General features: G+C 63.2%; 55 protein-coding genes (1 of these 55 only partly in view). 44 read left to right on the top strand and 11 right to left on the bottom strand.

The window, feature by feature from the left end:
- From DBV08_RS01480 to DBV08_RS01470, 3 genes are all read left to right on the top strand, one after another.
- Positions 1 to 950, top strand: partial view of an NAD(P)H-dependent glycerol-3-phosphate dehydrogenase gene (locus DBV08_RS01480; RefSeq protein WP_019747941.1) — the 3' portion only. The gene continues 49 nt to the left of window position 1, outside the view; only the last 950 of its 999 coding nucleotides appear in the window; the start codon falls outside the window, past its left edge; it ends in the stop codon at positions 948 to 950.
- The gene (locus DBV08_RS01475; RefSeq protein WP_124566324.1) at positions 947 to 2,098 is read left to right on the top strand and encodes a cystathionine gamma-lyase; all 1,152 of its coding nucleotides are present in this window, start codon (positions 947 to 949) and stop codon (positions 2,096 to 2,098) included. Before DBV08_RS01480 ends, DBV08_RS01475 begins: the two co-directional genes overlap by 4 nt.
- A gap of 72 nt (positions 2,099 to 2,170) precedes the next feature.
- The gene (locus DBV08_RS01470; protein WP_039973089.1) at positions 2,171 to 3,277 is read left to right on the top strand and encodes a D-alanine--D-alanine ligase family protein; all 1,107 of its coding nucleotides are present in this window, start codon (positions 2,171 to 2,173) and stop codon (positions 3,275 to 3,277) included.
- Here DBV08_RS01470 and DBV08_RS01465 read toward each other — a convergent pair whose 3' ends face one another.
- Complete coding sequence (locus DBV08_RS01465) at positions 3,278 to 3,970, bottom strand: DUF3515 domain-containing protein (RefSeq protein ID WP_095969219.1); 693 nt, start codon at positions 3,968 to 3,970, stop codon at positions 3,278 to 3,280.
- Between the two features lie 77 nt (positions 3,971 to 4,047).
- Between DBV08_RS01465 and DBV08_RS01460 the strand changes: the two genes are divergently transcribed.
- From DBV08_RS01460 to DBV08_RS01450, 3 genes are read left to right on the top strand one after another with little or no spacing between them, the layout of a single operon-like run.
- Positions 4,048 to 5,079, top strand: a complete 1,032-nt coding sequence (locus DBV08_RS01460) for a thiamine-phosphate kinase (RefSeq protein ID WP_172436492.1) — start codon at positions 4,048 to 4,050, stop codon at positions 5,077 to 5,079.
- Positions 5,080 to 5,088: 9 nt separating this feature from the next.
- Positions 5,089 to 5,610 carry a gamma carbonic anhydrase family protein gene (locus tag DBV08_RS01455; RefSeq protein WP_124566323.1) on the top strand — a complete coding sequence of 174 codons (522 nt, stop codon included), beginning with the start codon at positions 5,089 to 5,091 and terminating at the stop codon, positions 5,608 to 5,610.
- Positions 5,610 to 6,281 carry a uracil-DNA glycosylase gene (locus DBV08_RS01450; protein ID WP_095969221.1) on the top strand — a complete coding sequence of 224 codons (672 nt, stop codon included), beginning with the start codon at positions 5,610 to 5,612 and terminating at the stop codon, positions 6,279 to 6,281. The genes DBV08_RS01455 and DBV08_RS01450 overlap by 1 nt, the downstream gene beginning before the upstream one ends.
- Before the next feature lie 66 nt (positions 6,282 to 6,347).
- On the opposite strand, the gene DBV08_RS01445 is transcribed toward DBV08_RS01450, so the two are convergent.
- Together DBV08_RS01445 and rpmB are read right to left on the bottom strand one after the other, a co-directional pair.
- The gene (locus DBV08_RS01445) at positions 6,348 to 7,142 is read right to left on the bottom strand and encodes an enoyl-CoA hydratase-related protein (protein ID WP_124566322.1); all 795 of its coding nucleotides are present in this window, start codon (positions 7,140 to 7,142) and stop codon (positions 6,348 to 6,350) included.
- A gap of 117 nt (positions 7,143 to 7,259) precedes the next feature.
- Positions 7,260 to 7,451, bottom strand: a complete 192-nt coding sequence (gene rpmB, locus DBV08_RS01440) for a 50S ribosomal protein L28 (protein ID WP_003942669.1) — start codon at positions 7,449 to 7,451, stop codon at positions 7,260 to 7,262.
- A 347-nt stretch (positions 7,452 to 7,798) separates the two neighbouring features.
- Between rpmB and DBV08_RS01435 the strand changes: the two genes are divergently transcribed.
- The 24 genes from DBV08_RS01435 to trmD all read left to right on the top strand — a co-directional run bounded on the left by DBV08_RS01435 (position 7,799) and on the right by trmD (position 36,159).
- Positions 7,799 to 9,508, top strand: coding sequence for a DAK2 domain-containing protein (locus DBV08_RS01435; protein ID WP_124566321.1), 1,710 nt, complete (start codon positions 7,799 to 7,801; stop codon positions 9,506 to 9,508).
- 73 nt (positions 9,509 to 9,581) lie between these two features.
- A complete protein-coding gene (gene recG, locus DBV08_RS01430) occupies positions 9,582 to 11,843 on the top strand; it encodes an ATP-dependent DNA helicase RecG (RefSeq protein WP_095969302.1) in 2,262 nt (753 codons plus the stop codon).
- A gap of 120 nt (positions 11,844 to 11,963) precedes the next feature.
- On the top strand, positions 11,964 to 15,368 hold the full coding sequence (locus DBV08_RS01425; RefSeq protein WP_095969223.1) for a pyruvate carboxylase: 3,405 nt from the start codon (positions 11,964 to 11,966) through the stop codon (positions 15,366 to 15,368).
- On the top strand, positions 15,365 to 15,931 hold the full coding sequence (rsmD, locus tag DBV08_RS01420) for a 16S rRNA (guanine(966)-N(2))-methyltransferase RsmD (RefSeq protein ID WP_095969224.1): 567 nt from the start codon (positions 15,365 to 15,367) through the stop codon (positions 15,929 to 15,931). The genes DBV08_RS01425 and rsmD overlap by 4 nt, the downstream gene beginning before the upstream one ends.
- Complete coding sequence (gene coaD, locus DBV08_RS01415) at positions 15,928 to 16,422, top strand: pantetheine-phosphate adenylyltransferase (protein WP_003942776.1); 495 nt, start codon at positions 15,928 to 15,930, stop codon at positions 16,420 to 16,422. The genes rsmD and coaD overlap by 4 nt, the downstream gene beginning before the upstream one ends.
- 131 nt (positions 16,423 to 16,553) lie before the next feature.
- A complete protein-coding gene (locus DBV08_RS01410) occupies positions 16,554 to 17,315 on the top strand; it encodes a DivIVA domain-containing protein (RefSeq protein WP_095969225.1) in 762 nt (253 codons plus the stop codon).
- A 189-nt stretch (positions 17,316 to 17,504) separates the two neighbouring features.
- Entirely contained in the window at positions 17,505 to 18,065 is a 561-nt protein-coding gene (locus DBV08_RS01405; protein ID WP_080910868.1) for a DUF177 domain-containing protein, read from the top strand.
- Positions 18,066 to 18,067: 2 nt separating this feature from the next.
- Entirely contained in the window at positions 18,068 to 18,250 is a 183-nt protein-coding gene (gene rpmF, locus DBV08_RS01400) for a 50S ribosomal protein L32 (protein ID WP_007729318.1), read from the top strand.
- A 19-nt stretch (positions 18,251 to 18,269) separates the two neighbouring features.
- Complete coding sequence (rnc, locus tag DBV08_RS01395; RefSeq protein ID WP_124566320.1) at positions 18,270 to 19,043, top strand: ribonuclease III; 774 nt, start codon at positions 18,270 to 18,272, stop codon at positions 19,041 to 19,043.
- A gap of 8 nt (positions 19,044 to 19,051) precedes the next feature.
- Positions 19,052 to 19,921 (top strand): bifunctional DNA-formamidopyrimidine glycosylase/DNA-(apurinic or apyrimidinic site) lyase, encoded by an 870-nt coding sequence (gene mutM, locus DBV08_RS01390; RefSeq protein WP_124566319.1) that lies wholly within the window; start codon positions 19,052 to 19,054, stop codon positions 19,919 to 19,921.
- A gap of 42 nt (positions 19,922 to 19,963) precedes the next feature.
- On the top strand, positions 19,964 to 20,416 hold the full coding sequence (locus DBV08_RS01385) for an OsmC family protein (RefSeq protein ID WP_124566318.1): 453 nt from the start codon (positions 19,964 to 19,966) through the stop codon (positions 20,414 to 20,416).
- Positions 20,416 to 21,339, top strand: coding sequence for an SMP-30/gluconolactonase/LRE family protein (locus tag DBV08_RS01380; protein ID WP_124566317.1), 924 nt, complete (start codon positions 20,416 to 20,418; stop codon positions 21,337 to 21,339). Before DBV08_RS01385 ends, DBV08_RS01380 begins: the two co-directional genes overlap by 1 nt.
- 5 nt (positions 21,340 to 21,344) lie before the next feature.
- Positions 21,345 to 21,629, top strand: a complete 285-nt coding sequence (locus DBV08_RS01375) for an acylphosphatase (RefSeq protein ID WP_019747956.1) — start codon at positions 21,345 to 21,347, stop codon at positions 21,627 to 21,629.
- 26 nt (positions 21,630 to 21,655) lie between these two features.
- Positions 21,656 to 25,243 (top strand): chromosome segregation protein SMC, encoded by a 3,588-nt coding sequence (smc, locus tag DBV08_RS01370; RefSeq protein ID WP_124566316.1) that lies wholly within the window; start codon positions 21,656 to 21,658, stop codon positions 25,241 to 25,243.
- A gap of 42 nt (positions 25,244 to 25,285) precedes the next feature.
- A complete protein-coding gene (ftsY, locus tag DBV08_RS01365) occupies positions 25,286 to 26,746 on the top strand; it encodes a signal recognition particle-docking protein FtsY (protein ID WP_124566315.1) in 1,461 nt (486 codons plus the stop codon).
- 247 nt (positions 26,747 to 26,993) lie between these two features.
- Positions 26,994 to 28,253 (top strand): ammonium transporter, encoded by a 1,260-nt coding sequence (locus DBV08_RS01360; protein ID WP_042450902.1) that lies wholly within the window; start codon positions 26,994 to 26,996, stop codon positions 28,251 to 28,253.
- Positions 28,254 to 28,309: 56 nt separating this feature from the next.
- A complete protein-coding gene (locus tag DBV08_RS01355) occupies positions 28,310 to 28,648 on the top strand; it encodes a P-II family nitrogen regulator (protein WP_003942772.1) in 339 nt (112 codons plus the stop codon).
- Positions 28,638 to 31,145, top strand: coding sequence for a [protein-PII] uridylyltransferase (locus DBV08_RS01350; RefSeq protein ID WP_095969233.1), 2,508 nt, complete (start codon positions 28,638 to 28,640; stop codon positions 31,143 to 31,145). Before DBV08_RS01355 ends, DBV08_RS01350 begins: the two co-directional genes overlap by 11 nt.
- Before the next feature lie 115 nt (positions 31,146 to 31,260).
- Positions 31,261 to 32,838, top strand: a complete 1,578-nt coding sequence (gene ffh / locus DBV08_RS01345; RefSeq protein WP_003942713.1) for a signal recognition particle protein — start codon at positions 31,261 to 31,263, stop codon at positions 32,836 to 32,838.
- 3 nt (positions 32,839 to 32,841) lie between these two features.
- Complete coding sequence (locus DBV08_RS01340; protein WP_124566314.1) at positions 32,842 to 33,924, top strand: amidohydrolase family protein; 1,083 nt, start codon at positions 32,842 to 32,844, stop codon at positions 33,922 to 33,924.
- A 209-nt stretch (positions 33,925 to 34,133) separates the two neighbouring features.
- Positions 34,134 to 34,604, top strand: a complete 471-nt coding sequence (gene rpsP, locus DBV08_RS01335) for a 30S ribosomal protein S16 (RefSeq protein WP_003942818.1) — start codon at positions 34,134 to 34,136, stop codon at positions 34,602 to 34,604.
- Positions 34,601 to 34,843: an RNA-binding protein gene (locus DBV08_RS01330; RefSeq protein ID WP_003939023.1), complete on the top strand. Its 243-nt coding sequence runs from the start codon at positions 34,601 to 34,603 to the stop codon at positions 34,841 to 34,843. Before rpsP ends, DBV08_RS01330 begins: the two co-directional genes overlap by 4 nt.
- Positions 34,844 to 34,857: 14 nt before the next feature.
- A complete protein-coding gene (rimM, locus tag DBV08_RS01325; RefSeq protein WP_124566313.1) occupies positions 34,858 to 35,445 on the top strand; it encodes a ribosome maturation factor RimM in 588 nt (195 codons plus the stop codon).
- A 9-nt stretch (positions 35,446 to 35,454) separates the two neighbouring features.
- Positions 35,455 to 36,159, top strand: coding sequence for a tRNA (guanosine(37)-N1)-methyltransferase TrmD (trmD, locus tag DBV08_RS01320; RefSeq protein WP_095969235.1), 705 nt, complete (start codon positions 35,455 to 35,457; stop codon positions 36,157 to 36,159).
- On the opposite strand, the gene DBV08_RS01315 is transcribed toward trmD, so the two are convergent.
- A complete protein-coding gene (locus DBV08_RS01315) occupies positions 36,156 to 36,731 on the bottom strand; it encodes a dihydrofolate reductase family protein (RefSeq protein ID WP_124566312.1) in 576 nt (191 codons plus the stop codon). The genes trmD and DBV08_RS01315 overlap by 4 nt on opposite strands.
- Positions 36,732 to 36,800: 69 nt before the next feature.
- Here DBV08_RS01315 and DBV08_RS01310 point away from each other — a divergent pair, with 69 nt between their 5' ends.
- Entirely contained in the window at positions 36,801 to 37,379 is a 579-nt protein-coding gene (locus DBV08_RS01310; protein ID WP_095969237.1) for a TetR/AcrR family transcriptional regulator, read from the top strand.
- Between the two features lie 4 nt (positions 37,380 to 37,383).
- On the opposite strand, the gene DBV08_RS01305 is transcribed toward DBV08_RS01310, so the two are convergent.
- Positions 37,384 to 37,830 carry a GtrA family protein gene (locus DBV08_RS01305; protein WP_124566311.1) on the bottom strand — a complete coding sequence of 149 codons (447 nt, stop codon included), beginning with the start codon at positions 37,828 to 37,830 and terminating at the stop codon, positions 37,384 to 37,386.
- A complete protein-coding gene (locus tag DBV08_RS01300) occupies positions 37,827 to 40,025 on the bottom strand; it encodes a hypothetical protein (RefSeq protein WP_124566310.1) in 2,199 nt (732 codons plus the stop codon). The genes DBV08_RS01305 and DBV08_RS01300 overlap by 4 nt, the downstream gene beginning before the upstream one ends.
- Positions 40,026 to 40,197: 172 nt before the next feature.
- On the opposite strand from DBV08_RS01300, the gene DBV08_RS01295 reads away from it, so the two are divergent.
- Together DBV08_RS01295 and rffA are read left to right on the top strand one after the other, a co-directional pair.
- Complete coding sequence (locus tag DBV08_RS01295; RefSeq protein WP_124566309.1) at positions 40,198 to 41,184, top strand: glycosyltransferase; 987 nt, start codon at positions 40,198 to 40,200, stop codon at positions 41,182 to 41,184.
- Positions 41,174 to 42,316 carry a dTDP-4-amino-4,6-dideoxygalactose transaminase gene (gene rffA, locus DBV08_RS01290; protein ID WP_124566308.1) on the top strand — a complete coding sequence of 381 codons (1,143 nt, stop codon included), beginning with the start codon at positions 41,174 to 41,176 and terminating at the stop codon, positions 42,314 to 42,316. The genes DBV08_RS01295 and rffA overlap by 11 nt, the downstream gene beginning before the upstream one ends.
- A gap of 26 nt (positions 42,317 to 42,342) precedes the next feature.
- Here rffA and DBV08_RS01285 read toward each other — a convergent pair whose 3' ends face one another.
- Entirely contained in the window at positions 42,343 to 43,329 is a 987-nt protein-coding gene (locus DBV08_RS01285) for a serine hydrolase (RefSeq protein WP_124566307.1), read from the bottom strand.
- Positions 43,330 to 43,404: 75 nt separating this feature from the next.
- On the opposite strand from DBV08_RS01285, the gene DBV08_RS01280 reads away from it, so the two are divergent.
- From DBV08_RS01280 to DBV08_RS01255, 6 genes are all read left to right on the top strand, one after another.
- Positions 43,405 to 45,744: a Tex family protein gene (locus DBV08_RS01280; RefSeq protein WP_124566306.1), complete on the top strand. Its 2,340-nt coding sequence runs from the start codon at positions 43,405 to 43,407 to the stop codon at positions 45,742 to 45,744.
- Positions 45,745 to 45,848: 104 nt separating this feature from the next.
- Positions 45,849 to 46,736 (top strand): hypothetical protein, encoded by an 888-nt coding sequence (locus DBV08_RS01275; RefSeq protein ID WP_003942742.1) that lies wholly within the window; start codon positions 45,849 to 45,851, stop codon positions 46,734 to 46,736.
- Positions 46,737 to 46,825: 89 nt separating this feature from the next.
- Positions 46,826 to 47,167, top strand: coding sequence for a 50S ribosomal protein L19 (gene rplS / locus DBV08_RS01270; protein WP_003942791.1), 342 nt, complete (start codon positions 46,826 to 46,828; stop codon positions 47,165 to 47,167).
- A gap of 55 nt (positions 47,168 to 47,222) precedes the next feature.
- Positions 47,223 to 48,026, top strand: coding sequence for a signal peptidase I (gene lepB / locus DBV08_RS01265; RefSeq protein ID WP_185564391.1), 804 nt, complete (start codon positions 47,223 to 47,225; stop codon positions 48,024 to 48,026).
- Positions 48,027 to 48,076: 50 nt separating this feature from the next.
- Positions 48,077 to 48,757, top strand: coding sequence for a ribonuclease HII (locus DBV08_RS01260; RefSeq protein ID WP_095969243.1), 681 nt, complete (start codon positions 48,077 to 48,079; stop codon positions 48,755 to 48,757).
- Between the two features lie 37 nt (positions 48,758 to 48,794).
- Positions 48,795 to 49,100 carry a DUF2469 domain-containing protein gene (locus DBV08_RS01255; RefSeq protein ID WP_003942715.1) on the top strand — a complete coding sequence of 102 codons (306 nt, stop codon included), beginning with the start codon at positions 48,795 to 48,797 and terminating at the stop codon, positions 49,098 to 49,100.
- An 84-nt stretch (positions 49,101 to 49,184) separates the two neighbouring features.
- Here the strand turns inward: DBV08_RS01255 and DBV08_RS01250 are convergent, their stop codons facing one another.
- The 3 genes from DBV08_RS01250 to DBV08_RS01240 form a co-directional block, all read right to left on the bottom strand.
- The gene (locus tag DBV08_RS01250; RefSeq protein ID WP_124566305.1) at positions 49,185 to 50,366 is read right to left on the bottom strand and encodes an RtcB family protein; all 1,182 of its coding nucleotides are present in this window, start codon (positions 50,364 to 50,366) and stop codon (positions 49,185 to 49,187) included.
- A 99-nt stretch (positions 50,367 to 50,465) separates the two neighbouring features.
- Positions 50,466 to 50,684, bottom strand: coding sequence for a hypothetical protein (locus DBV08_RS01245; protein WP_124566304.1), 219 nt, complete (start codon positions 50,682 to 50,684; stop codon positions 50,466 to 50,468).
- Positions 50,685 to 50,766: 82 nt separating this feature from the next.
- Positions 50,767 to 51,774: an iron-siderophore ABC transporter substrate-binding protein gene (locus DBV08_RS01240; RefSeq protein WP_260395230.1), complete on the bottom strand. Its 1,008-nt coding sequence runs from the start codon at positions 51,772 to 51,774 to the stop codon at positions 50,767 to 50,769.
- A gap of 252 nt (positions 51,775 to 52,026) precedes the next feature.
- Here DBV08_RS01240 and DBV08_RS01235 point away from each other — a divergent pair, with 252 nt between their 5' ends.
- Complete coding sequence (locus DBV08_RS01235; RefSeq protein ID WP_260395229.1) at positions 52,027 to 52,725, top strand: AraC family transcriptional regulator; 699 nt, start codon at positions 52,027 to 52,029, stop codon at positions 52,723 to 52,725.
- A gap of 115 nt (positions 52,726 to 52,840) precedes the next feature.
- On the opposite strand, the gene DBV08_RS01230 is transcribed toward DBV08_RS01235, so the two are convergent.
- Positions 52,841 to 53,575, bottom strand: coding sequence for a hypothetical protein (locus DBV08_RS01230; RefSeq protein ID WP_124566301.1), 735 nt, complete (start codon positions 53,573 to 53,575; stop codon positions 52,841 to 52,843).
- A gap of 261 nt (positions 53,576 to 53,836) precedes the next feature.
- On the opposite strand from DBV08_RS01230, the gene DBV08_RS01225 reads away from it, so the two are divergent.
- The 4 genes from DBV08_RS01225 (at position 53,837) to DBV08_RS01210 (ending at position 57,644) form a co-directional block, all read left to right on the top strand.
- Entirely contained in the window at positions 53,837 to 54,193 is a 357-nt protein-coding gene (locus DBV08_RS01225) for a YraN family protein (protein ID WP_095970763.1), read from the top strand.
- Positions 54,193 to 55,701, top strand: coding sequence for a YifB family Mg chelatase-like AAA ATPase (locus tag DBV08_RS01220; RefSeq protein ID WP_124566300.1), 1,509 nt, complete (start codon positions 54,193 to 54,195; stop codon positions 55,699 to 55,701). Before DBV08_RS01225 ends, DBV08_RS01220 begins: the two co-directional genes overlap by 1 nt.
- Positions 55,698 to 56,825, top strand: coding sequence for a DNA-processing protein DprA (gene dprA / locus DBV08_RS01215; RefSeq protein WP_095970730.1), 1,128 nt, complete (start codon positions 55,698 to 55,700; stop codon positions 56,823 to 56,825). The genes DBV08_RS01220 and dprA overlap by 4 nt, the downstream gene beginning before the upstream one ends.
- 459 nt (positions 56,826 to 57,284) lie before the next feature.
- Positions 57,285 to 57,644, top strand: a complete 360-nt coding sequence (locus DBV08_RS01210) for an Lsr2 family protein (protein WP_003942721.1) — start codon at positions 57,285 to 57,287, stop codon at positions 57,642 to 57,644.
- Positions 57,645 to 57,671: the final 27 nt, after the last annotated feature.

The following is a 57,671-nucleotide window of genomic DNA, read 5'->3' as shown; positions in this document are numbered from 1 at the left end:
CGAAGGTGATGGCCGAGGCCGGAACCGACGTGACGATGTGGGCCAGGCGTGAAGAGGTCGCGAAGCGCATCGACACCACGCACGAGAACAGCGACTATCTGCCAGGCATTGCTTTGCCTTCGTCGATTCGCGCGACCCACCACCACGAGGAGGCGATGGCAGGCGCTGACTTCATCGTGCTGGCGGTTCCCTCGCAGTCGCTACGGGGAAACCTGGAGCAGTGGAAGGGCTCGATCGGACCCGATGCGACTCTGCTGAGTCTGGCCAAGGGAATCGAGACCGGGACGCTCATGCGCATGAGCCAGGTCATCGTGTCGGTGACCGGTGTGGAACCGGGGCGCGTCGCGGTGCTCTCGGGCCCGAATCTTGCACACGAGATCGCCAGCGGGCAGCCCGCGGCGACGGTGATCGCCTGCTCGGATTCCTCGCGTGCCCTCGCTCTCCAGGATGCTTGCGCTACCGGCTATTTCAGGCCGTACACCAATTCCGACGTCATCGGTTGTGAGATCGGCGGTGCGTGCAAGAACGTGATCGCACTGGCCTGTGGCATGGCCGCCGGTAGTGGGTTCGGCGACAACACGGTTGCCAGCATCATCACCCGCGGGCTCGCCGAAACAATCCGGCTCGGTGTTGCGCTCGGAGCCAAGGCGTCGACTCTCGCAGGCTTGGCGGGTGTCGGTGATCTGGTAGCGACCTGCACGTCCGAGTTGTCGCGAAACCGGACGTTCGGAGAGCGGCTCGGACGGGGCGGGTCGATGGAGTCGGCGCAGAAGGCAACCAACGGTCAGGTCGCCGAGGGCGTGAAGTCGTGCACGTCGGTACGCGCACTCGCTGCCGGATACGACGTGGAGATGCCGTTGACCGACGCGGTCCATCGGGTGTGCCACGAAGGCATGGCCGTCAGCGATGCGATCGGTCAGTTGCTCGGACGCCGGACGAAGCCGGAATGAGTGAAATCGGTATGAGTCATCGCGGGGACTACGGGGATTCGACGCGCAGCGTGAGCGCCGTCGCGCGCGAACACGCCGCGGGTCAGCCCATGCAGCTTGGGCCGATATTCGCTGCGCCGTACCAACTTTCGCCCGAGGAAGGCTCCGAGTCCGATACCTACGCTCGTGCATCGAACCCGGGTTGGCGCGGACTCGAATCAGCGCTCGCGGCGCTCGAAGGAGCGGACTACGCCCTCGTCATGGGATCGGGAATGTCCGCGATCACCGCGACCTTGCGCAGCGTGCTCGTCACCGGAGATACCGTCGTCGTGCCCTCGGACGGGTACTACCAGGTGCGGTTGTACGCGAACGAGCGCCTCGCGCCGTTGGGGATCACGGTTCGCGAAGTTTCGACTCTGCGGATGGGCGACGCGAGCTTCGCGGATCTGCTCGCCGCGTCGCCGGGCCGCGTGGTCGTCGTCGCCGAGACGCCCTCCAACCCGGTGCTGGACGTGGTCGACCTTCGCGTGCTCGCCGACGTGTGCCACCGATCGGGCGCGCTGCTGATCGTCGACAACACGACTGCGACACCTCTGGGGCAGCGCCCGCTCGAATTGGGTGCCGACATCGTCGTGGCCAGCGGTACCAAGGCCCTCAGCGGGCACAGTGACCTCCTGATGGGTTACGTCGCCACCTCCGATGCGGCTGTGAGTCAGCGAATCGAGCGTGAGCGACTACTTTCGGGAACAGTGCTCGGCCCCTTCGAGACGTGGCTTGCGCACCGCAGTCTCGGCACGGCAGGCCTGCGATTCGGACGTCAGTGCGACAACGCGCTGGCCCTGGCCGAGATGTTGGCGGGACACAAAGCGGTCCGGTCCGTTCGTTACCCGGGCCTTCGCGGTGACCCGTCCTTCGCAACGGCATCCGGTCAGATGAATCGATTCGGCGGACTGGTGAGCGTCGAACTGGATTCGGCTCAGGCATTCCACTCGTTCGTCGAAGCGAGCGCGCTCGTCACGGCCGCCACCAGCTTCGGCGGGATCCACACGACGGCGGATCGCCGTGCGCGCTGGGGCGATCCGGTCAGTGCGGGTTTTGTCCGAATCGCTTGTGGCATCGAGGACACCGCCGATCTTCTGGCCGACATCGAGCGTGCGCTCGACGCGTGAGCGGACCACGTCGATGATTTCGGGTCCGGCCCGATCGCGTGCCGAAGTCGATTCGGCGGTACGGTTTGACGCGTGAACAGCAGCCGTACCCGCGTGGCCGTGATCTTCGGTGGCCGGAGCAATGAGCATTCAGTGTCCTGTGTTTCCGCCGGAAGCGTCCTGAGCAACCTCGACCCCGATCGGTACGACGTCGTACCGATCGGCATCACCGTCGACGGTTCCTGGGTGCTCGGTTCGAGCGACCCCAGCTCCCTCGCGATCAGCGGGCGCGCACTGCCGTCGGTCGACAAGGACGGAACGTCGGTGGTCCTCAGCGCGGACCCCACCCGCGAGGGCGAAGTCATCTCCTTCGACGGGTCGGACGCCGGTGCTGTGCTCGCGTCGGTCGACGTCGTGTTCCCCGTTCTGCATGGGGCTTACGGCGAAGACGGCACCATTCAGGGTCTGCTCGAACTTGCCGGGGTTCCGTACGTCGGGCCCGGAGTCCTGGCCAGCGCCGCCGGCATGGACAAAGAATTCACGAAGAAGCTTCTTGCTGCTGAAGGACTTCCCGTCGGAGTGCAGGTCGTGCTTCGACCGGGAACCGCAACGCTGACCGAAGAGCAGAAGGCGGAGTTGGGCCTTCCGGTTTTCGTGAAGCCCGCTCGTGGAGGCTCGTCCATCGGCATCACTCGGGTGAGCAATTGGGACGGTCTGGACGGGGCGATTGCTCATGCACGCCTGCACGATCCCAAGGTGATCGTCGAAGGCGCGATTATCGGCCGCGAGGTGGAATGCGGCGTCCTCGAATTCCCGAACGGCGACGTCAAGGCGAGTGTGGTCGCCGAGATCCGGATGCCGGATTCCGACGCCGATTCGGACGCGTTCTACGACTTCGACACCAAGTACCTCGACGACGTCTGTGAATTCGACATCCCTGCGAAACTCGACGAGTCGGTGAGCGACCAGATCAGGGAGCTTGCAGTCCGCGCGTTCAAGGCCCTCGATTGCCAAGGACTCTCGCGAGTCGACTTCTTCGTCACGGCCGACGGCCCGGTGATCAACGAGATCAACACGATGCCCGGGTTCACCTCCATCTCGATGTACCCGAAGATGTGGAACGCCACCGGAATCGATTACCGCACTTTGATTTCGACACTGGTCGACACCGCCATCGCTCGAGGCACCGGCCTTCGCTGATCAGGGAACCGCGACCGGTGCCGGGTCGAGAGGCTTCTGTTCGAGAGTCGCCGTGATGGTGTCGGAGATCTCCTGAATCGGCGTCGGGCCGGTCCCGTCGGGGATCGTGATACCGATGTACTCGCCGCGGTCTACGGCAAACCACGTGCTCGCCGCCAGACCGATGTCGGTTCCCGAGACCTGGAACCACTGCACGCCGTTGACGACCTGTAGCGCTGCCGCCTGATCGAACTCGGACGGACGGTCGAGCCCGCAGCGCAGCACGATCGGCTCACCTTCGCTGCGCTGCCAAGCGGCGGCTCCGACCGGAGCAGGTTCCACCAACTCCGCTTTCGTGAAGTCGTCGATCTTGTCGGGAAGCGCATCGAGAAGGGAAACGCAGGCCTCCGACTCTGCAGCCGGTGCCGGCACGGGACCGAGCGCCACGGGCGAGAGTTCGGGGTTGTTTCCCGCGACGACGGCTGCGATCACCACTCCGACGATCAGGGCCACCGGGAGCGCGATGGCGGTCGCGATCAGTGCCGGACTGCGGCGCTCGGACGGATCGTCGTCGCCGTCGGGGTCGATGTCGGTGTTGTCTGCGGTGGAAGTGTTTTCTGCCATGCTCAGTTCTTCGCTCGGGTCCTGGTCCAGTCGATCGGCGGTCTTGTCACTTCTGAGGACACGGCGGTGAATCGGTAGGATTGCCGACACACGCGTGAGCTTGCAGAAGCATTCACGACCACAGCTAGAAGGTACCGCAGGCCGCTTACGAGCGAATTGCGTCGGCATTGGAGACACTCATCGCATCATCGGAGTTCGCTGCATCATCGGGGCTCGCTGCATCATCGGAGTTCGGGTCAGAGCACACCGTCGAACAGGTGGGGGAGTTCGACGTGATCGCGCGCTCTCTCGTCGGCCGAATCCAACCGGTCACCACTGAATTGGGGCCGGGTGACGATGCCGCGATCGTGACCTCCGGTGACGGTCGCGTCGTCGTCTCGTCCGACATGCTGGTCGAAGGTCGGCATTTCCGAATGGACTGGTCTTCGCCGCGGGACATCGGCCGCAAGGCGGTGGCCCAGAACGCTGCCGACGTGGTGTCGATGGGAGCGAGGCCGACGGCATTCACCGTGTCTCTGGGGTGCCCACCGTCGACTCCCGTCGACGTGGTCGACGGGATCTCGGCCGGGATCTGGGACGCGGCAACCGATCTGGGAGCCGGTGTAGTCGGCGGAGACCTCGTCCAATCACCGGTGATCGTCGTGTCGGTGACCGTCCTCGGCGATCTCGGCGGCCGTCCGGCAGTGCTGCGGTCGGGAGCGAAGGTCGGTGACAGGATCGCGGTCGCCGGGTTGTTCGGTTGCTCGGCAGCGGGTTTGGCCCTACTTCTCGACGAAGCGGAAGATTTTCCGGATTTGCTTGCTTCTCATCGGGTTCCGAATCCGCCCTATGAATCGGCTTGGGCGGCGGCAGGATCAGCACATTCGATGACCGACGTATCCGACGGATTGATCGCGGATCTTCGACATCTTGCAGAGGCATCGGACGTGCGGTTCGACATCTTCTCGGCGACGGTTCCGACCTCACCCGACGTCGCGTCGGCGTCCGAGGTCCTCGACGTCGATCCGCTGGACTGGATCCTCTCCGGTGGTGAAGATCACGGATTTGCAGCAACTTTCGGGCCGGAAGTCGAGATTCCTTCGGGGTGGACTGTGATCGGTGAGGTCGTCGGCGGGTCCGGTGTGACGGTCGACGGTTCCCTCCGCGAGAGCGGCGGAGGTTGGCACAGCTTTTCGACCACCGGCACCACCGCGGTATAGGTTGCTTTCATGGCTGTATATGCACTTGGAGACAGAGTTCCGGACATCCATCCGGACGCGTACGTCCACCCGGACGCGGTGGTGATCGGCGCCGTGACTCTCGCGGCGGGAACCTCTATCTGGCCGCAAGCGGTATTGCGTGGTGACTACGGAACCATTTCGGTGGGAATCGGATCCAACATCCAGGACGGAACTGTCATCCACTGCACCGCCATCGATGCAACCGTCATCGGCGCTGGTTGCGTCGTTGGCCACAACGCGCACATCGAGGGGTCGACCATCGAGGACCACTGCCTGATCGCATCGGGGTCAGTTGTTCTCAACGGTACGGTGATCGGGACGGGGTCGATCGTCGCCGCTGGTGCGGTGGTGGCCAACAAGATGCAGGTTCCGCCGCGCAGCATGGCACTCGGTGTGCCGGCCAAGGTCCGTGCGGGATACGAGGTTCCGCTCGGTCACCTCGACGGGAACGTCAAGATGTACGCAGCCAATGCGGCGTACTACCGCGATGCGTTGCGCAGGCTCGACTGATGGCGCCGCTTGCAGAGATCGTCGATCCAGGGTGGGCGCGGGCACTCGAACCGGTCTCGGAGCAGATCTCCGCGATGGGTAAGTTCTTGCGCGACGAGATCGCTGCGGGACGGGAGTATCTGCCTGCGGGAGAGAACGTCTTGCGTGCATTCACGAACCCGTTCGACGACGTTCGGGTGCTGATCGTCGGTCAAGACCCCTATCCGACGCCCGGTCATGCTGTCGGGTTGAGCTTTTCGGTTGCCCCGGACGTGCGGCCGGTTCCGCGAAGCCTCGGCAACATCTACAAGGAGTATCACCAGGATCTCGGGTTGCCGATACCGCCGAACGGCGATCTGACGCCGTGGTCGAAACAAGGTGTGCTGCTTCTCAATCGCGTTCTCACCGTGCAGCCTGGGCAAGCCGCTTCTCATCGCAAGAAGGGCTGGGAACCGGTCACCGAGCAGGCTATCCGCGCTCTGGTCGCGCGGTCGTCGCCGATGGTGGCGATCTTGTGGGGTCGGGACGCGGCCACCCTCGCGCCGATGCTCGGCGACACACCGATCATCGAATCCGCGCACCCGTCACCGCTTTCGGCCTCGCGCGGTTTCTTCGGTTCGCGCCCGTTCAGTCGTGCGAACGAACTCTTGACCGGACTGGGAGCCGATCCGGTCGACTGGAATCTGGGCTGATCGAACTGCGTCTGCACTCACCTGGCATGCCGAACGTCGTGGCGCGACGTTCGGCATGCCGCTGACTTACGCCTGCTTTGCGGAAGTGAAATCGGGGCGACGCTTTTCGACGAATGCGTCGACACCTTCGCGGCCGATCGGGCTGTTCGCCGCGAGGGCGATGGACGCAGCTTCGGCGTCGAGTTGCTCGGCAAGCGAGTTCGTCCGTGACGAACGCAGCAGCGCTTTGATTCCCGAGTACGACGTGCTCGGCCCGTTGGCCAAGGCGCGGGCGAGGCGAGCTGCTTCTTCCTGAACCTCGTCGTCGCCGACGAGTCGCGTGAGAATCCCCAGGCGGACGGCTTCGTCGCCACCGATCACCGAATCGTTGAGAAGAATCTCGCGAGCGCGTGCCGCACCGACGATGCGGGGGAGTGTCCATGACATCCCGCCGTCCGGGGTGAAACCGATGGAGGGGTAGGCAGGGCGAAGCTTGGTGCCGGTTCCGCCGATCGCGACGTCGGCGAGGCAGACCAGGCTCATTCCGGCGCCGGCTGCCCATCCGTGGACTCCGGCGACCACCGGAGCGGTCGCGGCGTCGAGCGCGCGTACGAACACGTGGAAGACGCGGGCAACTTCGGCCACGTACTCGCCGCGGTCGGGGGCTGCTGCGAAGGCACGGACGTTGCCGCCGGCACAGAAGTTTGCGCCCTCGCCGACCAGAAGGATGCTCCCGATGTCGTTTCCGACTGTCTCGAGCGCCTGCGCGCCCTGAACCAGTCCTTCGTCGTCGAGTGAGGTGCCGTTGGCGGCGGTGGAAATGGTGATGCGGAGTACGCCCTCGTCGAGGGTCACTTTGCTCAGGTCATCGATAGAAGTCACTCAACGCACATTACGGGTGCCTGACAGCCAAACGAAACACGGGGACACATAGATACAGCTCTGCCCCCGTCACCGAAGTGACGGGGGCAGAGCCTGCAATAGTTTGTGCTCGGGCAATCAGCCCCGAGCGACCTTGCCTGCCTTCAGGCAGGAGGTGCACACGTTGACCTTACGGGTGTTACCCGGGGCAACCTCGGTACGAACAGACTGAATGTTCGGGTTCCAGCGACGATTGGTACGCCGGTGCGAGTGCGAGACCGACTTACCGAAGCCGGGCCCCTTGGCGCATACGTCGCAGACGGCAGCCATAGTCGCGAACTCCTTGTTAGAAATGAATATTGAAGTGGTTACCCTACACGGTAGGGCAGCCAGAATTACAATCCGAATATACTCGACTTCGAACCGATCCTTGACCGCTCACTGTGCAGTCGAACGTGAAAACAGTCAATCAGCAACAAACAATGTGCAGCATTATTTCGTGTAGCCCGTTCGAGGCAACCGTGTAAGAGTAACCGCTTCCGGCCCGAATGGCCAAACCGCCCGGTAGTCACGGTTGCGCCGAAGCGTCGGACTACCCTCGACTGCACCGATCGCCGATCTCGTTTTCGTCGCGGTCAGTCAGTCGTCAGTCTTTCCGTCGTGGAAGGGAACCGTCAGTGGGGGAAGTGCAACGCGTCGCCGATGAAGTGGAATCCGTCGCGGACGGCCATCTGCTGCGGCGCTGGGCCCGTCGGGCGGTCGACAGCCTCCAGAAACGTCGTGGAGAGATCAACAGCCTCAACGTCTTTCCCATCCCTGATTCGGATACCGGCACCAACCTGTTGTTCACGATGCGAGCTGCCCTCGATTCCGCCGAGACGATCGAGGACGACGTCCGCAGTGCCGGTCGCGTCGCCAACGCTCTGGCTCGGGGCGCGGTATCGGGTGCCAGGGGCAATTCCGGAGTGATCTTGTCCCAGGTGATCCGGGGCATTGCCGAGAGCGTCCACGGCGAGCACATCGACGGCCGCAGCTTTGCGAACTCGCTGACAACGGCGACGGCGCTGGCCTCTCGGGCTGTCTCCGATCTGGTGGAAGGCACCATCGTCACGGTTTTGCGCGCGTCGGGGGAGGCGGCGCAGGAGTGCGTCGACACCAGGACGCCGAGTGGCGAGGACCTTGCTTCCGTGGTTGCCGCCGCTGCCGATGCGGCTGCGGTCGCGTTGAACAAGACCCCGGAGCAACTGGACGTTCTGGCCTCCGCCGGAGTGGTCGATGCCGGGGGATTCGGACTCGTTCTGATTCTCGACGCATTTGTCGAGGTGGTGACCGGGAAAGCGCAGGTTCGCGAGGATCTGGGGACGCCGGACCCGAAGTCGAGCGCAGTTGTCGACGTCAGCGCTTTCGATCACGATTGGGCTCACAAGAGCCCGATCGAATGTGGTGATCACTCGGAACAGGATTTCGAGGTCATGTACCTCGTCGACGACTCGGACGACGATCGCATGACGGCGCTGCGCACGCGGCTGTCCGTCCTCGGGGATTCGACGGTCATCGTCAGCGACGGCTTCGGTGGCTGGTCGGTGCACGTGCATTGCTGCGATGCCGGCGCTGCCGTCGAGGCAGGTCTCGAGGCCGGGAAGGTCCACGGCATTCGCATCAGCAGTTTTCTCGTCGACGAACGAGACCAGCTGGTGGCACGAGCGGAGAGGCGATTCCCCGGCGCCGGCGCGCGCGGCGTACTGGCTGTCGTCGCCGGTGACAGTGCGGCGGCGTTGTTCGAGAGTGAGGGCGCGACGGTTCTTCGGTGCGACGACGCGCCGGTGACACGCGCGCAACTGCTCGGCCGCATCCGTCAGATGGAGCGAAGCGAAGTTCTGGTGCTTCCGAACGGAGCTTTGACCGCTCAGGAACTGGTCGCGGTCAGTGCCGCTGCCCGCGATCCGCTTCACCAGGTTCTGCTGCTGTCGACATCGTCGATGGTCCAGGGCCTGGCGGCCCTCGCCGTTCACGACGCTCAGCGCAACGTCGCCGACGACGGCTTCACGATGTCCGAGGCCGCAGCTGCGACTCGGTGGGGATCGCTGCGCATTGCCGTCGAACGCTCGCTGACGTACGTCGGGACCTGTGACCCGGGTGACGCGATCGGTCTCATGGGGCACGAGGTGGTGCTCATCGGACCCGACGTCGCGGAGTCGAGTGCGCGACTGGTCGACCTTGCGCTCGGATCCGGTGGCGAACTCGTGACCCTACTCATGGGTGCGGACGCGCCGGACGACCTGGCCGGGCAACTCGAGGCACACGTGATCGCGCATCACCCGGGCGTCGACGTGCTCGTCTATCAGGGTGATCAGCCGGGTGACCTGTTCCAGTTGGGTGTGGAGTGATCGAACTGGGTCTGTCGGTGACTACTGATATACGAACACATGTGCTTACCGCGACACTGTGCTGGAGGAACTGATGGCGACGCTCGCCGACCCGCTCGATCGGCTGCTGGGAAAGAAGACCGCGGACGCGCTCGACGAGGCATTCGAGATCCGGACGGTCGAGGACCTGCTGCGTCACTACCCACATCGGTACGCGTCGGCAGGCAAGGAACTTGCCGAGAAGGAGCCGCCCGAGGGTGAGCACATCACCATCATCGCGCGGGTGGCGTCGGCGGCCGTCGTGAAGATGAAGAACCGTCCGGGGCAGATGTTGCGAGTATCGCTGGCCACTGATTCGCAGACCGTCGACGTCACGTTCTTCAACCCGCAGAAGGTGCGGCACGTCATCAAGCCCGGCGTGCGGGCGATGTTCTCCGGGACGGTGAAGTACTTCCGCGGCAAGTGGTCTCTCACTCATCCGAGTTACCTGATCCTGCCGGAACCTCGTGTCGGCGAGGAGGATTCGGTGGTTCCCTTGGCGTCTATCAAGGGAGCCGGTGACCTTGCGGGCCTGGCTCGCGCAAATCAGGATCCCGGCGCCGAACTCGATCTGTCCGTCTTCGACCGCGCATTGATCCCGCTGTATCCGGCGACCCGCGAGGTCGAGAGTTGGACCATCATGCGGTGCGTGCGGCAAGTACTCGACCAACTCGATCCGATCGAGGAGCCGTTACCTGACGAGACCAGAGCGGAACACGGATTCATCGGTTTGGACGAGGCGCTGCGTACCGTTCACCTCCCGGATACCAAGGAAGACATCGAACGAGCACAGGATCGTCTGCGTTTCGACGAGGCGCTGTCTCTGCAGTTGGTCCTCGCGATGCGTCGTCACGACAACTCCGAGCGTGTGGCTCCGGCCTGCGCTCCGGTTGCCGGCGGGATCGCGGATCAGTTCGAGGAGATGCTCCCGTTCACTCTGACGGAGGGACAGCAAGCAGTCGCCGAGGAGATCTCCGGCGACCTCGCCCGCCCACACCCGATGAGCCGGCTTCTCCAAGGCGAGGTCGGGTCAGGCAAGACGATCGTGGCTCTGCGCGCGATGCTGCAGGTCGTCGATGCGGGGTATCAGTGTGCGTTGCTCGCACCCACCGAGGTCCTGGCAAACCAGCACGCGCGATCACTGCGCAAGATGATGGGCCCGCTGGCCGCAGGCGGTGAGCTCGGTTCGGCCGAACATTCCACCCGGATCGCCCTTTTGACCGGCTCGCTGCCTGTGGCTGCGAAGCGCGCAGCGCTGCTCGAAGCCGTGACCGGCGACGCCGGGATCGTCATCGGTACCCATGCACTCATTCAGGACAACGTGGAGTTCTTCAACCTCGGCATGGTTGTGGTCGACGAGCAGCACCGCTTCGGCGTCGAGCAACGTGATCAATTGCGATCACGTGCCCGCGAAGGACTGAGTCCGCATCTGCTGGTGATGACGGCAACGCCGATTCCGCGAACCATCGCCATGACGGTGCTCGGCGACCTCGAGGTATCGACCCTGCGAGAGCTTCCGCGTGGGCGAACCCCGATCAAGAGCAGTGTCGTGCCCGCGAAGCAGAAGCCGCAGTGGGTGGATCGGGCATGGGAACGAATCCGTGAGGACGTCGCGGACGGTCGTCAGGCGTATGTCGTGTGCTCGCGGATCGGCGACGGCGAGCAGGGTGCCGGTGAGGACCAGTTCACCGAGGAGAAGCAGCCGGAGACCAAGTCGGCGGTCGACGTCTTCGAGGAGCTGTCGAGCGGCCCGCTGGCCGACCTGCGAGTGGGGTTACTGCACGGTCGACTGCCTTCCGACGAAAAAGACGTCGTGATGAGCGCGTTCAACGTCGGTGACATCGACGTCCTTGTCTGTACGACCGTTGTCGAAGTCGGTGTCGACGTTCCGAACGCGACGGTGATGGTGATCGTCGACGCCGAGCGGTTCGGCGTCAGTCAGCTCCATCAGCTGCGCGGACGAGTCGGTCGAGGCAAACATCAGGGACTGTGCATCCTCGTCACCGGAAGCAATCCCGGGGGACCGGCGTACGAGCGGCTCTCGGCGGTGGCAGCGACCAACGACGGGTTCGAACTGGCTCAACTCGACCTCGCGACCAGACGTGAAGGCGACATCCTCGGTGCGGCGCAGTCGGGCACAACCTCGAATCTGCGACTGCTTTCCCTCATGGCCCACGGGGACATCCTCGAGTCCGCCAGGGAGTTCGCTCAGGGAATCGTCGACTCCGATCCGTCGCTCGAGGGTCATCCCGCCCTCGCTTCCATGGTGACCGCTGCCCTGGACTCCGACCGGATCGAGTACCTCGAGAAGTCGTGACGGGTATGACGACAAGCTGAAATCGAATAGCACGAGGACCGCCGGGTTGGTTTCTCGATTCAGTCCGAAATATGAGACTCCGCATGTAGACGCAAGATGAAATCGGGGTAGTTTTCTCGAATGTTCTCCAAAGTGCTCGTCGCGAACCGCGGCGAAATTGCGATCCGTGCCTTCCGCGCCGCCTACGAACTAGGTGCCGGAACCGTCGCGGTGTTCCCGTACGAGGATCGGAACTCGATCCACCGTCTCAAGGCAGACGAGAGCTACCAGATCGGGGAGAAGGGTCACCCCGTTCGCGCCTATCTCTCGGTCGAGGAAATCGTCGCCGCCGCCAAGAGCGCCGGAGCCGACGCCATCTACCCCGGTTACGGCTTCCTCTCCGAGAACCCGGATCTGTCGGCGGCGTGCGCCGAGGCAGGCATCAAGTTCGTCGGCCCGTCCGCCGAGATCCTCGAGTTGACTGGTAACAAGGCTCGGGCCATCGCAGCGGCAAAGGCCGCCGGCCTGCCGGTGCTCGCGTCCTCGGAGCCGTCAGCGGACATCGACGAGTTGCTCGCGGCCGCCGAGGACATGACCTTCCCGATCTTCGTCAAGGCCGTCGCAGGCGGCGGTGGACGCGGAATGCGCCGCGTTGCGGAGCGCTCACAACTCAAGGAAGCGATCGAAGCCGCAGCGCGCGAAGCGGAATCGGCCTTCGGCGATTCGACGGTCTTCCTCGAGCAGGCCGTCATCGACCCCCGCCACATCGAGGTGCAGATCCTCGCCGACGAGCAGGGCAACGTCATCCACCTCTTCGAGCGTGACTGCTCGCTGCAGCGTCGCCACCAGAAGGTGATCGAGCTCGCTCCGGCGCCCAATCTCTCGGAAGAGTTGCGCGCCAAGATCTGTGCCGACGCCGTCGCCTTCGCGAAGGAGATCGGGTACACGTGCGCGGGCACCGTCGAGTTCCTTCTCGACAAGCGCGGCAACCACGTCTTCATCGAGATGAACCCGCGAATTCAGGTGGAGCACACCGTCACCGAAGAAGTGACGGACGTAGACCTCGTCCAGTCGCAGCTCAAGATCGCGTCCGGTTCGACGCTTGCAGAACTTGGTCTGTCACAGGACACGATCAAGCTCCGCGGCGCCGCACTGCAGTGCCGCATCACGACCGAGGATCCGGCCAACGGATTCCGCCCCGACACGGGCCGCATCACCGCGTACCGCACCCCGGGCGGAGCCGGTATCCGACTCGACGGCGGCGCCACGCTCGGAGCCGAGGTCGGAGCGTACTTCGACTCGATGCTGGTCAAGCTCACCTGCCGTGGTCGCGACCTCGAAGCCGCTGTCGCGAGGGCTCGCCGCGCGGTCACCGAGTTCCGCATTCGTGGCGTCTCGACCAACATTCCGTTCCTGCAGGCGGTTCTCGACGACCCGGACTTCCGTGCCGGACGCGTGACGACCTCCTTCATCGAGGAACGTCCGCAGCTGCTGACCCTGCGTTCCTCCGCCGACCGAGGCACCAAGATCCTGACCTACCTCGCCGACGTGACGGTCAACAAGCCGCACGGTGAGCGACCCTCGGCGGTGTACCCGCAGGACAAGCTGCCCAAGATCGATCTTTCGACGCCTCCTCCTGCCGGTAGCCGTCAGCGCCTGCTCGAACTCGGACCCGAAGGTTTCGCGAAGGCACTGCGCGAACAGAAGGCCGTGGGCGTCACCGACACCACCTTCCGCGACGCGCACCAGTCGTTGTTGGCCACGCGAGTTCGAACCAGCGGACTGCTCGGAGTTGCCGGGCACGTGGCCCGGCTGACTCCGGAACTGCTCTCGATCGAAGCCTGGGGCGGCGCCACTTACGATGTGGGACTTCGCTTCCTGCACGAGGATCCGTGGTACCGGCTCGCCGCACTGCGCGAGGCGATTCCCAACATCTGCCTCCAGATGCTTCTTCGCGGTCGAAACACGGTGGGCTACACGCCGTATCCCGAAAAGGTCACGCGCGCATTCGTTCAGGAAGCCACGGACACCGGCATCGACATCTTCCGAATCTTCGACGCGCTCAACAACGTCGACCAGATGCGCCCTGCCATCGACGCGGTGCGTGAGACCGGAACGGCCCTCGCCGAGGTGGCGTTGAGCTACACCGGTGATCTGTCGGATCCGAACGAAACTCTGTACACGCTCGACTACTACCTGAAGCTGGCCGAAGAGATCGTCGACGCCGGTGCTCACGTGCTCGCGATCAAGGACATGGCAGGCCTGCTGCGTGCTCCGGCGGCTACCAAGCTGGTGACGGCTCTACGCAGCAACTTCGATCTGCCGGTTCACGTTCACACACACGACACTCCCGGTGGACAGTTGGCCACGTACTTCGCAGCATGGCAGGCGGGCGCCGACGCGGTCGACGGTGCTTCCGCGGCACTGGCCGGAACCACCAGCCAGCCTGCTCTCTCGGCCATCGTTGCCGCCGCTGCGCACTCCGAGTTCGACACCGGACTGAACCTGCAGAACGTGTGCGACCTCGAGCCGTACTGGGAGGCGCTGCGAAAGGTGTACGCGCCGTTCGAATCCGGACTGCCGGCACCGACGGGACGCGTGTACACGCACGAGATTCCGGGCGGCCAACTCTCCAATCTCCGGACCCAGGCCGTTGCTCTCGGTCTCGGCGACCGGTTCGAAGAGGTCGAAGCCAAGTACGCCGACGCAGACCGCATGCTCGGGCACCTTGTGAAGGTGACGCCGTCGTCGAAGGTCGTCGGCGACCTCGCGCTCCATCTTGTCGGCGCCGGCGTGCCTTCGGAGGAGTTCGCCGCAGATCCGGCGAAGTTCGACATCCCCGACTCCGTGGTGGGCTTCCTGCGCGGTGAACTCGGTACGCCTCCCGGTGGCTGGCCGGAACCGTTCCGCAGCAAGGCCCTCGAAGGACGTGGCCAGGCCAAGCCGGAAGCGACGCTCTCCGCCGAGGACGAGGTGCTGCTCGAGGGCTCGTCGAAGGACCGTCAGGCGACGCTGAACCGTCTGCTGTTCCCCGGCCCGACAAAGGAATTCCTCGAGCACCGCGAGAAGTACGGTGATACGTCGCGGCTTTCGGCAAACCAGTTCTTCTACGGGTTGCGGCGCGGCGACGAGCACCGCGTCGAGTTGGCTCCCGGCGTGGAGCTGATCATCGGTCTCGAAGCGATCTCCGAGCCCGACGAGCGCGGCTACCGCACTGTCATGTGCATCCTGAACGGCCAGCTGCGCCCGGTCTCGATCCGTGATCGCTCCATTGCCAGTGATGTACCGGTGGCGGAGAAGGCCGACAAGAACAACCCGGGCCACGTGGCGGCGCCGTTCGCGGGTGTCGTGACGCTCGCGGTGAAGGAAGGCCAGAAGATCGAGGCCGGCGACACCGTGGCCACGATCGAAGCGATGAAGATGGAAGCGGCGATCACCTCGCCGCGCGCCGGCGTCGTATCGCGGATCGCGATCAGCGCCGTCCAACAGGTCGAGGGCGGAGACCTGCTGGTAGTCGTCTCGACGGGGGAGAGCGCCGCAGAGTGACACGCATCATCTCGGGACTCGCGGGCGGTCGACGCCTGCGAGTCCCGCCGAGCGGCACCCGTCCCACGTCGGATCGGGTTCGGGAGGCGCTGTTCAGTGCTCTCGAAGCGCGCATCGATCTCGAAGGGTGCGCGGTTCTCGACCTCTTCGCTGGTTCGGGTGCTCTGGGCCTCGAAGCGCTCTCGCGGGGGGCCGAGCACGTCGTTCTCGTGGAATCGGATGCCAAGGCTGCTGCCGTCATCAAGGCGAACATCGGCACTGTCGCGTTGCCGGGAGCGACGGTTCGTGCCGCTCCGGTCGCGGCCGTGGTCTCGGGTCCGAGCGCGCGTGAATACGACATCGTGATCGCGGACCCGCCGTACGCGGTGACCGACGATGCCGTCGTGTCCATGCTCACTGATCTGCAGGCCAACAAATGGGTGGGGGAGGGCACAATCGTCGTACTCGAACGTTCGTCGCGCTCGCCGGAGACCGTGTGGCCGCAGGGCTACGAGCCGATCAAGGCCAAGAACTACGGTGAAGCCCGCATCGAGCTGGCCACCTGCTACGGTCTGGACTCATGACTGGCGCCGTCTGCCCCGGATCCTTCGACCCCGTGACCAACGGTCACCTCGACGTAATCGGAAGAGTTGCTGCGCAATTCGACGAGGTCGTGGTCACCGTGCTGATCAACAAGAGCAAGCGTGGCATGTTCACGATCGACGAGCGGATCGAGATGCTCGAAGACGCGACGAGTCACCTGCCCAACGTTCGCGTCACGTCGTGGCACGGACTGCTGGTCGACTATGCGAAACAAGAAGGCCTCAGCGCGATAGTCAAGGGTCTGCGCGGCGCGAACGACTTCGATTACGAGCTGCAGATGGCTCAGATGAATCAGAAGCTCACCGGCGTCGACACACTGTTCGTCGCCACGAATCCGACGTACAGCTACCTGTCGAGTTCTCTGGTGAAGGAAGTCGCGACCTTCGGCGGCGACGTCTCCGACATGTTGCCTGCCAAGGTGCATTCTCGGCTACTCGCGCGTATCGCCGAGCGAGCAGCCGAAAACAGCTGATCCCCGACACACCGACCACGACGACACCCCGTTGGCTGTTCTTCCGGCAAACTTGGACAGGAACGGGCACAGGTCCGAGTGGACCGGTGACGATGTGGGCCGATTTCGGCCGGTAGAGATTGGGGTTGCTTGTGTACCGCGTATTCGAGGCACTGGACGAACTGGTCGCAATTGTCGAAGAGGCGCGCGGTGTTCCCATGACCGCGGGGTGTGTGGTGCCTCGCGGTGACGTACTCGAGCTGCTCGACGACGTCCGGGACGCAATTCCGAGCGAGCTGGACGACGCTCAGGACGTCCTCGATCATCGGGACAAATTGGTCGGTGACGCGCGAGCAACCGCCGAGAAGACGGTCAGCAGCGCCAACGCCGAGGCGACGTCGACGGTGGAGAACGCACGCGACGATGCCGACCGGATTCTGTCCGATGCCAAGGCTCAGGCCGATCGCATGGTTGCCGAAGCACGTGCACACGCCGATCAGCTGGTCGAGGACGCCGAAGCAGAAGCGGAACGGACCGTCACCGACGGCCGTCGTGAGTACGAGGCCGTCACCGGACGGGCGCGTGCCGAGGCCGATCGGATGATCGAGTCCGGCCAGGCCTCGTACGAACATTCGGTGGCGGAGGGAACGGCAGAGCAGGCTCGTCTGGTGTCGCAGACCGAGGTAGTCCAGTCCGCTCACGCGGAATCCGCGCGAGTGATCGATGCCGCTCACGCGGAGTCCGACAGGATGCGTTCGGAGTGTGACCTGTACGTCGACACCAAGTTGGCCGAATTCGAAGAGTTCCTCACCGGAACCGTTCGATCGGTCGGGCGTGGTCGCCAACAGCTTCGTACGGGTTCGGGAGTTCCCGATTACCAGGACGACGATCGTCGTTCGGAGCGTCGTCGCTAGAGCGAACGAGACAGTCGAAGGTGGGTCGTCCGGTATGGGGCGGCCCACTTTTTCGTGGACGGAATTGGGATTTGCCTTGTCGCTGCCGTATTGTGGAGTGGTTGCCCATACCAGTTTCAACAGTTAGGTGAGTTCTCTTTGTCAACGCATCGTCGTAGTTCGTCGCATCAGTCAAGTGATGCGGGATTTTTGCTGGACACGGTCAAGCTCGGTCGTCGTCCAGGGTCGATGCGTACCGTCGAGAGAACAATTCAGTCCCCGAACCGTATCGGTCTCGATCTGATCGCGATCGAAGCGGGCGCGGACATAGATCTCGATCTTCGTCTCGAAGCAGTGTCCGAAGGTGTTCTCGTCACCGGAAACGTGCATGCACCCACCAAGGGTGAATGCTCGCGGTGCCTCGAACCTTTCACCGACACCGTGGACATCTATCTCACGGAGTTGTTCGCATACCCGGACAGCGCCACCGAGGAGACGACGGAAGAGGGAGAGGTCTACGCGGTCGAAGACGACGAAATCGACCTCGAACCGGTCATCGTCGATGCAGTCGGGCTGGCGCTTCCGCTCCAGCCTCTGTGCAGTGACGATTGCCTGGGATTGTGCTCAGAATGTGGCATTCGCCTGGCGATTGCGGAATCTGGGCATGGGCATGACATACTTGATCCTCGCTGGGCTGGTCTCGCGGCCAAATTTGGCGTGGAATCAAACACCAGCGAAAATCTTGTGATCACCGAAGCCGAGGAGAAGTAGAAGTGGCTGTCCCCAAGCGCAAAATGTCGCGATCCAACACGCGGTCGCGTCGTAGCCAGTGGAAGACCACTGTGCCCACTCTCGTTACCTGCCCCAACCGTGGCTGTGGCGAGCAGACCCTTCCCCACATCGCATGCCCGTCATGCGGTACTTACAAGGGCCGCCAGGTAACCGCTGCTGTCTAGTTCTCCCCGGAGAAAGACTATGACGAGCGAAAATACAGTTTCAGCCGCCGGCGGCGAGGGCAATCACGACAAGCTCCTCGCCGCTGTCGGCGTAGATATAGAGCCCGGTCTTCTGACCCTGGCCCTCACGCACCGCTCGTACGCGTACGAGAACGGCGGACTGCCCACGAACGAGCGCCTCGAGTTTCTCGGGGATTCCGTTCTCGGCGTCACGGTGACCGAAAATCTCTATCTGTCCCACCCGGACAAATCCGAAGGTGATCTGGCGAAGATTCGTGCCAGCGTGGTCAACATGCATGCACTCGCCGAGGTTGCCAGGACTCTGGGTGAAGGTGGACTCGGAGCGCACCTGCTGCTGGGTAAGGGTGAGGAAATGACGGGCGGCCGTGACAAGCCGTCCATCCTCGCCGACGGTATGGAGTCGATTCTCGGCGCCATCCACCTGCAGCACGGCATCGAGACCGCGCGACGCGTTGTTCTCGATCTGTTCGACGATCTACTTACTCGCGCACCGCTTCTGGGCGCGGGTCTGGATTGGAAGACGAGTCTGCAGGAACTGACCGCAGAACACGGTGCCGGAGTTCCCGTCTACGAGATCACCGCTACCGGACCCGATCACGACAAGGAATTCACGGCCACCGTTCTCATCAGTGGCAAGCCCTTGGGCGTCGGTGTCGGTCGTTCCAAGAAGGAAGCCGAGCAGAAGGCAGCAAGTTCGGCATGGAAGACGATGTCGGAGAATGCCGCTGCAACCGCAGTCGCTGCTGACGGCCCGTCTGATCTCGCCGGCTGAGTTCACTCTTGCCTGAACTTCCCGAAGTCGAAGTCGTTCGCCGCGGCCTACAGTCTCATGCTGTAGGTGCGGCGATCGAGGCCGTCGAGGTACTCCATCCCCGCGCGATCAGGCGCCACATTCTCGGTTCCGATGACTTGATCGGCCAACTCACCGGGCAGACCATCGCTTCGGCAGAGCGTCGCGGCAAGTATCTGTGGCTGGTTCTCGAGCCTGCCGGTGTCGGACTGGTGGTTCATCTCGGGATGAGCGGACAGATGTTGGTCCAGCCCCCGACAGTCGACTGGGAAAAGCACCTACGCATTCGGTTGGCCCTCGATTCCGGGGCTGATCTCCGATTCGTCGATCAGCGAACCTTCGGTGGCTGGTCGATTTCCCCCCTCGTCGAGGTCGACGGAACGATGCTGCCCGAGTCGGTGGCGCACATCGCTCGCGATCCCATGGATGCTGCGTTCGATCTCGAATCCGTCGTGAAAGTCCTGCGGGGCAAGCACACCGAGATCAAGCGTGCGATTCTCGACCAGGCGGTGGTCTCCGGAATCGGAAACATCTACGCCGACGAATCATTGTGGCGAGCAAAGATTCACGGCAACCGAATCGCCGAAACGCTCACCAGGCCCAAACTTCGAGAACTGTTGACCGCGGCGCACTCGGTGATGGGCGAAGCGCTCGATCAGGGCGGTACGTCCTTCGACGCGCTGTACGTGAACGTCAACGGGGAGTCCGGCTACTTCGACCGGTCACTGTCGGCGTACGGGCAGGAGAATCTTCCGTGCCCGCGATGCGGCGCGCCGATCAAGCGTGAGAAGTTCATGAATCGATCGTCGTTCAGCTGCCCGCGGTGTCAGCCGACCCCGAGGGCACGGCGAATCGCCTAGGTCTCCCGCCCCGTCGGTTCGGCGGAGTGGCAAGATTGCGTCATGGCTGAACAGACTGCTGACAACGCTGCAACCGCCCCGGCTCACACGGAACTCTGGGTCGAGCGCACCGGAACCCGCCTCTACACCGGCAAGAGTTCGCGCGGCGCAGAGGTTCTCATCGGCTCCGAATCGGTGCCAGGAGTGTTCACACCCGGGGAACTTCTCAAGATCGCTCTGGCTGCCTGCACCGGTATGAGCTCCGACTTCCCGATCTCTCGCCGCCTCGGTGACAACTACGACGCGACGGTCCGAGTGTCCGGTGCCGCCGATCGTGAGAACGAGGTCTACCCGCAGCTCGACGAGGTTCTCGAACTCGACCTCAGCGAGTTGGATGCCGAAGCGCAGCAGCGCCTCATCACTCTCGTCGAGCGTTCCGTCGACAAGGTGTGCACGGTCGGGCGCACTCTCAAGACCGGAACCAAGGTCACACTGTCGTTCGACACGGAAGCCTGATGTCCCGCGCGGGCAGCGTTGTCGCTGCGATCGCACTGGGTTCCGTTGTGGCGGTGAGTGCTCCGGCGCAGGCCTCGGTGCCGGCCGGTGGCTCACCCGGAGGTTGCGGTTCGTGGACGTCGAGCGTCGTGACGAGTGGTGCGGGCATGCTCGAGAATCTCGAGTTCGACGGAAACGGATCGATGGTGTTGTCGCAGTCCGCTCTGATCGGGCCGGGTGCACTGCTGAAAGTGGCGCCGGACGGAACACGGACACCTTTGGTCGGTGACGTCACAGGGCCTGGCGGACTGGTCGCGCGTGACGGTTCCGTGTACTTCACCACGGGTAACTCGACTGTCTCGGGGCTGTTCGGAATCGCCGACGGCAGCCTCCGCAAGGTCGACGTGGCAGACGGATCGGTGACAACGATTGCCGACGGTCTGGTGATGCCGAACGGGCTTGTGCCGCTGGACGATAACCGCTTCCTCACTGCTCGCACACTCACCAGGCCGGGGCTCACGGTCGTCAACGGTGACGGAACGAGTTCGATCGTTCGTGAAGACCTCGGCACCGTCGACGGCCTCGCACGCTCCGGTTCGACGATCTACGTGACGACGACCTTCGACATGGTGACTGCCGTCCACGTCCTCGACGCAGACGATCTGGGCGGGCCGGTGCGAACGATCACGCTCCCCGGATTCGGTCCGGCAAACATGGCGGACGATCTGACCGTCGGACCGGACGGCGCGCTGTACGTCGCATTCAATGCCGGCGGCAAAGTTGTTCGCGTCGATCCGAATTCGGGATCTTCGTGTGAGATCGCCTCAGGTCTTCCGTTCACGTCGGCGGTGAAGTTCGGCGCCGGCCCGGGCTGGGATCCCAACTCGCTCTACACCACCGGTTTCCTGGGTGAGGTTCACCGTCTCGAACGTGTGGCGGGCTGAATGTCATGACTGAGACACCGCCTGTGCGACTGACGGCGTGGGTTCACGGATACGTTCAAGGCGTCGGGTTTCGCTGGTGGACCAGGGCTCGCGCTCTCGAACTCGGGTTGATCGGATATGCGTCGAACCAACGCGACGGTCGAGTGCTCGTCGTGGCAGAAGGCGAACGCACGCAACTCGAGCGTTTGTTGGAGTTGCTGCGCTCGGGAACCACCCCGGGCACGGTGGATCTCGTGGTCGACAGCTGGGACCCCGCAAGGGGTGACCTGACAGGGTTCGTCGAACGCTGACCTGTTTGGCGGTAAAGTTTCCCCCCATGCACCTCAAGAGTCTGACACTCAAGGGATTCAAATCCTTTGCGTCGGCAACGACTCTTCGGTTCGAGCCGGGGATCACCTGTGTCGTCGGCCCGAACGGCTCGGGTAAATCCAACGTCGTCGATGCGTTGACCTGGGTGATGGGCGAGCAGGGCGCGAAAGCCCTGCGCGGCGGCAAGATGGAAGACGTCATCTTTGCCGGCACCTCCGGTCGAGCACCGCTGGGCCGCGCCGAAGTGACCCTGACCATCGACAACGCCGACGGAGCGCTCCCGATCGAGTACTCCGAGGTGTCGATCACGCGCCGCATGTTCCGCGACGGCGCGGGGGAGTACGAGATCAATGGTTCGTCCTGCCGCCTGATGGACGTCCAGGAACTGCTCAGCGACTCGGGTATCGGCCGCGAAATGCATGTCATCGTCGGGCAGGGACGGCTCGCCGCGATCCTCGAATCCCGCCCCGAGGATCGACGCGCCTTCATCGAAGAAGCCGCGGGAGTCCTCAAACATCGCCGCCGCAAGGAAAAAGCGGTGCGCAAGCTCGATTCCATGCAGGCCAATCTCGCTCGACTCAGTGACCTCACCGCCGAACTGCGTCGGCAACTCAAACCGCTGGGGCGCCAAGCCGAGGTTGCTCGGCGAGCACAGACGGTCCAGGCTGACCTGCGTGATGCAAAGATGCGGCTGGCCGCTGACGACTTGGTGACCCGTCGAACTCAACTGAACGACCAGGCGCAGGACGAGAAAGCTGCCCGTGAACAGCACAACCAGGTGGCGGCCGCGCTCGACGAGGCCAACCTCGAACTCGGGCGTCAGGAGCAAGCTCTCGCTCGACTGACTCCGGGATCGGAAGCCGCCGCGCAGAGTTGGTTCCAGCTCTCTGCGCTTGCCGAACGAGTCAACGCCACCGTGCGCATCGCCCGCGAGCGTGCACGCCATCTCGACTCCGAACCCGTCGGCAACCGCGGCCAGGACCCGGAAGAGATGGAAGCGCGAGCCGAACGTCTTGCGGCCGAGGAGGCCGAACTCCTCGAAGGCGTAGAAATCGCGCGAGCGGCGGCGGAAGCTGCTCGGGACCAGCTGGCGGCCACCGAAGATGCTGCAGCAGAAGCGGAACGGGCGCACATGGCGGAAGTTCGTGCCGTCGCCGACCGCCGTGAAGGACTTGCTCGACTCTCCGGCCAGGTCGACACTCTGCGTACCCGCGTCGAATCCGTCGACGCGGAAGTTTCTCGACTGACCGAGGCGATCGACGAGGCCCGTCTGCGTGGGGATGCCGCACAAGCCGAGTTCGACACGGTGCAGGAAAGCATCGGGGACCTCGACGCCGGTGAAGTCGGCCTCGACACCAATCATGAACGGGCAGTCGAAGCTCTCGAGATGATCGACGCACGCGTCGAAGAACTTCGCGAGGAAGAAAAGACGAGCGGGCAACGCATCGCTTCGCTCCGTGCGCGAATCGAAGCGCTGTCGATGGGCTTGCAGCGCAAGGACGGTGGCGGCTGGCTGCTCGAACACCGCCGCGACGACGGCATCACCTCGCTTGTCGGATTGATTCACGTCGAACCCGGCTACGAAGCTGCAATCGCTGCCGCGATGGGGCCGGCAGCGGACGCCGTCGTTGCGCAGTCGTTGGATTCGGCTCGCTCGGCTGTCGGGGCACTGGCCGATCAGGACGGTGGGCGTGCGTCACTGATCGTGAGCGGCGAACCGGCGATCGAACGCGAGAGCGAGATCGCACCGGGCAGCCGTCACGCCGTCGACGTCATCGACTGCCCTGACGAGTTGCGTGCCGGATTGACCGCAATCCTCGATGGCGTCGTCCTCGTCGAAACTCTCGATGACGCGATTCGAGTTATCGCTGACCACAAGGGAATTCGTGCAGTGACGCGTTCCGGCGATCTGCACGGCCCGGGGTGGATGATCGGCGGGTCGGATCGGCAGCCGAGCACGCTGGAGGTCCAGGCGGCGATCGACGCGTCAACGGCGGAGTTGACGGCCACGGAAAGCCGATCCGAAGAACTCGACGCTGCGCTGTCCGGCGCGCTGGCCGAACAGGCTGCTCGACGCGAGACCGCGGAGCAGACCTTGGCCGCGCTCAACGAATCGGACGCTGCCATGTCCGCCATCTACGAGCAGTTGGGCAGATTGGGGCAAGCCGCGCGCGTGGCCCACGCGGAATCCGAGCGATTGACCGCCCAGCGAGTGCGTGCCGAGGAGGGCCGCGGTGAGTCTCTGACGAAGCTGGCAGACCTGGAGGAACGACTCCGTGTCGCCGAAACCGACGGCAGTGCACCGGGGCACGGCGCGGAATCGACCGCTGCCGATCGTGAAATGGCCGCAGCCGCGTTGGCGGAAGTACGCATCGTCGAAATGGATGCCCGCCTTGCCGTGCGCACCGCCGAAGAGCGCGCGGAATCCGTACGCGGAAAGGCTGATTCGCTTCGCCGCGCCGCTGCTGCCGAACGAGAGGCGCGGATTCGTGCCGAACGGGCGCTGCGCGCCAGAGCGCACGCTGCGGAAGTTGCAGCTGCTGTCGCCGAATCGGGACAGCGTGTGGCGGCCGAACTCGAGACCGTCGTTGCCGCAGCTCTTGCTCACCGCGACGAGTTGGCTCGGGCACGCTCCGAGTGCACGGCCAAGCTGGATCAGGTCCGCGAGATCGTCCGGGCACTGACCGGACAGCTCGCTTCACTCACCGACGCCGTCCATCGCGACGAGGTTGCGAAGGCTCAGGCGGCGCTGCGCATCGAACAACTCGAGGAGTCGATCCTCGATCAGTACGGTATCGGCCTCGACGATCTGATCGCCGAGTACGGCCCCGACGTCGAACTGCCGCCGACCGCCCTCGAAATCGAGGAGTACGAGCAGGCCAAGGAGCGCGGGGAGCAGGTCACCGCCCCCGCTCCGCTTCCGTACGACCGTGCGACTCAGGAACGGCGCGCCAAGCGGGCGGAGAAGGACCTCGCCACCCTCGGCAAGGTCAATCCGCTGGCGCTCGAGGAATTCGCAGCGCTCGAGGAGCGGTACACCTTCCTCTCCACTCAGCTCGAAGATGTCAAGACCGCACGCAAGGACCTTCTCGCCGTGGTCGCAGACGTGGACGCACGAATTCTGCAGGTGTTCACCGAGGCCTATGCCGACGTCGAGCGGGAGTTCGTGGGCGTGTTCGAGAAACTGTTTCCCGGGGGAGAAGGACGACTGGTTCTCACCGATCCGTCGGACATGCTCACCACAGGCATCGAGGTCGAAGCGCGTCCGCCCGGGAAGAAGGTCAAGCGGTTGTCGTTGCTGTCGGGCGGCGAGAAGTCGTTGACCGCGGTGGCCATGCTGGTCGCGATCTTCCGGGCACGCCCGTCCCCGTTCTACGTCATGGACGAGGTCGAGGCGGCGTTGGACGACACCAACCTGCGGCGGCTGATCGGACTCTTCGAACAATTGCGGGAGAAGTCGCAGTTGATCGTGATCACCCACCAGAAACCGACGATGGAAATCGCCGACGCGCTGTACGGCGTCAGCATGCGCGGCGACGGCATCACCACCGTGATTTCGCAGCGACTTCGCGGTCAAGACATGGCCTCTACGTAAGCCCTGCTCACTTTCCGGGTCGGAGCCTGAAACAATGGGCCGGTGACTACCCAGGCTTGGATCATCATCGCGGCTGTAGCGGCCGTACTACTCGTCGTTCTCGTTGCCGGATTCCTGCGCTACCGCAAGGGGCAGGTTTCGCTGAAGGCGCCCGAGACGAAGCCGGAGCTCGGCGCCCCCGAGAAGGACAAGTCAGGCGGCTACAAGGCCGGCGGCGGGTTCAACTTCAGTCAGGGGTCGACGGCAACAGCGCCACCTCCGGTGGTTCCGACACCTCCGTTGGCGGAGAAGCCGCCCGTCGTCGAAGAGCCGGTTGTCGAAGAACCGATCGTCGAAGAACCGGTTATCGAGGAACCAGCTGTCGCGGAACCGGTTGTCGAAGAACCTGTTGCGGAGAAGCCGGCCGTCGTCGAGGAGCCGGTTGTCGAGGAGCCGGTTGTCGAAGAGAAGGTAGTAGAAGAGGCACCGGTAGCAGAACCGGTTGTCGAAGAACCTGTTGTCGTTCCCGAGCCTGTTGTCGTTCCCGAACCTGTCGTCGTTCCCGAAACCGTCGAGCCAGCACCGCGCGTACTGGACGAGATCGACCCGACCGAGGGTCGGCTGGACCGACTGCGCGGGCGCCTCTCTCGCTCGCAGTCGGCAGTCGGCAAGAGCTTGCTGGGTCTGCTCGGTGGCGGCGATCTGGACGAGGATTCGTGGGAAGAAGTCGAGGACACCCTCCTCATCGCGGACCTCGGCTCCGCGACAACGGAGAAGGTCGTCACGAAGCTTCGTGAGCAGATGGCGGCCCGCAGCGTCCGGACCGAGGCTGCCGCCCGCGCCCTGCTGCGCGAGGTGTTGATCGCCGAACTGCGTCCCGAGCTGGACCGCTCCATTCGCGCCTTGCCGCACGACGATCACCCGGCTGTTCTGCTCGTCGTCGGCGTCAACGGGACGGGAAAGACCACCACAACCGGCAAGCTGGCTCGCGTGCTCGTCGCCGACGGTCGTCGCGTCGTGCTCGGTGCCGCGGACACGTTCCGCGCCGCCGCTGCTGATCAGCTCCAGACGTGGGCCGAGCGTGTCGGCGCTGAAGTTGTTCGTGGCAAGGAGGGTGGAGATCCCGCTGCGATTGCCTTCGACGCGGTCTCACGGGGCATCGCGGACGGCGTCGACGTGGTCCTCATCGACACCGCCGGCCGCCTTCACACCAAGACCGGTCTGATGGACGAGCTCGGCAAGGTCAAGCGGGTCATCGAGAAGAAGGCCTCGGTCGACGATGTTCTGCTGGTTCTCGATGCGACGGTCGGCCAGAACGGACTCGCGCAGGCACGAGTGTTCGCGGAGGTCGTGGACATCACCGGCGTCGTACTGACCAAGCTGGACGGAACTGCCAAGGGCGGAATCGTCTTCCAGGTTCAGCATGAACTGGGTGTGCCGGTGAAGTTGGTCGGTCTCGGTGAAGGCGCCGACGATCTGGCGCCGTTCGAGCCGGGTGCGTTCGTCGACGCCCTGCTGGGCTGACGCCGCGGTGCGCCTTTTCGGTAGCGCGAACCACCGAAAAGGCGCACTGGGGCCGTAGAACCCCCTGGCGAAACCTGTTTGCAACAAAGTTGGGCAATTGGTTCACGTCTGCGAAACGCGACAGCGCCATGGACGAAACACCAGCCCAGCACTCTTCTCCTTAACGACGTGCTGCCCGGCACGTGCGACTAGGAGGTAGTAAGTGAGTACCGACGATTTGTTGGCGAACTCCGGTAACGCCGCATGGATGCTGATGGCTGCATCTCTGGTCTTGCTGATGACACCCGGCCTCGCTTTCTTCTACGGCGGGATGTCTCGGTCCAAGTCCGTCCTGAACATGATGATGATGTCCTTCGGGGCAATGGCCGTCATCGGCGTCATCTACGTTCTGTGGGGATGGTCGATGTCCTACGGCACCGAGAACATCGGGGGCATTTTTGCCAACCCGTTCGAGTTCTTCGGCCTCAAGAACAGCATCACCGATGCTGACGGCAACTTCATCGCCGGCGCCTGGGGCTACCCCAACGTCATCGACATCGCGTTCCAGGTGACGTTCGCGATCATCACCACCGCCCTCATCAGTGGCGCCCTGGCCGAGCGAGTCAAGTTCGGCACCTGGCTCCTGTTCTCGGGTATCTGGGTCACCGTCGTCTACTTCCCCCTCGCACACATGGTGTGGGGCGGCGGACTCCTTTCGGGCTCCGAGGACGGCATCGCGGCAAAGCTCTTCGGCACCACGGTCAACGACGACGGAGTCACCGTCGCCAACGTCGCTCCGATCGACTTCGCCGGTGGCACAGTCGTTCACATCAACGCGGGTATGGCCGGTCTGGTCCTCGCTCTCATCGTCGGCAAGCGTCTCGGCTTCGGCAAGACCGCCTTCCGTCCGCACAACCTGCCCTTCGTGATGCTCGGCGCCGCACTTCTCTGGTTCGGTTGGTTCGGCTTCAACGCCGGCTCGGCATTCGCCGCCGACGGTAACGCCGGTCTCGCCTGGGTCAACACGACCACCGCGACGTGCGCCGCAGTCCTGGCCTGGCTCGCCACCGAGCGTATTCGTGACGGTCACGCCACCAGCCTCGGCGCAGCTTCCGGTGCGGTCGCCGGTCTGGTCGCCATCACCCCTGCTGCCGGTGCGCTCAACCCTGTCGGTTCCATCTTCCTCGGCGCCGTTGCCGGCATCCTGTCCGCTCTCGCAGTCGGCCTGAAGTTCCGCTTCGGCTTCGACGACTCGCTCGACGTCGTCGGCGTTCACCTCGTCTCCGGCCTGTGGGGCACGATCGGTATCGGATTCTTCGGCACCGCAACCGGCCTCTTCTACGGCGGCGACTACAAGCAATTGGTGGTTCAGATCGTGATCGCACTCGCAGCACTCGTCTTCACCGGCGTTCTGACGACGATCATCGGCTTCGCACTCAAGCCCCTGGGCTGGCGAATCTCGGCCGAGGACGAGGCACGCGGCATCGATGAGACCGAACACGCAGAGACCGCATACGACCTCGCGTGATCAGCACGTGATTAAAGTGAATTCAGGCACTTCAGAGTTTGGAAAGGGATGAGCACATGAAGCTGATCACAGCAATCGTCAAGCCGTTCACGCTCGAGGACGTCAAGACCGGACTCGAGCAGGCCGGAGTGCTGGGTATGACAGTCAGCGAAGTTCAGGGCTACGGCCGACAGAAGGGTCACACCGAGGTGTACCGAGGCGCGGAGTACTCCGTGGACTTCGTACCCAAGGTCCGGGTGGAGGTCGTCGTCGACGACGCGGCCGTGGACAAGGTGGTCGAGGTGATCGTCGAGGCCGCTCGAACCGGCAAGATCGGCGACGGCAAGGTGTGGGTCTCGCCAGTCGAGTCGGTCATCCGGGTTCGCACCGGGGAACGCGGTGGCGATGCACTCTGACCCGAAAGGGTCCGAGAACTTCGGCCCTGGTTCCGTCGCGAAAGCGACGGGGCCAGGGCCGGTCTCGTCAGGGGGATCCGACGAAGCTGCGGACCTGGCCCGCGCACGCAAGGCCCTACTCACCGGAGGCGTCAAGAACAGGAGGCTCGACGCCCCCTCGCTGCGACATGCACTGGTCGATCTGCACGAATTCTGGTTGACCACCAAGGGGACCGAACTGGGCATCAAACCGGATTGTGGGTTCGCCATCGTCGCCGTGGGTGGTCTGGGCCGACGCGAACTGTTGCCGTATTCCGATCTCGATCTGATTTTGCTGCACGACGACATGGACCCAGCGGTCGTGGCCCAGGTCGCGGACAGCCTGTGGTACCCGCTGTGGGACGCGCACATCAAACTCGACCACAGCGTGCGGACGCTTCCGCAGGCGCTTCAGGTTGCGGCTACCGACATGACGGCGGCACTCGGAATGCTCGAAGCACGCCACATTGCCGGCGATGTGGAACTGAGCAACCTGTTGATCAGTGGTGTCCGTCGACAGTGGCGAATGGACATCCGCAGCCGATTCGACGAACTGATCACCCAGACCCGTACGAGGTGGGAGCGCAGCGGCGAGATCGCCCATCGCGCCGAACCCGATCTCAAGAGCGGACGTGGCGGACTGCGTGACGTCCAACTGCTCAACGCCCTGTCCATCGCGCAATTGACCGACGGGATGCCGGGGCTGGGACCCAACTCGCCCGGCGGCGGTCTGGCACTTGCGCACAGGCGGTTGCTCGACGTGCGCACCGAACTTCACCGCGTTGCCGGTCGCGCCCGCGATCAACTGCGAGCTCAGGACGCCGACGAAATCGGTGCGGCGCTGCGGATCGGTGATCGATTCGACCTGGCACGCCTTCTCAGCGAATCGGCGCGCACCATCAGCTATTCGGTGGACGTCGGTATCCGTACCGCCGGAAACTCCTTGCCCCGTCGTGGTTTGTCGCGGCTGCGTCGCGCGCCGGTGCGGCGGCCACTGGACGAGGGCGTCGTCGAGCATGCCGGCGAAGTAGTTCTGGCGCGCGACGCGAGACCGAAGAAGGATCCCGGTCTGGTGATGCGGGTCGCGGCAGCGGCGGCCACCAACGGCATGCCCATCTCCGCGTCGACTCTCAACCGCCTGGCCGACAATGCCCCGGAATTGCGCGAGCCGTGGCCGAAGAATGCGGTCAACGATCTCCTGGTCGTGCTCGGTTCGGGATCGCGTGCCGTTCCGGTGATCGAGGCGATGGACCGGACCGGGCTCTGGGGTCGACTACTGCCGGAGTGGGGCACCATTCGCGATCTTCCGCCGCGCGACGCCGTCCATACGTGGACGGTGGATCGCCACCTCGTCGAAACTGCCGCTTATGCAAGCGGATTCACCACGCGCGTCGCCCGGCCGGACCTGCTCATGCTCGGTGCGTTGATCCACGACATCGGCAAGGGGCGAGGGGGAGACCACAGCGTCGTCGGCGCCGAATTGGCCACCGCGATCGGAAATCGTTTGGGGCTCTGGCCTTCCGACGTCGCGACGTTGACGGCGATGGTGCGCTATCATTTGCTGTTGCCGGAAACCGCCACCCGTCGCGACCTCGACGATCCGGCAACCGTGCAGCGAGTGGTCGACGCACTCGAAGGGGACGGGACCCTTCTCGATCTCCTGCATTCGTTGGCGGAGGCGGATTCGCTGGCCACCGGGCCTGGCGTCTGGGGCGACTGGAAGTCGTCTCTGATCGGTGAGCTCGTGCGTCGATGCCGTTTGCTGATGGCGGGGGAGGACCTCCCACAACCCGATCCACTCGCTCCCGAGCAGTTGGCCATCGCCGAGGAGGGCGGGGTTCACGTCTCGCTCGTGCCGGCCGAGAATCCGCACACCTACGTCGTGACGGTCATCGCGCCCGACGCTCCCGGGCTGCTGTCTCGGGCTGCTGGAGTTCTGGCGCTGCAGTCGTTGCGGGTGCATTCCGCATCGCTGGGGTCGCATGCGGGTTCGGCGGTCAACTCGTTTGTCGTCACGCCGAGATTCGGCACACCTCCGCAGGCGGTGTTGCTCAGGCAGGAATTGATCCGAGCTTCGGCCGGCGAGCTGAATCTGCTCGAACTTCTCGACGCCAAGGACGAGGAGGCACGGGCGGAGCAGTGGGACGACCCGATCCAGACCAACAAGGATTCGGCGGTTCCGGTGCTCTATTCGCAGGCGCCGCCGCGGGTCATCTGGTTCGACGCGCCCGGTGACGGTCACGCGATCCTCGAATTGCGAACCGAGGACCGCGTCGGCCTGCTCTGCCGACTGGCCGCAGCACTCGAACACAGTGGTGCCGACATCCGATGGGCGAAGGTCGCCACGTTGGGTTCCTCGGTGGTCGACGCGTTCTGCCTCGACTTCGGTGAGGCAGATACCCGTGCCGCGCGAGAGCGCGTCGAGGAGGCAGTGCTGGCCGTGGTTCCGGTGCCACAACCGAAGAAGAAAGAGGATTGACGGACCGGTTTCGGCAGTTACGCCCGCATCGGCTGGGATCGGTGCGGGCGTAGCGGCTAGGCTGGTGCCCGAGAATATCCACGGCTAACTCGCACGACCTTCAGGAGCGCACTCGGTGTTCGAATCCCTTTCCGACAGATTGACCGGATCTCTCAAGGATCTGCGTGGCAAGGGTCGTCTGTCCGGCGCCGATATCGACGCTACGGCCCGCGAGATCCGCCTTGCCCTGCTCGAGGCCGACGTCGCGCTTCCCGTAGTGCGTAGCTTCATCGCCAAGATCAAGGAACGCGCCAAGGGCGCCGAGGTCTCGGGTGCACTGAACCCGGCGCAGCAGGTCGTCAAGATCGTCAACGAAGAGCTGGTCGAGGTTCTCGGCGGCGAAACCCGTCGACTCCAGTTCGCCAAGACTCCGCCGACGGTCATCATGTTGGCCGGTCTGCAGGGTTCCGGTAAGACCACGCTGGCCGGAAAGTTGGCCAAGTGGCTCAAGGATCAGGGGCACACACCCCTGCTCGTTGCCTGCGACCTTCAGCGTCCCGGCGCCGTCACTCAGCTCCAGATCGTCGGTGAGCGTGCAGGCGCTGCGGTCTTCGCGCCGCATCCCGGCACCTCCATCGGCGGTGGCGAGAACGCACTGGGCGTTTCCGCAGCCGACCCCGTCGAGGTCGCCCGCGCCGGTGTCGAGGAAGCCCGCAACAAGCATTACGACGTCGTGATCGTCGACACCGCCGGTCGTCTCGGCATCGACTCGGAGTTGATGGCGCAGGCCGCCGGTATCCGTGACGCCGTCAACCCGGACGAGACCATCTTCGTTCTCGACGCCATGATCGGTCAGGACGCGGTCAGCACCGCCGACGCTTTCCGTGAGGGAGTCGGCATCACCGGCGTCGTCCTCACCAAGCTCGACGGCGATGCCCGCGGTGGCGCCGCACTGAGCGTGCGCGAGGTCACCGGCCAGCCGATCCTCTTCGCGTCCACCGGCGAGAAGCTCGAAGACTTCGACGTCTTCCACCCCGATCGCATGGCCAGCCGGATCCTCGGCATGGGCGACGTCCTGAGCCTCATCGAGCAGGCCGAGCAGGTTTTCGACGCCGATCAAGCCGAAGCGACCGCAGCCAAGATCGGTTCCGGCCAGCTCACCCTCGAAGACTTCCTCGATCAGATGATGGCCGTCCGCAAGATGGGCCCGATCGGCAACCTCCTCGGTATGTTGCCGGGTGCCGGCGGCATGAAGGACGCGCTTGCCAACGTCGACGAGAAGCAACTCGATCGCATTCAGGCAATCATCCGCGGTATGACGCCCGCCGAGCGCGACGATCCGAAGATCATCAACGCCTCGCGCCGTCTGCGTATCGCGAACGGTTCGGGCGTCAAGGTTTCCGACGTCAACCAGTTGGTGGATCGCTTCTTCGAAGCTCGCAAGATGATGGCTGCCATGGCCGGCCGTATGGGCATGCCCGGCGCACGCAAGCAGGTTCGCAGCAAGAAGGGCAAGAAGGGCAAAAAGGGTGGCAAGGGCCCGACGCAGCCCAAGATGCGCGGAGGATTCCCCGGTATGGGCGGATTCCCGGGTATGCCCGGCGGAATGCCGGCCGGTATGCCCGACCTGTCGAACATGCCCAAGGGTCTCGATCAGTTGCCGCCCGGACTGGAAGGCATCGATCTCTCCCAGCTCAAGCTGCCCAAGAAGTAGTCGGTGGCTGCGCTTCATCTCCGGGGTATCGGTCTGCCCGATGCCGAGCCGATCGAATTGTGGATCGTCGACGGGCTGATTTCCTTCGAGCCGGTGTCCGGTGCGGAGACGATCGTCGAATCGGGTTGGATCACACCGGGTCTCGTGGATGCGCACTGTCACGTGGGCATCCGCTACGGCGGTGGTGGGGGCGAAACCGTCGACGGCTTGCTGGGGCAGGCGAAGACCGAACGTGACGCGGGTGTGCTGTTGCTCCGCGACGCCGGATCACCGGTCGACACCAGGTTCGTCGACGAGCGCCTCGACCTGCCGCGGATTATTCGCGCAGGCCAGCACATCGCGGCACCCAAGCGGTACATCCCGGGCCTGCCGGTCGACCTGGACGACGAATCTCAGCTGCCGGGCGAGGTAGTGCGTCAGGCACGCGCCGGTGATGGTTGGGTCAAGCTCGTCGGCGACTGGATCGACCGTTCCATCGGTGACCTCGCCCCGTTGTGGAGCGACGAGATCCTGGTCGAGGCCATCGCTGCCGCCCACGCCGAAGGCGCAAAGGTCACCGCTCACGTCTTTGCCGAAGACGCCCTGCCCGGCCTGATCAACGCCGGCATCGACTGCATCGAGCACGGAACCGGATTGACGGACGCGACCATCGAGTTGATGGTCGCTCACGGCACGGCCCTGGTTCCGACGCTGATCAACATCGCTACTTTCCCCGAGATCGCGGACTCCGCCACGCGGTATCCGATCTACGCCGCGCACATGCGCGATCTGCACGCTCGTCGACACCAGACGATCGGTGCCGCTCACGAGGCCGGGATTCCGATCTATGCCGGAACGGACGCAGGCGGATCGATCAGGCACGGGCGGATCGCCGACGAGATCGCCGAACTCGAAGTTGCCGGATTGACAGCTCACCAGGCGTTGGGCGCAGCGAGCTGGGACGCGCGGAGTTGGTTGGGTGCGCAGTGCATCGAGGAAGGAGCGCCCGCCGACCTGGTGGTTTACTCCGAAGATCCGCGCGGAAACCCCGATGTGCTCGCGAAGCCGACGCGTGTCATCCTCCGCGGCACCCCCGTGAGTGGTTAGGGAGTCCCCGCACTCTCGAAGCGCGCACAGGGTGGTTTCCGAACGAGCCCACCCATCTGGCACAATGGACCATTGTTCGTCGCAACCGGTTACGTACCGCTGCGACGGTCACAGGATAGAGGCAAAACCGGGCTCACAAATCGTGTGGGTCGCTGAATTGCACGTGACATGCGCAGCACTGTTGTGCGCGCTGAAGGAGAACTGCAGCTGTGGCTGTCAAAATCAAGCTCACCCGCCTCGGCAAGATCCGCAACGCTCAGTACCGCGTTGTCATCGCCGACTCGCGCACCCGTCGTGACGGCCGTGCGATCGAGACCATCGGCAAGTACCACCCCAAGGAAGAGCCCTCGCTGATCGACATCGATTCCGAGCGCGCTCAGTACTGGCTGTCCGTGGGCGCACAGCCCACCGAGCCCGTCGAGGCACTCCTCAAGATCACCGGTGACTGGCAGAAGTTCAAGGGCCTGCCGGGCACCGAAGGCACCCTGCGCGTCAAGGAAGCCAAGCCCACCAAGCTCGAGCTCTTCCAGGCTGCGCTCGCGCAGGCCGAGAACGAGCCGGTTGCAGAAGCAATCACCCCCAAGAAGAAGAAGGCTGCAAAGGCTGACGAGGCCAAGGCAGAAGACACCGCGGCTGACGCCGAGGCTCCCGCTGCAGACGCCGAGGCTGCTGACAAGTGAGTGCCGTCGTCGCTGATGCGGTAGAGCATCTCGTGCGTGGCATCGTCGCCAATCCCGACGATGTGCGTGTCGAGCTGATCACCGGACGTCGGGGACGGACCGTCGAGGTGCACGTGCACCCCGACGATCTCGGCAAGGTCATCGGTCGGGGTGGTCGCACGGCGACCGCTCTGCGGACCTTGGTCTCCGGCATCGGTGGCCGCGGTATCCGTGTTGATGTCGTCGACACCGATCAGTAGACGGCAGTAAACAGGTGGAACTCGTAGTCGGTCGTGTCGCGAAGTCGCATGGCATCAAAGGTGAATTGGTAGTCGAGGTTCGTACAGACGAGCCCGAGGATCGTTTTGCCGTAGGTTCCGTGCTGCGTGGGCGCAAGCCGCGCGAGTCCACACTGAAGTCGTACACAGTGGAAGCCGCCCGGGATCATTCCGGGCGGCTTCTGCTGCGCCTCGAAGGCGTCAGTGACCGCGGCGACGCAGATGCGTTGCGCGGCACACTGTTCGTCATCGACAGCTCCGAACTCGAGCCTTCGGATGATCCGGACGAGTTCTACGATCACGAACTCGAAGGGCTGAAGGTCGTCCTCACCGACGGTACCGAGGTCGGTTCGGTCATCGAGGTATTGCATTCCGCGGCAGGCGAATTGCTTTCGATTCGCCGTACCGGTGAGACGTCCGGTGAATTGCTGATCCCGTTTGTCGCCGCCATCGTCACCTCGGTGTCGATTGCCGACGGTGTCGTGGTGATCGAGCCTCCCGAGGGACTGCTCGACCCGGATTTCGGCGACAAGTCGAACAGTGACAATTCGAACAGTGACAATTCGAACTCAGACAACGACTGATCGTTTGTCATGCGTCTCGACGTCGTCACCATTTTTCCCGAGTATCTCGAACCGCTTCGTGCTGCCTTGCTGGGCAAGGCAATCGAACGTGGCTTGATCTCGGTCGACGTCCACGATCTTCGGTCGTGGACCCATGACGTACACAAAGCCGTCGACGATTCCCCGTACGGCGGCGGACCCGGCATGGTCATGAAACCCACCGTCTGGGGCCCGGCACTGGACGACGTGATCGGGCGCTCCGATTCTTCCGGCCCGGATGATGCCGAGACCATTCTGGTGGTGCCCACTCCCGCCGGCGTTCCGTTCACCCAGGAGACCGCGCACCGCTGGTCCACCGCCAAGCACCTTGTCTTCGCCTGCGGCCGATACGAAGGTATCGATCAACGGGTTTTCGACGACGCCGCCAAGCGGGTCAGGGTCGAAGAAGTCAGCATCGGTGATTACGTCCTGATCGGCGGTGAAGCAGCCGTGCTGGTGATGGTCGAGGCTGTTGTGCGACTGATGCCCGGCGTTCTCGGCAATCAGCTGTCACACCAAGAGGATTCGTTCTCCGACGGTCTTCTCGAAGGGCCTAGTTACACTCGCCCGGCTGTCTGGCGCGACCTCGAAGTTCCGCCGGTTCTGCTTTCCGGTGATCACGCGAAGATCAAGGCTTGGCGCCATGAGCAGTCGCTGCAGCGCACGGCCGAGCGTCGACCCGATCTTCTTCCTTAGGTATTTCGCTTCAACCAGGTGATGCTTGCGCCGTCGTCGAGCGATTCGGTTGCAGTCGGTGTGAACAGTGTCGGCGCGTAGTCACCTCTGATCATCGGTATGCCTGCGCCGGCGACGACCGGATACCTCTTGATGATCAACTCGTCGATCTCCGGTAGTAGGTCGCCGGCGAGAGTCCCGCCGCCGCACAGCCAGATATCTTGTCCTTCTTCCTCTTTGAGGGATCTGACGACCGCACGTGGATCGGTGCGGACGATTGTGACCGCGTGATCCTCGGCGTCAGGGACGGTTGTGGAGACGACGAACTGGCGCAGGTGTGCGAAGGGGCTTCTCACGCCGGCGGTCAGCCCGGGCTCGTAAGAGCCGCGGCCCATGATGACCGTATCGAAGGTTCTGTTGGGCGCGTCCTCGATTCCGAGAGCGGGCCGCACATGCGTTGGCACGGTCTCGGGATATCGATCGCGTATCCAGGCCGTGATCTGTTCGGATACCGGAAAGAAATCGAATTCGCCGTCTGGTCCCGCGATGTAGCCGTCGAGAGAAGCTCCCACGTAGTACACAAGCTTTCGCATCTTGACGCTCCGTTCGTAGTACTATGTTTGTAGTGGTTTAACTTAGGGTCGTGTCAGGAGTGATGTCAAGTGCGAAAGAACCCGGAACGTCGGCTTGCCCTGATCGACGCGGCAATCGAGGTGTTGGCCCGAGAGGGTGCTCGAGGCTTGACTTTTCGAGCCGTCGACACCCAGGCGGCCGTGCCGAACGGGACAGCGTCGAACTACTTTTCCAATCGCGACGACCTGCTCACCCAAGCGGGTGGCCGGATCTACGAGCGACTGATTCCGGACGACCTCGCAGGGATGATCGATCCCGTCAACGGCACCGATCGTGAGCGCCTGGTGACGCTCATGCTCGACGTGGTCGAGCGGGTCACCTCGTTCGGAACGGGTTTCCTCGCGCTCATGGAGTTGCGACTGGAGGCGACGCGTCGACCGGACCTGCGAGCGGTCTTGACCGTCCGCATCCGAGAAGACTTCGACCTCAATGTCGCCAATCACCTGGCATCCGGGGTGCCCGGCGATGCGATGACCGTTCGCCTGCTCTATTTGTCGCTGAACTGGCTCGTACTGGATCGACTCACATTGCCGAACCTGTTCGGGGAGGAAGATATTCGTACGATCGTCGAGGCGGCGGTGGATCGAGCGTTACCCCGCGAATCGTAGGAGGTCAGTGCCGTTCGGCAGGTTTGCGGCGGAACGAGAAGTATCGATGACCGAAGAAGCTCACACCGGCGACGATCAACATGACAACCGCTTGGGCGGGAAGCGGAGGGGCATGAAGAATCGACACCGCGATTGTTCCGAGTATCAGATTCAGCACCAGGCCACCGGAATTGACGACGATGAACGCACCCAGGTCGCGTGCGACATGTCCGCGGACGCGGAAAACCAGAGTCCGATGCAGAACGAAAGCGATGAGCACGCTGATGGAGTACGCGCCGATCACAGCCACTTGATACAGATCCTTGTTGTCGAGGATCAGTGACCAGATCACGAAGAGCACGTATCCGATCGCCGTATTAGCCACTCCGACAATGGCAAACGCGATGGGTTGATGCTTGACCACCCGCAGCAGTGGACCGGGGTTCTCGGGTGATGCGATGTCGTCGGTCATGAAGACTCGGTTTTCACGGTCTCGATCCGGTCCTTGCGCCGGGTCCGCAGATACATCCACTCGAGCACGCCGAGGCCGAGGATTCCGGCGACCATCGAAGCGCCGCCGACCTTCCAACCCGGCGGGCGCCACGTCAGGACAAGCTCTGCGTCCTTCGTCCCGGCGGGAATGTCCACGGTGACAAAGGACTTCGCGACGACGTCGATCGGGACAGACTGACCGCCCAGGCTCGCCCGATATCCGGGCCAGCCGAGCCGTGCGAACACAACCCTGCCGCCGGTCTCCGAACTGACACGAAGGGTGCTCGACATGTTCGTTTCCCCGGTCGAAACAGCCTCGACGTCTTGGGCGTCGGCGATGCGTCCGTTGCGTGTCGAGACGGGGCCGTCGACGCGTTCGAGCACCGAGATGTAGTTCTCGTGGCCGGGGTAGTCGACCCATGTCCATCCGTCGGGCGCCGGGTTCTTGCGTGCATCGGGGTAGAGGGCGTTCTGAAGTACGACGCGGTCCACGTTCATCAGGTCGACGATGGTGCGGCCAGTGGTGGGTTCGACGGTGAATGCACGTCGGAAGGCGTCGGGGCAGACGCTCATGTCCCAGCGCATGCAGAGCAGATCACCGAAGTAGAAGTGCCCGTTGGGGGTGTAGCCGCTGGTGTAGGTCAGTTCGAGGTCTTTGGGGTAGTTGCCGAAGGCCAGGGAACCGTACGCTCCGTCGAGGGTCTTGTCCCCGGGAGCGATGAGCGCACGGTCGCCCAGTTGCAGTGTCGTGCCGTCGAAGTCGGGGAAGGCCTCTTTCATCTCCGAGCGGGATTCGGGCAGGTTCCAGCTCATCGGGGTCGGTTGCGCGGCTCGAACCTGGGCGTAAGCGATGGGGGAGACCGCGGCGATTGCCAACAGACATGCGAGCGCGGTGCCCTTCGTACGGCCCAGCCAGACCATCGCGGCGCCCAGTGCGACAACGACCAGGGCTGAGATCACGTGCCATTTCGCGAGCCCGGGGGCTGCCGAGGCGGACCTGATCAGAAGCAGGCCGACGAGGATTCCCGCTGCAACGGCGCGCCCGCGCAACTTGTCGGTCGTGGCGTAACGCCCGAGCAGGATGCACACCAGAAGCAGGAGTCCGATGGCCACCATCGGAAGAACGCGCGCGGGCCACCGAAGTGGGCCGATCGTGCTCGGCCCGGCCGTCCACATGAGGACGGCGACCGTGAAGATCCCGACGGCGGTCAATTCGCGTGCCGCGCCGCGTGCCTTGCCCCAGTCTATGAACGCCAGGGCGGGTATGAGGAACCAGGCGATGTAGACCATGGGCATGGTCTGGATGTATCCCCACCACGAGGAGAATGCAGGCATGGTGCTCGGCAGGCTCGCGTTCAGCGATTCCGACCAGGGAACGGCGAGGAAAGCGTCGTTCTTGACTTCGGATGCGCCGCGCCAGGTGACGTCGGCGGTGAGCAGGCTCGGTAGATACGTCGCGAGACCGGCGAGGGCGGCACAGGCAGATACCGCCAGAAGCCGCAGCGACGGCAACCAACGCCGTTGATAGACAACTTCGCCGATTGCGACCGCGCCGATCATCAAGCCGGATTCGACTGCGGGGAAAACATATTGGACCGACATCGCGAGATACAAGAACACGAAGGTCGGGATCGGACCGCTCTTGCCGCGGGCGTAGCGGATTGCCGACGCCCATGCCTGAACCATCCATGCGGTGCCGGTGAAGGCTGTCATCCAACTGGCGGAGTCGAAGAACAGGAGGAACCCGGTGAACGGAATCGAGACTCCGGCGACCGCAGCCCACGTGGGCTTCGAGCCGTACTCCAGGCAGATCCGATAGACGCCCAGCGCAAGGATGATCGCGAAGATCAACTTCACGATCGTCGCGTACAGCGCGAGGTTGTCGAAGGACGGTGCGATCAGGTCGATCAGAAGTTGCGGCGGATTGAGAAGGCCCGCTTCCTCGATCGCGTAGTTGCCCGCCATCCAGTTCTCGGGGACGAGTACCGGCAGGTGGCCGTCCCGCAGGCTACGGCCGAGCATGACCCACAGCGGCGCGTACTGGGACTCGGTGTCGTCGGTGTAGAAGTGACGAGCGTTCGCTAGTACCACGGCCAGGTAGCCGGCGATGACACCGACCGCCGTGACGGCGCCCCACTTGTACACGTCTGCCCGGGCGAGAGTGCGAGTTTCCACCACGAGTTCCAGACCTTAACAGGGCAGGTGGGGCGCACGGAGACGCGAGCGCGTCACGCGCCGTCGGCATCCGAAGTCCGGACACCTCTGCGTGTTAAAGTTCGCGACGGTGTGGGCCCGATCGTGCCTGTCTCTCGGCGCCAGTCGAGCCCCCTGAAGGGAGTGGAAGCGAGTGCACTCGATTTCCGTCGTAGTGCCCGTTTATCAGGGCGAAAAGACGATCACGGCGCTCGTCGAGGAGTTGGACGGCCTGTGCGCGCCGAGTTCGACGCCCGGTGGTGCGCAGTTCACCGTCGACGAGATCGTTCTGGTCCACGACAACGGCCCGGACCGCTCCGACGTCGTGTTACTCGAATTGGAGCGTCGTTTCGATCAGGTGCGCGTCGTGTGGCTCAGTCGCAACTACGGCCAGGACGCGGCGACTATCGCCGGTATGGCCGCTGCCCGTGGACAGTGGATCGTGACGATGGACGAGGACGGCCAGCACGACCCGGTGCATATCGGGGCTTTCCTCGACACGGCGCTGACGGAGCGATCCGATCTCGTGTATTCCAAACCCACGAACACTCGCCCGCATGGATTCTTGCGGAACCTGACATCGCGCGGCGCAAAGATCGTCTTGGCGACGGTATTCGCGTTCCCTGATTCGACGAGATTCGAAAGTTACCGCCTGATCCGAGGTGACATCGGCCGACAGTTGGCCGGCGTCGCCGCCAATGGCGTGTACCTGGACGTCGCGCTGACGTGGGTGGTCGGCAACACGGCCACGGCGCCGGTGACTCTTCGAGCCGAAGGCCGCGAGGAATCCGGGTACAACTATCGGCGTTTGTTCTCGTTGTTCTGGAAGATGGTGTTGTGTAGCGGAACCCGCGGTCTGCGGTTGGTGAGTCTGCTCGGAGTCACTCTGGCGTCGGCCGGTGTGATCATGGCCGCGGTGATCTTCATCCAAGCCATGACCGGTGACAACAACGACCCGGAAGGATGGGCGTCGATCATTATGGCGCTGCTGGTCTGTTCGGGTGCGATCCTGTTTTCGCTCGGTCTCATCGCCGAATACCTCGGTGTTGCACTGCACGTCCTTGTCGGAAAGCCGCTGTATCTGACTGTCGATTCACCGCGGCCCGGAACCTCGATCGATCGGCATAGTCGTGAGCACTGATCGCATCATCTTCTCCCGCCCCTATCGGGCATCGAACGAATTGTCGAATCTGGCAACGGTTCTGGAGTCCGATCACATTCACGGTGACGGACGCTTCACCAAGTCCGCGACCGCTGCGCTCAGGGCGATCACCGGATCCACGCATGCTCTGCTGACGACCTCGTGCACTCATGCACTCGAATTGGGTGCGCTGCTCCTCGAATTGGGACCTGGCGACGAGGTGATCGTTCCGAGCTTCGCGTTCAGTTCGGCGGCGACTGCCGTCGCGTTGCGCGGTGCCACTGTTGTGTTCGTCGACATCGATCCGAGTACCGGCAATATCGATCCCGACTGCGTCGCAGCGGCGGTCACGGAGCGCACCAAAGCTGTACTGGTCATGCATTACGGCGGAGTCGCCGCCGACATGGAACCTCTCCTCGACGTCGCAAAACTCCACGGCGTCGCGTTGATCGAAGACAACGCCCATGGCCTCGGCGGAAAGTGGCGTGGGCGGGCGCTCGGCACCATCGGAACTATCGGTACGCAGAGTTTTCACGACACCAAGAACGTTCATTGCGGCGAGGGTGGCGCGCTGTTGCTCTCCGACGATCAGCTGATGACCCGCGCCGAAATCATCCGTGAGAAGGGGACCGACCGTGCGCGTTTCCTACGCGGCCAGGTCGACAAGTATTCGTGGCAGGACATCGGGTCGAGTTATCTGCCCAGTGAACTCAATGCCGCTGTCCTCGACGCACAACTCTCGGAGTTCGACGCGATTCAAGCGGCCAGGCATCGCGTCTGGGATGCCTACAGCGTGAGTCTGGGCGAGTGGGCGTCCGAGAACGGTGTCGTTCCCATGTCGGTCCCCGATGATCGCGAGCACACCGCGCACCTGTTCTATCTCAAGATGCCGACCGAAGAGAGTCGAGACGGGTTGATCCGGCATCTTGCCGCTGACGGAATCGTGGCGCCGTTTCACTACGTCCCGCTCGATACGAGTGCGGCCGGTGTGCGCTACGGACGAACACCGGAGCCGTGTGTGCGTAGCGCCGAGTTCTCCGCGTCGATCCTTCGCCTGCCGCTGTGGCCCATGCTCACGTCCGAACAACAGGACCGGGTCATCGGTTCGGTCCTCGACTACAAGCAGCCTTGAGGACGAACACGACCGCGTGGATCGAATCAGGGCCCGGACGCTTCGGGCATCACCGAGTCCGCGGTCGTGGATGTCGCCGCCCAGTCGTCGATGCTTCCGCTCGGGAAGAGGATCTGCGTGACGCCGGTGACCGTGTCGCGAGCGTGCAGTGCGCTCTCGTCGTCGACAGCATCGGTGAACGAGGTGTCGGGATAGAAGCTGTCCTCGTCGGTGTACTGGACGTCTTCTCGTGAACCGATCGCGATGATGTATCGGTTGTCGTCGCCGACGATGCCGGTGGACAGATGGATCCACTTGTCCTCGACACAGCACATCCAGCCTTGTTTGACTCCGATGACCGGCTCGCCGAACAAGGCCTCGGGCAAGCCGAACCTCTGGTCGTAGCCGTCGGTTCCTTCGGGAGTGGATTGCCGCAGGTACTCGACGAACTGCTCGACCCGTTCAGGTCCGAGTTGGTCGGAGTCGTCGAGGATCCCGCTGTAGAAGGTGACCAGGTCACGTGTCGTGGTTTCGGTGTTCCACCACATACCGTCCCACGGCGGCGTCGTCGCGGTCAGTGCGTAACGCTCGGCGACGCGGCTGATCACCTCTTGGCCGCCGACCTCGTCCCAGAGGAGGTTGGCTGCGGTGTCGTCGGAGGATTCGAGCATCGCCGCCATGAGGGTGCGATCGTCGTCCGTGATGGGCCGCTCGCCGCGAGCGTCCTGATGGAGTAGATCCTCGGCGATGAAAAGTTTTGCCACCGAGGCGGTTTCGATCTGCTGGTCACCGGCGACGTCGAGGTACTTGTCCGAGGAGCGGTCGAGGATCGCGATGGAGACGTCCGCACCACGCCCGAGCGCCGCTACCTGAGCTTGCGCCAGGCGGCCGTCGAGGGTCTCTGCAACCGGAACGTTGGTGTCGGGAAAGGCGGGGGTCTGCATCGGATCATCCGGGTTCTGTCCGCCGCTGCACGAAGCCGCAAAAGTAACTGCGGCCACCATTGCGGCAATCCGGACGTACCGCGTACTCATCTGTTTCCCCCGGTAGCCCTGACACGGCACTGTTGCCGATCTTCTTGTCTCAGGATAGCGGTAGGGTCGGATCTCGTGATTCTCAAGACCGTGAACCAGCGCATTGCCGAGGAACTCGACGTCCGCGAAGGCCAGGTTGCAGCAGCAGTCGACCTTCTCGACGGCGGAGCCACGGTGCCCTTCATCGCCCGGTACCGCAAGGAAGTCACCGGCACGCTCGACGACGCCCAGCTGCGACTCCTGGACGAGCGGCTGCGGTATCTCCGCGAGCTCGACGACCGTCGTGACGCCGTGCTCACGGAGATCGACTCTCAGGGCAAACTCGACGACCAACTGCGCGGTCAGATCATGCTGGCCGAGACGAAAGCGCGGCTGGAGGACATCTACCTCCCCTTCAAGCCGAAGCGGCGCACCAAGGCGCAGATCGCCCGCGAAGCCGGCCACGAGCCCGTCGCGGATGCTCTCATCGGAGATCCCACCACCGATCCCGCGCAGTATTCGGACGAACAACTCGACGGCGCCCGGTCGATCCTCGTGGAGCGCTTCGCCGAGGACGCCGATCTGGTCGGTGAATTGCGCGAGCTGATGTGGAATCGCGGCCAGGTCGTCTCCTCGGTCCGCAAGGGCAAGGAGACCGATGGCTCGAAGTTTGCTGACTACTTCGAGTTCTCGGAACCATTCTCCAAATTGCCCTCGCACCGCATCCTCGCCGTCCTGCGCGGCGAGAAGGAAGAAGTGCTGTCGCTCAACATGGCGGCCGACACCGAAGAACTCGCGCCGGGGGAGCGCACGGTCTACGAAGGCCGCATCGCGTCGCGGTTCGAGATCGCCGACCGTGGTCGGGCCGCCGACGGGTGGCTTCTCGACACCGTCAAGTGGGCCTGGAAGACGAAGTTCGCCGTCACACTCGGTATCGACACTCGGATGCGTCTGCGGCAGTCGGCCGAAAAGGACGCCGTCGACGTTTTCGCCACCAACCTCAAGGATCTACTCCTCGCAGCTCCCGCCGGCGCCCGACCCACCATGGGACTCGACCCCGGATTCCGCACCGGAACGAAGGTTGCCGTCGTCGACGGAACTGGCAAAGTTGTTGCCTACGAGACGATTTACCCGCATCAGCCGCAGAACAAGTGGGACGCGGCTCTTGCGACGCTTGCCGGGCTGGTCGCCAACCACGGCGTCGAACTGATCGCCATCGGCAACGGCACGGCCTCACGTGAGACCGACACGCTCGCTACCGAACTGATCAAGAAGACCGGCGCGCCCAACCTGACCAAGATCGTCGTATCCGAGGCAGGCGCATCGGTGTACTCGGCTTCGGCCTACGCGTCGCAGGAACTTCCCGACCTCGACGTCTCGATTCGCGGTGCGGTGTCCATTGCGCGTCGCCTGCAGGATCCGTTGGCGGAGTTGGTCAAGATCGATCCCAAGTCCATCGGTGTCGGTCAGTACCAGCACGACATCACCGAATCGCTGCTCTCACGTTCCCTCGACGCCGTCGTCGAGGATGCCGTCAACTCGGTCGGCGTCGACGTCAACACCGCGTCCGTGCCGCTGCTCGCTCGGGTGTCCGGAATCGCGGGTTCTCTCGCGGAGAGCATCGTTGCACATCGGGATCAGAACGGTCCGTTCAAATCCCGCAAGGGACTCAAGGACGTCTCCCGCCTGGGGCCCAAGGCTTTCGAACAGTGCGCAGGCTTCCTGCGGATCACCGACGGTGACGACCCGCTCGACGCGTCGAGCGTCCACCCGGAGGCATATCCGGTGGTTCGCAAGATCGTTGCGAGTGCGGGCGGGGACGTGCGCACCGTGATCGGAAACTCGCAGGCACTTCGATCGGTCAAGGCGTCCGACTACGTCGACGAGCGATTCGGTCTGCCGACCGTCACGGACATCATCTCCGAGTTGGAGAAGCCGGGACGAGATCCACGACCCGAATTCAAGACCGCGACCTTTGCCGCAGGCATCGAGAAGGTGGCGCATCTCAAGCCAGGTATGACTCTCGAAGGCGTGGTCACCAACGTCGCAGCCTTCGGCGCCTTCGTCGACATCGGAGTTCATCAGGACGGTCTGGTTCACGTCTCGGCGATGTCACACAACTTCGTCAAGGACCCACGCGAGGTCGTCAAATCCGGTGACGTCGTCAAGGTGAAGGTTCTCGAAGTGGACGAGGCACGCCAACGCATCGGGCTGACGCTTCGTCTCGACGACGAGGTGGGTGCGCCCCGCAAGTCCGAAGGCCCGCGTGGTGGGCAACCTCAGCGTCAGGGCCAGCCGCAGGGTCAGCGTCAGGGGCAGGGTCAGCAACGAGGAAATGGCGGACGCCAGGGTGGGCGCGAGCAGCGACCGGACAACCGCGCGCCTGCTGCCGGGTCGATGGCCGACGCTCTGCGCAAGGCGGGCTTCGGCAAGTAAATCCGTCCGCCGGGTTTTCGAAGTCCGTATCGTCACAATCGAGTCGGTTGGCGGTATGAATCCGATCAGGGTCGGATCATGAATTCGGTGAAGGGAGGACAGCGATGCGAGAGTGGCTCGAGCGCGAGATCATCGCCCATGGCCGATTGCCGTTGCTGTTCTTCCTGCTCGGGTTCCTGTCCGCGTTCCTTTTCATCCGCCTCAGCGTTCGGATGATTCGCGCGCAAGTGAAATGGTGGCCGGGCAACATCGCGCCCGGAGGTCAGCATGTGCATCACGTCGTGTTCGGTGTGATCGCCATGATGATCTCCGGTGGTGCGTTGATCGCGGTCTACGTCGATGGTTCGCAGACCACCGGCGCCGTCCTGGCGGCGATCTTCGGTATGGGTGCGGCGTTGGTGCTCGACGAGTTCGCACTGATCTTCTATCTGAAGGATGTGTACTGGTCCGAACAAGGTCGGACATCGGTGGATGCGGTCTTCGTCGCGATCGCCGTGACCGGTCTGGTGCTGCTGGGTTTCCGCCCCCTCGAACTTCTCGACGTCGCCGGATTCCGTGAAGAACGAGATCCGTGGATCAAATTGGTCTTCGTTTTCGTCGCGTTGATCAACTTCGCCTTGGCGGCAATCGTGATTCTCAAGGGGAAGATCTGGACGGGGCTCGTCGGTCTGTTCGTCTTTCCGCTGCTGGTAATCGGAGCGGTTCGCTTGAGCCGGCCGGGTGCACCGTGGGCTCGCTGGCGGTACACGCGCAAGCCGAAACGGATGAACCGCGCGCTCGAGCGTGAGCGGAAGTGGCGTCGGCCCGTCATCCGGGCCAAGATCTACGTCCAGGATCTCATTGCCGGATCACCGAGCGTCGAGCATGCGATGACCGCGGCCGAGCAGGAACTGGACCACACCATCCACGCGGCTCCGCCACCACCGATTTCCCCGCTGGTGTCCGCGTCTGGCACAATGGACGGGTTGCCTGGACCAGGCAGCAGCACTTGATCTGGGCACGAACCAGACGAGCGCCGTTTCGGGAGACCGAAACGCGTGCCGCTCGGTTCCTCTGCTCCTGCGAAATACAAGGATGACATATGAACACCCTGGACTTCCTGGACAAAAAGTCGCTCCGCGACGACATCCCCGAGTTCCGTCCCGGCGACACGCTCAACGTGAACGTCAAGGTTATCGAAGGCTCCAAGGAGCGCGTGCAGGTCTTCAAGGGCGTCGTTATTCGTCGCCAGGGCGGCGGCGTTCGCGAGACCTTCACCGTCCGTAAGGTCTCCTTCGGCGTCGGCGTCGAGCGCACCTTCCCGGTTCACAGCCCCACGCTGGCCTCCATCGAGGTTCTGACCCGCGGTGACGTCCGTCGCGCCAAGCTGTACTACCTCCGTGAGCTTCGTGGCAAGAAGGCGAAGATCAAGGAAAAGCGCTGATCTTTCCGATGAGCCCGGCACCGCGTACGCGCGGTGTCGGGCTAATCTGGTTTCTGTGGCAGATTCTTCGAAGGAGCAGGCATTGTCGTCCGGACCCGAGAATCACGAGGGATCAAGCGGTTCCGCGGAACCGACCTCACATCGGCCGCAGAAGAAACAGCGATCGTTCCTGCGAGAACTCCCTGTTCTGATCGGCGTAGCGCTGGTACTCAGCATCGTCCTTCAGGCATTTGTCTTCAGAGTTTTTCTCATCCCATCCGAGTCGATGGAACCGACACTGCACGGCTGTGCAGGATGTACCGGTGACCGCATCGTGGTGGAGAAGATCGGATACCGCTTCGGCGATCCGGAACCCGGCGACGTCGTCGTCTTCAAGGGACCCGATTCGTGGAACACGAAATATGTGTCCAATCGGTCCGACAACGTTGTAGTCCGCGGCATTCAAGAAGTCGGTTCGTGGGTCGGCCTCGTTCCGCCGGACGAGAACGACTTGGTCAAGCGAGTGATCGCAACAGGTGGCCAGACCGTCGAATGCTGTGATGACCAGGGCCGAGTCCTGGTCGACGGCAAACCGCTGGACGAGCCGTACATCAAGATGGATTTCCCGTTCACTCCGGGAACACAAACGTGTGACACCGAAGTGAAGTCGGGCCGATGCTTCGGACCGATCACCGTTCCCGAGGGTCACGTGTGGGTCATGGGTGACAACCGCAGCAATTCCGCCGACTCGCGCTACCACGTGGACGACGAGTTCCAGGGAACAGTCCCGATCGACAACATCATCGGTCAAGCTCGATTCATCGTCCTTCCCCCGTCGCGAATGGGCGGCATCGATGCGCCTGATATTCAGGGCAACTGAGTTGTCGGACCGCACACATGGATTCGCGTAGTTCCGAGTAGGCAGAGGCAGTGAGTAGTTGGCCCCCTCGCGTTGTCATTCGCAGATCGGCAGGTCTGCGGACGATGGAGTCTGCGTTGGCGCGAACCGGACTCGGTCCGGTCGCCGGCGTCGACGAAGCCGGGCGCGGAGCGTGCGCTGGTCCACTCGTCATTGCCGCGTGTGTCCTGGCGCCGAAACCGCAAGCGGCACTGGCGCGGCTCGACGATTCGAAGAAGTTGACCGAACGCGCGCGCGAGGAGCTTTTCCCGGCCATCAAGCGTTTGGCGTTGGCGTGGAGTGTTATTTCGGTACCCGCTGCGGAAGTCGATCAGATCGGTATCCACGTCGCCAACATCGAGGGGATGCGACGAGCAGTTGCGGGCCTCGACCTCGAACCGGGCTACGTCCTCACCGACGGGTTCCGGGTTCCGGGTTTGACGGCTCCGTCGCTGCCGGTCATCGGCGGTGACGGCGCCGCTGCATGTATCGCCGCGGCCAGCGTTCTCGCGAAGGTCACCCGAGATCGTGTGATGACGGAGATGGACAGCACTCATCCCGGATACGGTTTCGCGATTCACAAGGGATACAGCACGCCCCTGCACATGGACGCTCTCGAAGACCTGGGGCCGTGCCCCGAACACCGCATGACCTATGCCAACGTGGTGGCTGCGGGAGTCCGGTTGGAACAACGTGCAGGCCGTACGGGATGATGGAAGTTCAGACGAACTGGGAGGACTGGCTAAACCGATGAGTGCCGAGGATCTCGAGAAGTACGAAACCGAGATGGAGCTGTCGCTCTACCGTGAATACCGGGACATCGTCGGACAGTTCTCCTACGTCGTGGAGACCGAACGACGTTTCTACCTGGCCAACACGGTCGAGTTGCTGCCCCACAATTCCGACGGGGAAATCTACTTCGAGCTGCGGATGTCCGACGCCTGGGTGTGGGACATGTACCGCCCGGCGCGATTCGTGAAGTACGTGCGCGTCGTGACGTTCAAGGACGTCAACATCGAAGAGTTGGACAAGCCGGATCTGCGCCTTCCTGACTGACCTGTGCGTGCTGCACAGATCTCGACGACGAAGTGCCCCGCCGATATCGGCGGGGCACTTCGTATTTCGCTGCTTTGTGCCGGATCAGTTGCCCTTGACGTTCACGATCTGACGCAGGGTGTGTCGAATCTCGACCAAGTCCTTCGCGTCGTCCATCACGACGTCGATGTCCTTGTACGCACCCGGGATCTCGTCGAGGAACGCCGCGGAGCGCTTGTATTCGATGCCGACCATCGCCTTGTCGAGATCTTCGATGGTGAAGGTCTTGCGTGCCTGGTTACGTCCGTACACCCGACCCGCGCCGTGGGGGCTGGACTTGAACGAGGGCACGTTTCCCTTGCCGACGACGACGTAACTCGCGGTTCCCATCGAACCGGGGATGAGCCCGGGCGTGCCCTCGTCTGCCTTGATCGCACCCTTACGGCTCAACCACACTCCGCGACCCATGTGGAACTCCTTCTGGGTGAAGTTGTGGTGGCAGTTGATCCGCTCGAGCTCGTCGATGATCGCGGGTTTGCCGTCACCGATGAAATGCGCGAAGTCCTTCACGACGCGGTCCATCATCTCTTCTCGGTTGAGCAGGGCGAAATGCTGAGCCCAGTTGAGATCGGTGATGTACGAGTCGAATTCGGGTGTCTTCTCGACCAGGTAGGCAAGATCCGGATCGGGAAGGTCGATGTACCACCGCTCGCACAAGTCCTTGGCGATCTTGATGTGATGCTGTGCGAGCTTGTTTCCGATACCGCGGCTTCCCGAGTGCAGGAACAGCCAGACGCCGTCGCTTTCGTCGAGCGTCACCTCGATGAAGTGGTTACCCGAACCCAGCGTTCCGAGCTGAAACCTCCAGTTGTTCTTGAACTTGTCGTAGAAAGCCAGACGATCGCCCGCCATCGCCTCGAGTTCTGCGATGCGGATGTGCGCCGTGTCGCTCAGCGTCGTGTTGTAGACACCTGCCGAGAGCGGGACGGAGCGTTCGATGCTGTGGCGAAGAATGCTCAGGTCGCGGCCTTGAAGGTCGCATGCGCTGAACTGGGTTTTGACCGCGATCATTCCGCAGCCGATATCGACTCCTACGGCGGCGGGCATGATTGCGCCTTCCGTCGGAATGACCGAACCCACCGTCGCACCCGCACCGAGGTGCGCATCCGGCATCAATGCCAGATGTGGACGGACAAAAGGCATCTGGGACGTGCGCAGCGCTTGCTCACGAGTGTTCTCGTCGAGTATCGATGCCCAGTTCCACAGCCTCTTGGTGATCTTCTCCATCAGATTTCTCCCACATAGTTCACAGCCGAACCGATCGGTCCGACGTGTGTCGTGCAGGATTGACCATGCGCTTCGTCCGTGGTTGTGTGCAACCCCTTTTCAGGTGCGCAGGCCGTCTGCGAGTTCGTAGATTCGCCCGACATACTTCTCCTGAAAGGCTTTTCGGGCAGCATCTGCCTGTTGCCGAGCGCCCATTCGGGAGTAGAGGTACTCGAGGTGAACCAAGCTCTCGCCGATGTCGACGCGTCGCTGGTCGAGAACCGTCAACTCGTCGACCAGTCGAGCCAGATCTAACGCGGTGTCCGGTACCTCGTCCATGGCGGTCCTCGATGTTCGTGGGTGCTTCCTGGGATTGAGGCTAACACTCTTCGAACATATTTTCGATACCTGGTCCTGTTGTCTACTTCGACAAGGTAGCTGTCAGCTGGTCGATGGCATAGGGGATGCTGAGGACGGTGTTGCCGGACATTGCAGCGCCGACGGGTGGATCTGCGGTGTATCGCACGACTATCGCATTTCCGTTTTTCACAGCGGGTAACCGCTGGTAAAGAGTGTTGCCGGCGAGAGCCTTCTCGCCCTCCGGATCGGCCATCACGATCAAGCGGTCGACGGGCTCGAGGATGTCGTAGCGCTCGTTCGGGAGCCAGTCGCCGAACTGGTCGCCGACAAATGTGTCGACCGTCGGCGGGAGGGTGAATCCGAGTGACGAGAGGAAGATTCCGCGTGGGTCGTGCGACGAGAACACGTATCCCTCGGGAGTGTCGAGGTTGACGATCGTCGCGGTTTGCCCGGCGAATTCCGGGTGCGCAGCGCGAGCGGTGGCAAACGCATTTTCGGTATCCGTGATCAATTGTCGAGCTTGTGGTTCTTTGCCGAGGGCGCGCCCGGCGGTGACCGTCATGTCGGTCCACGGCGTTGTGTATGCGTCGTAGTCCTTGCTCTGTGCGACGGTCGGCGCAATCGAGGTCAGCTTCTTGTAGGTTTCCGTGTCGATGTCGGCGTACAGCGCGAGGATCAGATTTGGTGCGAGGGAGGCGATTTGCTCGAAGTTGAAGTCTCCGCCGCTGTTGATGTACGTCGGAGTTTTCCCCTTCCAGTAGTCCTTCGTCCACGGCCAGCTTTCATCCATGCCGGACCCCCACCATTCGGCCATGCCGACGGGTTCGACTCCCAAGGCAAGCAGTGGTTCGTGATCGGTGTAGCCGAGTGTGACGACGCGCTGTGGTTCGGCGTCGATTGTCGTCGAACCCAGGGCGTGCTCGATCGTCACGGGGAATGCGTCGTTGCTCTGGGTCGCTGATGTGGTGTCGACGCCTTGTGAGGTTCCGCAGGCGGTCGAGAACCCGATGATCGCGGCCGTCGTGAGTAGGGCGGCGAGGATTCGGGTGCTACGTGAGGGCACGTACATGCTCCTTCGAAGTGGTGGGCGAGTGATCTGAGTTCCGCAGGAAAGTGCTGAACTGGTCGCATCAGCAATAAAGTGAGGCTAACCTTTGCAGAATTGTCGGTCCATCCTTCCGGATGGACTCGGATACGCCCAGGAAGACGCAAAATGTCCACTCTCGAGTACTCGACTCGCCCAAACTCCTTGCTAGCACTCCCCGATAGTCGCGGACGGACATTCAAAGATTTTCAGGTTTACGCCAACATCGTCGACGGCGTGACCGCGTACGGAGCTCATCGACACCCGGAGCATCAGATCGCCTGGATGAGTGAAGGCACGATGCAGATCGCTGCCGGGGGCAATGTGTGGCACCTGCACAGCGAACACTTGGTCTGGCTGCCGGGCACCGTCCTCCATGACATGACTCTTCTGACGGAGGGATGCATGATCGCAGCCTATGCGCGTCCGGATCTACGCCCTGCCGGGCCGCGGTGGACTCAGCCACGTGTTCTCGAAGTCGATGCACTGTCCGCTCAATTGTTGCGGCACCTCGCCGACCGGACCATCGACGATGCTCGGCGGTTGATGAGTCAGGAGTTGCTCTACGACATTCTTGCTTCAGCACCCGAACGGCACGACGTCCTCGCGGTTCCTCGCAACGCTGCGGCGAGTTCGGTTTCAGCCCGGATCCTGGCTGATCCGGCGGACTCACGGACGCTGGGGGAGTGGGCGGGCGAACTCGGGGTCAGTTCCAAGACCTTGATGCGAGCCTTTGTTGCCGATACCGGGATTACGTTCGGGCAGTGGAGAACTCGGGCACGCATGTATGCGTCTCTGGAGATGCTTGCGCGGGGTGAGGGCGTCAATGACGTTGCCCCGCAGGTGGGTTACCGGACCAGTAGCGGGTTCATCGCCGCATTTCGGGAAACCTTCGGTACGACGCCGGCCCGGTACGGCGGAAAGCTGATGCGGTGATTTGCTGATGATTTCTTGAACTCGGTTGACGGCAAAGCTTTGTTCGGCAAGGTAGAAATGGGCCGAGCTACCAGCATCTGCTGGTAGCTCGGCCGATTTACCAATCTGAACTGAGTCAGCTCATGTTGCCGAGCACATTGCCCAGGACACCGCTGATGACATTGGTCATCGACCCCTGCGGGTCGGTGAGGGAGCCGAATACCTGGCCTGATCCGGAGTTGAGTGAGCCGAAGCCCATGTCCTCGAGGCTTCCGGCGCCCGCCTCGACGGGGTTCGGCTGCCGGATGGTGACGCACACGCCCATCGGATTGATGTTCCAGTCGCCCGCCGCCAGCACAATGTTGGTGCCGGCGCCGCTGTCGAGCTGAGAGCCGACAACTGCGTTATCGGGAACCTTGTAGGTGGTCTCCAATGCGATGATGCCGCCACCAGCAGTGGTCCATCCGCCGCCCTTTGCCACCACGGAGTTGTTGCCGACGACGACGGTCTTGGTGACGTCGTCCCACTTCTGGTCGCCGATAAGCCATTTGACGTTCAGGCGAGCCTTGACGAGCTGGAATCCTGCCGGGTGGAAATCGCGGATCTCGTTGACGAGTGCTCCCGAACCGGAAACCTTGGTGATGTAGGTGACTGTCTGACCCGCTGCGACCTTGCCGTCGCCGACAACCTGCTTGCTGACGGTGTAGGGCGTCCAGACGGAGCCGGGCCAATCGTCGGTCACCGACTGGTTGAGCGCGCAGGCCGGTGCTGCTTGCGCCACCGAGGCTCCAAGTCCAACGGTGACGCCGGCGGCGAGGAGAACGAGGGAAGTGGTGGTGGCTACTGCGTGGCGTAGTGAGCGGCGGGCCATGTAGAACTCCATTCAGCGGGGTGCGTGACGGTTTGAGCAAAACTGTAACTAGTTCTACTGGACTTTCGTCCAATTTGTGGGGATTTCAGAAAATTGTCGAAGTGTGCGCCGTCGTTGATGTATCACGCTGCCGAATTGCACAGGTTCTGAGTTGTCCACAGGTCGGTTGTGGGTGGCTTGGTTTTGTGGTGGTGGGTTGAGGGTGGTGGGTGGGACGCGTTTCGTATGGGCGGGCGCGGGGTGTGAGTGGTGGGGGCTGTGATGGCGAGGAATATGGCGTTGGGTGCTCGGGGCGAGGATGTGGCTGTCGAGTTCCTGATCGATGCGGGTTTGGAGATTGTCGAGCGTAATTGGCGTTGTCGGTACGGCGAGTTGGATGTTGTTGCGACATCCGGTGATCGGATTGTGTTCGTGGAGGTGAAGACTCGCTCTGGTGTCGGGTACGGGAGTCCGGCGGAGTCGGTGACGTTCGCGAAGCAGCGTCGGATTCGGGTGTTGGCGATGCAGTGGCTCACGGATTCGGGTCGGTCGTGGTCGAGGGTGCGTTTCGATGTGGTGGCGGTGCTGATCGGCCGCGGCGGCGAGTTTTCGGTCGAGCATTTTGTGGATGCGTTCTGATGGCGTTGGGGCGGGCGCATTCTGTTGCGGTCAGTGGCGTGGACGGCCAGATCGTGGAGATCGAGGCGGATATCGGGCGCGGGTTGCCAGCGGTGCATTTGGTGGGGCTGCCTGATACGGCGTTGCACGAGTCGCGTGATCGGATTCGGGCGGCGGTGACTAATTCTGGTGAGGAGTGGCCGGACAGCAAGGTGATTTTGGCGTTGTCGCCGGCGACGTTGCCGAAGGTGGGCAGTGTTTACGATTTGGCTTTGTCGTTGTCGGTTCTCGATGCGGCGAAGAAGTTGCCGCGGAAGTTGTTGCGGGAGACTGTGTTTTTGGGGGAGTTGGCGCTCGACGGTCGTTTGCGGACGGTGCGTGGTGTGTTGCCTGCGGTGCTTGCGGCGAAGCGGGCGGGGTGGGGGACTGTGGTGGTTCCAGCTCGGGCGTTGGCAGAGGCGGGCCTGGTCAAGGGGATCGAGGTGCTGGGTGCCGACGATTTGTCTGCGGTGATCGGGTGGTTGCGTGGGGAGTTGGCGTTGGCTGTTCCTGATGTTTTCGAGCGTGCGGATTCGGTGGTGGTGCGGGATTTGAGTGAGGTTGTCGGGCAGACGGATGCTCGGTGGGCGATCGAGGTTGCGGCGGCGGGTGCGCATCATCTGATGTTGACGGGTCCGCCGGGGATCGGGAAAACGATGTTGGCGCAGAGGCTTCCGGGGATTCTGCCGCCGTTGACGGAGGGGGAGTCGTTGGAGGTGACGGCGATTCATTCGGTGGCGGGGGTGTTGCCGGAGGATCGGCCGTTGATAGACATGCCGCCTTTCATTGCGCCGCATCACAGTTCGTCGGTCAGCGCGCTGGTGGGTGGTGGTAGCGGGATGGCTCGTCCTGGTGCGGTCAGCCGCGCCCATCGCGGCGTGCTGTTCCTCGACGAATGTGCCGAGATCGGGGTGAAAGTGCTCGAAGCGCTACGCACGCCGCTCGAAGACGGGGAGGTGCGAATCGCCCGGCGAGACGGAGTTGCGCGGTACCCGGCGCGGTTCCAGCTGATCCTGGCCGCCAATCCCTGCCCGTGCGCGCCGCCGAGAGACGCGGATTGTGTCTGTGCACCCGCGGCGCGTCGCCGGTACCTGGGGAAATTGTCCGGCCCGCTCTTGGACCGAGTCGACATCAGGGTCCGGATGCAAGCCGTTGCGACCGGAGCGCTGATCGACGAAGTGGGGGAAAGCACCGGCGATGTTCGTGCGCGCGTGGCGGCAGCTCGAGACACTGCAGCCCAGCGGTGGAGCGAGTACGGGTGGCGGACCAACGCGGAAGTGCCAGGGCCTGCGTTGAGGCAGAAGTTCAGACTCTCGCGTGCGGCGTTGGCGCCGGTGGAACGGGCGCTGCGTAAAGGGGTGATAACCGCTCGTGGGGCTGACCGAGCGTTGCGGGTTGCCTGGAGTGTCGCCGATCTGGCAGGTGAGGCGATGCCAGGGCCCGACCAAGTTGTCACCGCACTCGACTTCCGAGACAGGGGATTCCAATGACTGCACACGATCCACGACTACTCGCTTGGGCATATCTGTCCCGCGTCGTGCAGGGGCCCAGCGCGTATATGTCCATGTTGATCGACGAGCTCGGGGTCGAAGAAACTGCGAGGGCGGTTCGCAAGGGCGATCTGCCGCCCTCGATCGAGGAGAAGACGCGAGCCCGCGCTCACATCGACACCGCCCAGCGAGATCTCGACCTGATGGAGGCAATGGGTGGCAGGCTCGTAACTCCGAACTGCACCGATTGGCCTGCGTGGCGGATGCTTTCCTTCGACGGACTCGATGCCTCCGGGGGCGAGACGGCACCATTTGTGTTGTGGATGTTGGGGTCTGGGGATTTGGTTGATCTCACCGAGAGATCGGTTGGGATTGTCGGCACGCGGGCATCGACTGCATACGGCGAACATGTGACGGCAGAGATTGCCGGTGACCTCGCCGTCGACGGATGGACCGTGATTTCCGGGGCGGCCTTCGGTATCGACGGGGCCGCGCACCGCGCTGCATTGGGCGTAGGCGGAACCACTCTGGCCGTCTTGGCCTGTGGGGTGGATCGAGCGTATCCGTCCGGGCATGCGCGACTACTCAAACAGATAGCGAATTCGGGTGCGGTGATAAGTGAATATCCACCCGGCACGACACCTGCAAAGTTCCGATTTCTGGCACGGAATCGACTGGTAGCTGCGTTGTCGGACGGAGTCGTGGTTGTCGAGGCGGGTTGGCGCAGTGGGGCACGCAATACCGCCAATTGGGCTCGGAAATTGGGGCGCCCGGTAATGGCGGTGCCGGGACCGGTGACATCGGCATCGTCGACCGGATGTCACCGGATGATTCGCGAAGGTGAAGCGCAACTCGTTTCCAATGCCGTGGATGTAGTCGAAGCGTCAGGTCCATTTGGTGTCGGGGATTCCGCGGAGGATGCTGCGGCGACGCGTGACATCGACTCATTGCGCGGCAATTCTCGGTTGGTATACGAAGCTCTGCCGGGAACAGGGTCTCGTAGTACCCGTGAGTTGTCCGAGGAATCGGGCTTGCTCATAGCTCAGGTTCGTGCAACTCTTCCTCTGCTCGAACTCGAGGGATTTGCAAGTTCTGATTCGAGTGGTTGGTTTCGGACGCGGTAGTTCGTGAACCTCTCTGCGCTGTCCGACCATGCGTGGCGATGCTCACTAATCGTTTCCGAAGGCAGCGAATCTTCAATACCGTCAGTGCATCGGTAATTGCACGTCAGGGCTATATTTCGTGAATTTGCTCGACTGTGTGCAATGTAATTCTCGACCCCGCTTTGCCGACCCGACCTGCAGGTTCGACAAGTCTCAGGAAAGCCTCAGGTCTATGTGCATAGAAGTCCGATTAGTCTGGATCACGATGACGGCGGGTATTGATCGACACCCGGTACCCGAAGTGTGAATGTACAAAATTTCGGGACCATGCTCGTTCGAGGCAATACCGCTAACCTGCTGCTAATTCGGACCATTGAGTCTGTTCGGAAATCACGGAGACTTACGAACTTCTTTTGTTCATCAACGCTCTATCTGTGTATTGTGAAGGAGAATTGAATCGATCATTGAAAGAGGAGTGCAATGGCTGAGAAGCTGATTCGGCAACTCATCGACGACCTTGACGGTAAGCCGATTGACGATGGATTCGGTGATCGAATTGAGTTCTCTTACCAGGGAACGGATTACGTGATCGATCTGCGCGCCACCAATGCGGAGAAGTTCGACGCTGCGGTGAAGCCGTTCGTCGAGGCGGCCGCGAAGGTGAGCGGGAAGCGCGGTAAGAAGGCTCAGGCTGCATCTCCGCAGGCCACGTCGGGTTCAGGCCGCTCCAAGGAGACGCTCCAGGCCATCCGTGACTGGGCGGGTAAGAACGGTTACGAAGTTGCTCCGCGTGGACGTATCAAAGCGGAAATCATCGACGCTTTCGACGCTGCACACTAGATTGAATTAAATACACCTCTGGCTCCC

The sequence above is a fragment of the Rhodococcus sp. KBW08 genome (assembly GCF_003852455.1).
GTDB lineage: Bacteria > Actinomycetota > Actinomycetes > Mycobacteriales > Mycobacteriaceae > Rhodococcus_F > Rhodococcus_F baikonurensis.
The sequence above is the reverse complement of the archived record's forward strand: the minus strand, read 5'-3'. Positions and strand labels throughout refer to the sequence as shown.

Coding starts and splice junctions, on each gene's coding strand:
- DBV08_RS01475 (WP_124566324.1), top strand. CDS start 947: ATGAGTGAAATCGGTATGAGTCATCGCGGGGACTACGGGGATTCGACG.
- DBV08_RS01455 (WP_124566323.1), top strand. CDS start 5,089: ATGGCTGTATATGCACTTGGAGACAGAGTTCCGGACATCCATCCGGAC.
- DBV08_RS01450 (WP_095969221.1), top strand. CDS start 5,610: ATGGCGCCGCTTGCAGAGATCGTCGATCCAGGGTGGGCGCGGGCACTC.
- rpmB (WP_003942669.1), bottom strand. CDS start 7,451: ATGGCTGCCGTCTGCGACGTATGCGCCAAGGGGCCCGGCTTCGGTAAG.
- recG (WP_095969302.1), top strand. CDS start 9,582: ATGGCGACGCTCGCCGACCCGCTCGATCGGCTGCTGGGAAAGAAGACC.
- DBV08_RS01425 (WP_095969223.1), top strand. CDS start 11,964: ATGTTCTCCAAAGTGCTCGTCGCGAACCGCGGCGAAATTGCGATCCGT.
- coaD (WP_003942776.1), top strand. CDS start 15,928: ATGACTGGCGCCGTCTGCCCCGGATCCTTCGACCCCGTGACCAACGGT.
- rnc (WP_124566320.1), top strand. CDS start 18,270: ATGACGAGCGAAAATACAGTTTCAGCCGCCGGCGGCGAGGGCAATCAC.
- DBV08_RS01385 (WP_124566318.1), top strand. CDS start 19,964: ATGGCTGAACAGACTGCTGACAACGCTGCAACCGCCCCGGCTCACACG.
- DBV08_RS01380 (WP_124566317.1), top strand. CDS start 20,416: ATGTCCCGCGCGGGCAGCGTTGTCGCTGCGATCGCACTGGGTTCCGTT.
- DBV08_RS01375 (WP_019747956.1), top strand. CDS start 21,345: ATGACTGAGACACCGCCTGTGCGACTGACGGCGTGGGTTCACGGATAC.
- smc (WP_124566316.1), top strand. CDS start 21,656: ATGCACCTCAAGAGTCTGACACTCAAGGGATTCAAATCCTTTGCGTCG.
- DBV08_RS01360 (WP_042450902.1), top strand. CDS start 26,994: ATGCTGATGGCTGCATCTCTGGTCTTGCTGATGACACCCGGCCTCGCT.
- DBV08_RS01355 (WP_003942772.1), top strand. CDS start 28,310: ATGAAGCTGATCACAGCAATCGTCAAGCCGTTCACGCTCGAGGACGTC.
- DBV08_RS01350 (WP_095969233.1), top strand. CDS start 28,638: ATGCACTCTGACCCGAAAGGGTCCGAGAACTTCGGCCCTGGTTCCGTC.
- trmD (WP_095969235.1), top strand. CDS start 35,455: ATGCGTCTCGACGTCGTCACCATTTTTCCCGAGTATCTCGAACCGCTT.
- DBV08_RS01315 (WP_124566312.1), bottom strand. CDS start 36,731: ATGCGAAAGCTTGTGTACTACGTGGGAGCTTCTCTCGACGGCTACATC.
- DBV08_RS01305 (WP_124566311.1), bottom strand. CDS start 37,830: ATGACCGACGACATCGCATCACCCGAGAACCCCGGTCCACTGCTGCGG.
- DBV08_RS01285 (WP_124566307.1), bottom strand. CDS start 43,329: ATGAGTACGCGGTACGTCCGGATTGCCGCAATGGTGGCCGCAGTTACT.
- DBV08_RS01275 (WP_003942742.1), top strand. CDS start 45,849: ATGCGAGAGTGGCTCGAGCGCGAGATCATCGCCCATGGCCGATTGCCG.
- rplS (WP_003942791.1), top strand. CDS start 46,826: ATGAACACCCTGGACTTCCTGGACAAAAAGTCGCTCCGCGACGACATC.
- DBV08_RS01255 (WP_003942715.1), top strand. CDS start 48,795: ATGAGTGCCGAGGATCTCGAGAAGTACGAAACCGAGATGGAGCTGTCG.
- DBV08_RS01250 (WP_124566305.1), bottom strand. CDS start 50,366: ATGGAGAAGATCACCAAGAGGCTGTGGAACTGGGCATCGATACTCGAC.
- DBV08_RS01245 (WP_124566304.1), bottom strand. CDS start 50,684: ATGGACGAGGTACCGGACACCGCGTTAGATCTGGCTCGACTGGTCGAC.
- DBV08_RS01240 (WP_260395230.1), bottom strand. CDS start 51,774: ATGTACGTGCCCTCACGTAGCACCCGAATCCTCGCCGCCCTACTCACG.
- DBV08_RS01230 (WP_124566301.1), bottom strand. CDS start 53,575: ATGGCCCGCCGCTCACTACGCCACGCAGTAGCCACCACCACTTCCCTC.
- DBV08_RS01225 (WP_095970763.1), top strand. CDS start 53,837: ATGGCGAGGAATATGGCGTTGGGTGCTCGGGGCGAGGATGTGGCTGTC.
- DBV08_RS01220 (WP_124566300.1), top strand. CDS start 54,193: ATGGCGTTGGGGCGGGCGCATTCTGTTGCGGTCAGTGGCGTGGACGGC.
- dprA (WP_095970730.1), top strand. CDS start 55,698: ATGACTGCACACGATCCACGACTACTCGCTTGGGCATATCTGTCCCGC.
- DBV08_RS01210 (WP_003942721.1), top strand. CDS start 57,285: ATGGCTGAGAAGCTGATTCGGCAACTCATCGACGACCTTGACGGTAAG.